Below are 56,335 nucleotides of genomic sequence, written 5' to 3' on the forward strand. Positions count from 1 at the left end.
TTCCTCCCAACTTAAAGTGCTTTACAATCCGAAGACCTTCTTCACACACGCGGCATGGCTGGATCAGGCTTTCGCCCATTGTCCAATATTCCCCACTGCTGCCTCCCGTAGGAGTCTGGACCGTGTCTCAGTTCCAGTGTGACTGATCATCCTCTCAGACCAGTTACGGATCGTCGCCTTGGTGAGCCATTACCTCACCAACTAGCTAATCCGACCTAGGCTCATCTGATAGCGCAAGGCCCGAAGGTCCCCTGCTTTCTCCCGTAGGACGTATGCGGTATTAGCGTTCCTTTCGAAACGTTGTCCCCCACTACCAGGCAGATTCCTAGGCATTACTCACCCGTCCGCCGCTGAATCGAAGAGCAAGCTCTTCTCATCCGCTCGACTTGCATGTGTTAGGCCTGCCGCCAGCGTTCAATCTGAGCCATGATCAAACTCTTCAGTTCAATACTGCTTGGGTTTTTAAGAAACCCTAAACTTGGCTCAGCAATCTCAAATGACTACTATGATTTCTCATGTGGCCACTTGTGATGCTGATAATCTTGGCGACTATCAAACCGTACTCACAAGCACCCACACGAATTGCTTGATTCAATTTGTTAAAGAGCGGTTGGTTGAGCGTTTCGTCTCAACCGAGGCGCGCATTCTACGCTTTCCTCTGTGTCTGTCAAGCGTTTATTTCGAAGTATTTTGCGAGAAACTCGTTCAACTTCAAACACTTGACTCGCTTGCGATCTCTCGTAGCGGGAGGCGAATTCTACAGCGTTACAACCTGCTGTCAACTGCCTTTTTCACCGCTAACGATCTTTCGATCGAAGCCCTTGCAGCATCTCTGAAACTTCTAACTCTTTGAAACTCAAGGAGTTTTCCGCTCCAACTACGCTGGAAGTGGGGCGCATTATAAGGGCTCACAGGAATGCGTCAAGCACTAATTCAACACGTTGCAATAATCCTGTAACAGAGGTGATGAACAGCGCACGCCACCTACAGAAGCATGCTCAGCTTTAAAGGACGCCCGCCGCGCGCAGCTGCCGCAATGCCTGTTCATCCAACCCAAGCAGCTCGCTCAGCACTGCCTCGGTGTGTTCCCCTAATAGAGGCGGCGCCTGGCGATACTCCACCGGCGTCTCGGACAGCCGAATCGGGCTAGCCACCTGCGGCACGCTACCTGCGAGTGGATGTGGGATACTCAGCGCCAGCCCTCGGGCCAGCACCTGCGGGTCCTGGAACATCTGCGCCAGGTCATTGATCGGCCCACACGGCACGCCGGCCAACTCCAATTGCGCAACCCACTCGGCCGTCGTCTTGAACACCGTCGCCTGACGGATCAGCGGAATCAGCTCAGCGCGATTGGCAACGCGCTGCTTGTTGGTGGCAAAGCGTGGATCGTCCGCCCACTGCGGCTGACCAGCTACCTCGGCAAACTTGCGGAACTGCCCGTCATTACCCACGGTGAGAATGAAATCGCCATCGGCGGTAGGGAAGTCCTGATACGGCACTATATTAGGGTGCGCATTACCCAGGCGCCGCGGTGCATTGCCGGTGGTGAGGTAATTCATCGCCTGATTGGCCAGGCAGGCAACCTGCACATCCAGCAGGGCCATATCTATATGCTGGCCGACGCCAGCCTGATCGCGATGGGCGAGGGCGGCCAGAATCGCTACGGTGGAATACAACCCGGTAAGAATATCCGTCAGCGCTACGCCAACCTTGACCGGCCCCGCACCCGCTTCCCCTTCAGGCCGGCCGGTCAGGCTCATCAGCCCGCCCAGCCCCTGAATCATGAAATCGTAGCCAGCACGCTTGGCATAAGGCCCGGTTTGGCCAAAGCCTGTGATCGAGCAATAGATAAGCCTGGGGTTGACCGCCTTCAAGCTTGCGTAGTCCAGGCCATAGGCCGCCAGCCCACCGACCTTGAAGTTCTCGATGACGATATCCGACCGGGCCGCCAGCTCACGCACCAGGCGCTGGCCCTCCGGCTGAGTGAAGTCGATGGTCACCGAACGCTTGTTACGGTTCGCCGACAGGTAATAAGCAGCCTCGCTGGTGTTCTCGCCATAGGCGTCCTTGAGGAAAGGCGGCCCCCAGGCGCGAGTATCGTCACCCGCACCTGGCCGCTCGACCTTGATCACGTCGGCGCCAAGGTCAGCGAGGATCTGCCCGGACCATGGCCCGGCCAGTACACGTGAAAGGTCCAGCACCCGCAGATGGGAAAGCGCACCCATGGCCCGGCTCCTCTATTAATAGAACGCCTGGATACCGGTCTGGGCGCGGCCAAGAATCAGCGCATGGATGTCATGGGTGCCTTCATAGGTGTTGACCACCTCAAGGTTGACCAGGTGACGCGCCACGCCGAACTCATCGGAAATGCCATTGCCACCGAGCATGTCCCTGGCCAGTCGCGCGACCTCCAAGGCCTTGCCGCAAGAGTTACGCTTCATGATCGAGGTGATCTCGACGGCTGCGGTGCCTTCGTCCTTCATCCGCCCAAGGCGCAGGCAGCCTTGCAGGCCCAGGGTAATTTCAGTCTGCATATCAGCCAGCTTTTTCTGGATCAACTGGTTGGCTGCCAGCGGGCGGCCAAATTGCTGGCGGTCGAGGGTGTACTGACGTGCGGTGTGCCAGCAGCTTTCGGCTGCGCCCAACGCGCCCCAGGAGATGCCGTAGCGGGCCGAGTTGAGGCAGGTGAACGGGCCCTTCAGGCCGCGCACCTCTGGGAAGATGTTTTCTTCAGGGACAAACACGCTGTCCATGACGATCTCGCCGGTAATCGAGGCGCGCAGGCCAACCTTGCCGTGAATCGCCGGTGCACTCAGGCCTTTCCAGCCCTTTTCCAGAATAAACCCACGGATATCACCGGCGTCATCCTTGGCCCAGACCACGAATACATCAGCGATCGGGCTATTGGTGATCCACATCTTGCTGCCGCTCAGGCTGTAACCGCCCTCGACCTTGCGCGCACGGGTGATCATCGCCCCCGGATCAGAACCATGGTTAGGCTCGGTCAGGCCAAAGCAACCGATCCATTCGCCACTGGACAACTTGGGCAGGTATTTCTGCTTTTGCGCTTCGCTGCCAAATTCGTTGATCGGCACCATCACCAGCGACGACTGCACGCTCATCATCGACCTGTAGCCGGAGTCGATGCGCTCCACCTCGCGGGCAATCAAGCCATAGCACACGTAGTTCAAGCCGCTGCCACCGTACTGCTCTGGGATGGTCGCGCCGAGCAGGCCGACTTCACCCATTTCACGGAAAATCTTCGGGTCGGTCTGCTCATGGCGGAACGCCTCGACCACGCGCGGCGCCAGCTTGTCCTGGGCGAACTGATAAGCGCTGTCGCGGACCATGCGCTCCTCTTCAGTGAGCTGCTGATCGAGCAGCAACGGGTCGATCCAGTTGAAGCTAGCTTTACCGGCCATGAACGTAATCCTCGAATAGGGGGCAGGGCAGTAGGGTCATGGAATGATCCTAGGCCCGATCATCAGCCACGACAAACGACTATTACGCACCTACTAGTGATATTTCATCACTCCGTATATCTTCAGCATTCGTAATTGCTGCACATATAAGTGAGGTTGACGTACATGCGGCGTAAGATCCCCAGCACGACTGCCCTGATCTGCTTCGAGGCAGCAGCTCGCCACGAGAGCTACACCAAAGCCGCCCTTGAGCTGGCCCTGACCCAAGGCGCCGTGTGTCGCCAGATCGCTGCGCTGGAGGCGTTTCTCAACGTCGAGCTGTTTCGCCGCTCCAGGCGCGGGGTGCAATTGACCGAGGCCGGCTTGTCTTACAGCCGCCAGGTCAGCACTCAGTTGGATGCTGTCGAGCGCGACACCTTGTCGGTGATGCGCCAGCAGGGCGCCAATGTGATCGAGCTGGCGGTGGTCCCAACCTTCGGCACCCAATGGTTGCTGCCAAGGTTGAAGGACTTTCAACAGCGTCATCCCGAGGTGACCGTCAACCTGACCAACCGCACCCGGCCGTTCCTGTTCGCCGACACCGCATTCGACGCAGCGATCTATTTCGGCGATGGCGACTGGTCAGGCACCGAGTCGCACCGACTGATGAGCGAGAACCCATTGCCGGTCTGCAGCCCCTCACTGCTGCAGGGCCAGCTGGAACTGAGCGCTAAGCAGATCGCCGAGCTGCCTTTACTGCAGCAGACCACCAGACCCTACGCCTGGCGGCAATGGTTCAGCAGCCTGGAACTGAACATCGAGCGCGACATGACCGGTCCGCGCTATGAGCTGTTTTCGATGCTGGCTCAGGCGGCCATGCATGACATGGGCATCGCCCTAATTCCCCCATTCCTGATTCAACAAGAGCTGCAGCAGGGCAGGCTGATGGTCGCTAACAGGCATGCGCTGTCCAGCACCAAGGCCTACTATCTGATGATTCCCGAGCGCAAGGTCGCTTCAGCTTCACTGCGCGCGTTCCGAGATTGGCTGGCAGAGCAAGCCCGTATTTACGTAGAGACGCACGGCACAAAGCAGACAAGCTGACTCTGTAGTCAAATATTTTAAACACCTACAGATATACTGTTATGTCGCATATATGAAAACTGTAACGCTAACTGCCTAAATCGCTATAAACCCAGTAAAGACGGGGCTTTCAGCGTCTTTTACGACCTCGAGCATGCTAGCTGCGAAATCACCAAAAAATAATTCGTTTTATCGTCTAATCTGCCAAAAGCCCGTACTAGAGCGACCCCGACTGGTTACTTGCGACATACGGTCACAGGGTGACTTGTAGTTATGCATCGGTATCACTCCAGAATTGGTTGATGGCCGCTGTGTTCCTCTGCAAAATGCTTCGCCCGCCCGGGATTCGGCGGGTTCGAGCCTTATGGCTGCGTCGCTGGCGTTGCGGTGTTGACCGTGCGCCTGCTGGCTTAAATAACGATAAGAAGGTCCGCAGGAGAAAAGTCGTGCACATTGGTGTTCCTCTCGAGACGCAGACGGGCGAAACGCGGGTCGCTGCGACCCCCGATACCCTCAAGAAGCTGGTTGGCCAAGGCCATCAGGTCACCGTCCAACGGGGGGCCGGGCTTAACGCCAGCATTCCGGACAGTGCCTATGAAGCCGCAGGCGCCACCCTTGGCAGCGCTGCCGATGCCTTTGGCGCGCAACTGGTGCTCAAGGTCGTTGCGCCGTCTGATCAGGAGCTGGCCCTGATCAATCGCGGCAGCCTGCTGGTAGGCATGCTCAACCCCTTCAACAGCGAACTGATCGGCAAGATGGCCGAATGCGGGATTACCGCCTTCGCCCTCGAAGCGGCGCCGCGTACTTCGCGGGCGCAGAGCCTCGACGTACTGTCGTCGCAGGCCAACATTGCCGGTTACAAGGCGGTGCTGTTGGCAGCCCATCATTACCCGCGCTTCATGCCGATGCTGATGACGGCGGCGGGTACGGTGAAAGCCGCCCGCGTGCTGATTCTGGGCGCCGGTGTCGCAGGGCTGCAGGCGATCGCTACTGCCAAGCGTCTGGGCGCGGTGATCGAGGCGTCGGATGTGCGTCCGGCAGTCAAGGAGCAGATCGAATCGCTCGGCGCCAAGTTTCTCGATGTGCCGTTCGAAACCGATGAAGAGCGCGAATGCGCTCAAGGCGTCGGCGGCTATGCGCGACCAATGCCGGCCAGCTGGATGCAGCGTCAGGCGCAAGCCGTGCACGAACGCGCCAAGCAGGCCGACATCGTCATCACGACCGCATTGATCCCGGGCCGCAAGGCTCCCACCCTGCTCAGCGCCGAAACCGTGGCGCAGATGAAGCCCGGCTCGGTGGTCATCGACCTGGCTGCAGCGCAAGGCGGCAACTGCCCGCTGACCGTGGCCGACCAGGTCGTGCTGGAGCATGGCGTGACCATCGTCGGCCCGACCAACCTGCCTGCCCAGGTCGCGGCCGATGCTTCGGCGCTGTACGCACGCAACCTGCTGGACTTCATGAAGCTGCTGTTCGACAAGGACGGTGCGCTGGTGATCAACCTCGAAGATGACATTGTTGCTGCGTGCCTGATGTGCCGCGACGGCAATGTCATCCGCAACAACGGTTAAGGAGCACAGCTATGGAAGACATGTTGATTTCCCACGGCATCTACAACCTGATCATCTTCGTGCTGGCCATCTACATCGGTTACCACGTGGTCTGGAACGTGACCCCGGCACTGCACACACCGCTGATGGCGGTGACCAACGCGATCTCGGCGATCGTCATTGTCGGCGCCATGCTCGCTGCCGCCCTGACCGTGACCCCAGCAGGCAAGATCATGGGCACCCTGGCCGTGGCCCTGGCCGCGGTCAACGTCTTTGGTGGCTTCCTGGTCACCCGGCGCATGCTCGAAATGTTCAAGAAGAAAACCAAGAACGAGGCGCAGAAGTAAGCATGAGCATGAATCTGGTAACGCTTCTCTACCTCGTCGCTTCGGTCTGCTTCATTCAGGCATTGAAGGGCTTGTCACACCCGACCACATCACGCCGCGGCAACCTGTTCGGCATGATCGGCATGGGCATCGCCATGCTCACCACGGTGGGCCTCATCTACAAGCTCGGCGCCGAGCTGGCCACTGCCGGTATCGGCTATGTGCTGCTGGGTCTGCTGATCGGCGGCACTGCCGGCTCGATCATGGCCAAGCGCGTCGAGATGACCAAGATGCCTGAGCTGGTCGCCTTCATGCACAGCATGATCGGCCTGGCGGCGGTGTTCATCGCCATCACCGCCGTGCTTGAACCGCAATCGATGGGCATCGTTGCTGCTATCACTGATCCGATCCCGACCGGCAACCGCCTGGAGCTGTTCCTCGGCGCTGCCATCGGTGCGGTGACGTTCTCCGGCTCGGTAATCGCCTTCGGCAAGCTTTCGGGCAAGTACAAGTTCCGCCTGTTTCAGGGTGCACCGGTACAGTTCGCCGGCCAGCACAAACTCAACCTGATCCTGGGCCTTACTACTATTGCCCTCGGCCTGCTGTTCACCTTCACCGGCCATTACAGCGCGTTCACCCTGATGCTGATTCTGGCGTTCATCATGGGCGTGCTGATCATCATCCCTATCGGCGGTGCCGACATGCCGGTGGTGGTATCGATGCTCAACAGCTACTCAGGCTGGGCCGCGGCCGGTATCGGCTTCTCGCTGAACAACTCGATGCTGATCATCGCCGGTTCGCTGGTCGGTTCGAGCGGTGCGATTCTCTCGTACATCATGTGCAAGGCGATGAACCGTTCGTTCTTCAACGTCATCCTTGGCGGCTTTGGCGGCGCAACCGACAGCGGCGCAGCAGCCGGCAGTCAGGAGCAACGCCCGGTCAAATCCGGTTCCGCTGATGATGCGACGTTCCTGCTGAGCAATGCCGACACCGTGATCATCGTGCCGGGCTACGGCCTGGCGGTGGCCCGCGCGCAGCATGCGCTCAAGGAGTTGACCGAGAAACTTATCCACAACGGCGTGACCGTCAAATATGCGATCCACCCGGTGGCAGGGCGCATGCCTGGGCACATGAACGTGCTCCTGGCCGAAGCCGAAGTGCCTTACGACCAGGTGTTCGAGATGGAAGACATCAACGCCGAGTTCGGCCAGGCCGATGTGGTGCTGGTGCTGGGCGCCAACGACGTGGTCAACCCGGCGGCGAAGAACGATCCCAAGTCGCCCATCGCCGGCATGCCGATCCTTGAGGCATACAAAGCCAAGACCGTCATCGTCAATAAACGCTCGATGGCCAGCGGTTATGCCGGTCTGGACAACGAGCTGTTCTATCTGGACAAGACCATGATGGTGTTCGGCGATGCCAAGAAGGTCATCGAAGACATGGTCAAAGCCGTCGACTAAGCCGCTGCTATATAGATAGTCAAAAACCCCCGGAGCTGTATGACCGGGGGTTTTTGCATTTGCCTGATCCAGATCAACGGCGCGGCGCCGAGGCCGCTCATACGACCATGGTCGTGGGACGGAGCAGGGCGAAATCACTAGACTGCGCATCTAGCTTGAGTAGCCTGAGATAACAATCCATGTACCGTGATCGTATCCGCTTGTCCTCCCTGCACAGCAAGGTAATGAGTGCGGCCGATGCCGCTGCCCTGATCGAGGACGGCATGACCGTCGGCATGAGCGGCTTTACCCGCGCCGGCGAAGCCAAGGCCGTGCCGCACGCACTTGCCGAGCGCGCGAAAACCTCGCCGCTGAAAATCACGCTGATGACCGGCGCCAGCCTGGGCAACGACCTCGACAAGCAGCTGACCGAAGCCGGCGTACTCGCCCGGCGCATGCCGTTTCAGGTCGACAGCACACTGCGCAAGGCGATCAACCAGGGCATGGTGATGTTCATCGACCAGCACCTGTCGGAAACCGTCGAGCAACTGCGTAACAAACAGCTGCCGCTGCCGGACATTGCCGTCATCGAAGCGGTCGCGATCACCGAACAGGGCCACATCGTGCCGACCACCTCGGTGGGCAACTCGGCCAGCTTCGCCATTTTCGCCAAACGGGTGATCGTCGAGATCAACCTGTCGCACAACCCCAACCTCGAGGGTTTGCATGACATCTATATCCCAAGCTACCGGCCGACCCGCACGCCAATCCCGCTGACCAAGGTCGACGACCGTATCGGCAGCCCGGCGATTGCCATCGACCCGGCCAAGATCGTCGGCATCGTCATCAGCAATCAGCCCGACTCGCCGTCTACTGTGCTGGCTCCGGATGACGAGACCCAGGGCATCGCCAACCACCTGATCAACTTCCTCAAGAGTGAAGTCGAAGCAGGGCGCATGACCAACAAGCTTGGCCCGCTGCAGGCTGGCATCGGCAACATCGCCAACGCGGTAATGTGCGGCCTGATCGACTCGCCGTTCGAAGAACTGACCATGTACTCCGAAGTACTCCAGGATTCGACCTTCGACCTGATCGACGCCGGCAAACTGAGCTTCGCCTCAGGCAGCTCGATCACCCTGTCGAGCCGACGCAACGCCGATGTGTTCGGCAACCTCGAGCGCTACAAGGACAAACTGGTCCTGCGCCCGCAGGAGATCTCCAACCACCCTGAAGTGGTGCGGCGTCTGGGCATCATCGGCATCAACACAGCGCTCGAATTCGACATTTATGGCAACGTCAACTCGACCCATGTCTGCGGCACGCGGATGATGAACGGCATTGGTGGCTCGGGTGACTTCGCCCGCAACGCGCACCTGGCGATCTTTGTCACCAAGTCGATCGCCAAAGCGGGCGCGATCTCCAGCGTAGTGCCGATGGTCAGCCACGTCGACCATACCGAGCACGACGTCGACATCCTCGTCACCGAGCAGGGCTTGGCCGACTTGCGTGGCCTGGCCCCGCGCGAGCGGGCTCGGGTGATCATCGACAACTGTGTCCATCCCGATTACCGGGCGGCGCTGAACGATTACTTCGAGCGCGCCTGCCAGCGTGGCGGGCACACGCCGCACATTTTGCGCGAAGCGCTGAGCTGGCATGAAAACCTGGAAGAAACCGGGCGCATGCTGGTCGGCTGACTGCAAATGAGCAGGCTGGTTTGACCTCCTACGAAGCCGCGTCGTGTACTTTTTGCCTCAGGCAGAAGGTGCTCGACGCGGCTTTGTGCTGCCTGAGTGCTTGGCAAGCAAACGCAACAAAACAGTTTGAATGCTTTAACTTAATTAAACTGTACTACTGTACCGGTAAATACTGACCCAATCGGCAAGTCAGGCAGTCCCAACAGCCATAAATGCACCATAATGATGCACACCAGTACAGTTTCGCCAATTAACAGTGCAACAGTCGTGTTATGCAGTTAACTGAACCCGCCCAATACAAGTGAACTGTACCTACTGTTATGGACACAAGAGGAGGATCATTGGCATCAGTTAAATCACTACCTAATGCCGCCACAAGCGGAAGGAAGACATATCATGGAACGCACCCTCAGTTCCGGTCTGGTTTTTGAAAGCAACAGCCAATCCAACACCTCGCTGCCTCTGCGCGCTTTGTCCACTCTGCTCCTGTGGCAGCGTCGCATCGCCAGCCGCCGTCAACTTGCTCGCCTGGATGGTCGCCTTCTGGCTGACGCCGGTATCAGCGAGTCGCAGCGTTACGAAGAGCTGAGCAAGCCATTCTGGCGCTAAGCTCCGGCTTGCCGGCCCAGGCCGGCACCGAGAATTCCTGAAACCCGTCACAGGCAACTGTGACGGGTTTTTTGTTTTTACGGCTGATACGTGACTCCATATCTCGGCAACCAGTACAATTCAATGATTTTAGGTTTATACCAGTACAGTTTGCACGTATGCTGCGTCACATCCAGAAACAGCAACGCGTGATACGCTTGCGCTAACGGCCGGTGAAATAAAGTACCGTTACAGGCCGAGTGAGCGTCCGATAACCACAAGCACACCGCCCTTATCTGCAGGAGTCATCGCCATGTCCCGTAACCACTTGCTGGGCGCCGCCCTGTTGCTGACCCTGACTGGCACAGCCAATGCCACCAGCTTCATCGTCACCACCGATGCCGTAGTCGGCGCTGTTGCTGCCACTACCGATGCCACCTCCGACGTGACCTCGTCATTCCGTGACGACAAGATCGTCAAGGCTGCGCGCGACGATGCCGCCAGCTTTGTTGGCAGCGAAGGTGTGATTCGTGGCGCCAAGCTGGAAAGCGCTTTCCGTCACATCCGCCAGCAGGCGCCAACCCTGCAGGCCAGTGATGCCCAACTGGCGCAGGCGATCCTTGCCCTGTAACACCGCCCTGCGGCACACCCGGGTGCACTGGCTCTGCGCCGTGTATTCGGGTTAGCCTTCGCCCTCCGAGTTCAAGCCTGCCAAACCCATGCGTTATCTTTCGCCATTGCTGATTGCCCTCGCCGGGATGGGCAGCGCCCATGCCATGGATGTCTCGACCCAGAGCCTGGTTGTCACTGGCTACGTCACCAGCAAGGTGACCAGCGCACCGTTCGATCGCAAGCTGATGGTGCAGGCCCGTGATGATGCCGCAGCCTTTGTTGCCACCGACGGTCTGATCCGTGGTGTACGCCTGCAGGCGGCACTGCGCACCTTGCGCCATCATGCTGGCTATCAATCTGCTGACGATCTTGAACTGGCAGAAGCAATTCTCGTCCAATGATTCAATTCGCCTCCCTGTATTAGTTTGGAGATGCTCCATGCGTAAATCGCTGATCGCCGCTTCCCTCGGCATGCTGCTCCTGGCCGACCTGGCCCATGCACAGACTCTGGTGGCTACCAGCAATATCATCGTCCGCGCCTTTGGCCGTTCGATCGATTTCACTTCTGATACCACCACTTCGATCCGCGACTCGAAGATCGTTCAGGATGCCCACGACGACGCCGCCAGCTTCGTTGCCAGCCGCGGTGATATTCGCGGTGCACAGCTTGAAGCGGCACTCAATACCATTCGCCAGCGTGTGCCTGAAGCACGCGACGCCAGCGATCAGGTGCTCGCCGAAGCTATTCTGGCGCTGTGAAGCGTATGCGTGCCTGGCTGCTGGGCAGCGTCCTGACGCTGCTGGGCGCGCCCGCGCTGGCCGACCTGCAGCTCGATCTGCAGGCTGACGGGCTTGACCAGCAACAACAGCAAGCCACCCAGGCGCTGCTTGATGAAGCGCTGGCAAAGCTGCCGCCGCGGTTCAAGCAACAGCTGGATCGGCGCGTGCAGGTCAGCTGGAGCGAGCACATGCCCGCCGACGCTTATGGCCAGGCCTCGCTGGTGTCCACGCTTGACCTGAACCGGCGCTTGCTGCCCGCGCTTGCCGATGGCAGCGCGGCCACCCAGGCCACCGGCCGGCCGCACGGCACGGTACGCCAGGAGCTGCTGGCCACCGTCCTCCACGAACTCACCCATATCTATGACCGCGCCCGCCTGTGGCCCAGCGCCGATCGCCTGCTGATCAACCGCTGCAAGCGCCAACAGGACACGCTGGGCAAGATCGGCCTGCCAGAGGAATGCCGCGGCGAAGGCGAACGACGCTTCACCCTCAGCGATGATCCACGCCTGCTCGACCTGGCCGGCTGGCCGCAGTATGTCGGCCGCCGCGGCGAGCGTGAACAGCACAACAACCAGTTGGTGCGCAGCCCTGACAGTTATGAGCTGAGCAGCCCGAAGGAATACGTGGCGGTCAATATGGAGTACTTCCTCCTGGACCCAAGCTACGGCTGCCGCCGGCCGGCCCTCAATCAGTACCTGCGCGAGCACTTTGGCTGGGCGCCGCAACAGAACGAATGCGCGAAAACCCTGCCATTCATCAATGCCGGCAATGACTTCGCCCGCCAGCCGTTGGGGGAAATCGACCCCGAGCGGGTTTACGAAATCGACTACCTGCTGGCCGAAGCCAACCAGAACCTGGTCAGCCGCTGGGGCCACAGCATGCTGCGCCTGGTGATCTGCGCACCGGGCCGGCCACGTGGCCCAGATTGCCGGCTGGATCTGGACCAGAGCCTGGTGCTGTCGTACCGCGCCTTCGTCAACGATGTGCAGCTGTCCAGTTGGTCTGGCCTGGTCGGCGCTTATCCGTCACGCCTGTTCGTTCTGCCGCTGAACCAGGTGATCGACGAGTACACCAAGACCGAACTGCGCAGCCTTGCCTCGGTGCCGCTCAAACTCAGCCGCGCTGAAGTCGAAAACGTCGTGCGTCAGGCGGCAGAGATGCACTGGAGCTACGACGGCAACTACTGGTTCCTGTCCAACAACTGCGCAGTCGAAGGACTCAAATTGCTGCGCAGCGGCAGCGCCAACCCGCGCCTGAAAGACCTCGACAACATCATGCCCAACGGCTTGCTCGAGGTGCTCAAAGGCCGCGGCCTGGCCGATACCAGCGTGCTTGAGGACCGCCGCGAGGCACTGCGCCTGGGCTATCGCTTCGACTCCTACCGCGACCGCTACCAGGCCATGTTCGACGTGCTCAGAAAGCAGTTGCCGGTCAAGCAGGTCGAAGTTGAAGACTGGCTGGCGCAAGATGCCGAACAGCGCCAGCCATGGTTCCAGCGGGCCGATCTGCGCACCAGCGCGGCATTGCTGCTGCTCGAACAAGCGGCGCTGCGCCGGCAGTTGCTGCTGGCCCAGGACGAGGTCAAGCAGCGCTACCTGAATTCCACCGCGCTGAAGGACGGCACGGTCGACAAGGCCAACGCCACCTTGCAGCAGATGCTGGCCAACAGCGGCTTCCTCAGCCGCCCGGCAGAGCTGCTGGGCACCGATGGCTACGGCTTGCCGCAACCCGACGAGCGCAAACAGCTGGAGCAGGTCAGTCGTGAGCGGCAGGCGCAGTTGTTGCGCCTGAGCACCGACCTCGATACCGAAGTTCGCGCCTTGCTCGACCCGGCGCGCGGCAAGGAGATCAAAGCGGTGGAAGCCAACGTCAAGCAGATCGGTGAGCACCTGCGCGCCCTGCACAAAGCAGCTGGCGGCTTGCAACTGCCCTGAACAGAAGCCGCCGTTACCAGCAACGGCGGCTTACAGCGCTTCTTCGGCTTCTTCCGGCAACTGTTCATCCAGATGCAGCCAGGCTACCCGGCTGCTGGTCCAGATATGCCGATTGGCCTGGACTCGCTCTGGCTGATCCAGGGTTGCCACGGTCACATCGATACTCTGCGGGCTGTGCTCAGTGCTGAGGGCCACATGCGCGCCACAGTCGCCACAAAAAAACCGACTGCAACTGGCAGGCGCCACATACAGCCGCGGCCGCCCCTTGAGCCAGCGAAAGTCGCGCCTGGGCAGGGTGATCCAGGTCACCACCAGGCCACCGCTGACGCGCCGGCAGATCGAGCAATGGCAATGCGCAACATCGTTCAGATCGCCCTCCAGGCGATACCTGATGGCGCCGCAATGGCAGCCGCCCTCGACAAACTCAGACATGATTACCTCTCGTCACCTTGGCGCCAGCGAAAGCTGGCTGAAAGCTTGCGCTCATAGGATAGCCCCCACTACCGGCACAAGACCGGTCAGCCAGGGTACCCGGACCAGTCCGCACCCGGCCCAATCAACAACAACAATGGTGATTCTGATGTCTTCCTGTGTCCGCCTCTTCGCAATACCCCTCCGGCTATTCCAAGCACAGCGCCCCACGCGCTGATCCGCCCGAAGCATTTTTTTTAATTCGTCGCGCCACGCCTGGAGTACTGCCATGCTGACCTTCCTCGGCTTTGCCATGGTCATCACCTTCATGTACCTGATCATGACCAAGCGCCTCTCGGCCTTGATCGCGCTGATCCTGGTACCGATCCTGTTCGCCCTGTTCGGTGGCTTCTCCTCCGAAATCGGCCCGATGATGCTGCAAGGCATCACCAAGCTCGCGCCAACCGGCGTGATGCTGATGTTCGCCATTCTCTACTTCGCCCTGATGATCGACTCCGGCCTGTTCGACCCGGCTGTACGGCTGATCCTCAAGGCGGTCAAGGGTGACCCGCTGAAAGTCTCGGTCGGCACCGCAGTGCTGGCCCTGGTGGTCTCGCTCGACGGCGACGGTGCAACCACCTACATGATCTGCTGCGCCGCCATGCTGCCGCTGTACAGCCGCCTGGGCATGAGCCCGCGGATCATGGCCGGCCTGATCATCCTCGCGGGCGGGGTCATGAACATGACGCCATGGGGCGGGCCGACCGCTCGCGCCGCTAGTGCCCTGCATGTAGACCCGTCCGACATCTTCGTACCGATGATCCCGGCCATGGCCTTCGGCGTGGTGGCGATCCTGGTCATCGCCTACATGTACGGCAAGCGTGAGCGGGCTCGCCTGGGTGAACTGCACCTGCCGACCGACGACATCGACCACAGCGCTATCAGTGTGTCGCAGTTCCCTGAAGCACGCCGGCCGAAGCTGATCTGGTTCAACGGTGCCCTCACCTTGGCCCTGATGGTCGCGCTGATCGCTGGCCTGCTGCCACTGCCGGTGCTGTTCATGGTTGCCTTCAGCATCGCCATGATCGTCAACTACCCATGCCTGCAACAGCAGAAGGACCGCATTGCGGCCCACGCCGGCAGCGTGCTGGCAGTGACCGGGCTGATTTTCGCCGCGGGTATCTTCACTGGCATCCTGTCAGGCACCGGCATGGTCGACGCCATGTCGAAAAGCCTGCTGGCAGTCATCCCGGACGCACTCGGCCCGTACCTGGCTGTGATCACCGCCCTTGTCAGCATGCCGTTCACCTTCTTCATGTCCAACGATGCCTTCTACTACGGTGTGCTGCCGGTGCTGGCCGAAGCGGCCAGCCACTACGGCATCACCCCGGTGGAAATGGCCCGCGCGTCGATCGTCGGCCAGCCGGTGCATCTGCTCAGCCCGCTGGTACCCTCGACCTACCTGCTGGTCGCGCTGGCCGGCATCGAGTTCGGCGATCATCAGCGCTTCACGCTCAAGTGGGCAGTGCTGGTGTGCATGTGCATAATGCTCGGCGCACTGCTGCTGGGGACTTTCCCGCTGTTCAGCAGTCTCTAATTCATAAGCCCTATCGCGCTGCGTCCCTATCGGGCGCAGCGCCTTTTTACGTTTGAAGGAATACATATGGAATGGCTGACCAGCCCAGAAATCTGGGTTGCCTTTTTGACCCTGACGGCACTTGAGATCGTCCTCGGTATCGACAACATCATCATGATCTCGATCCTGGTCAGCCGCATGCCCAAGCACATGCAGCCGCGTACCCGGATCTTCGGTCTGGCCCTGGCCATGGTCACGCGGATCCTGCTGTTGCTGTCGATCACCTGGGTAATGCGCCTTACCGCCGACCTGTTCGAAGTGTTCGGCCAGGGCATCTCCGGGCGCGACCTGATTCTGTTCTTCGGTGGCCTGTTCCTGCTGTGGAAGAGCTCGCAAGAGATCTATCACGGCCTGGAAGGTGAAGACGAGAGCAGCGACGGCCCGAAAGGCGCTGGTGGCAAGTTCCTCTACACCATCATCCAGATCGCCATCATCGACATCGTGTTCTCGCTGGACTCGGTGATCACTGCAGTCGGCATGGTCTCGCACGTGCCGGTAATGATCGCCGCGATCGTCGTGGCGGTGCTGGTGATGATGCTCTGCGCTGGTGCTATCAGTAACTTCATCGACAAACACCCGTCGCTGAAGATGCTCGCGCTTTCGTTCCTGATCGTCGTCGGTACCGTGCTGATCGCCGAATCTTTCGATGTGCATGTGCCGAAGGGCTATGTCTACTTCGCCATGGCGTTCTCGCTGGCGGTAGAAGCCATCAACATCCGTATGCGTACTGCCCGTGCGCGCAAGGAAGGCGCCGAGCCTGATGCGGTGAAGCTGCGTAAGGACGTGCCTGGTCAGTAAGCCTGGCAGTTGCAGATAAAGGCCCTTCGGGGCCTTTTTTGTGGGCGGCGCCCCGGCGCTCCTGCACCAGTGAAATGTTTCAAATAGGTTTCAGCCATGCCAAGCTGGCAGCAGACGCACAAAACGACTAAAGCTTGAGTGAGCACTGGGACAACCACCCAGCCCCGGGCCAGGCTCACGGCTTCATTTTTTGGCCCCGTCTTGGGGCAATTGCAACGGGGGCCTTGCCTATGCTGACTCTGCTCAATCTGCTTTCGGCGGTCGCGCTGCTGGTGTGGGGCACGCACATTGTACGTACCGGGATCCTGCGGGTGTATGGCTCAAACCTGCGCCGGGTGATCAGCCAGAACATGAGCAAACGCCCGCTGGCGTTTCTCGCCGGCATCGTCGTCACAGCCATGGTCCAGAGCAGCAACGCCACTGCCATGCTGGTGACCTCGTTCGTCGGCCAAGGCCTGATGGCGATGACCCCGGCGCTGGCAATCATGCTCGGGGCCGACGTCGGCACCGCGCTGATGGCCAGGGTGCTGACCTTCGACCTGTCGTGGCTGTCGCCCCTGCTGCTGTTCATTGGGGTGATTTTCTTCCTCTCGCGCAAGCAGACTCGCCTCGGCCAGATGGGCAGGGTAGCGATTGGCCTTGGCCTGATCATCCTGGCCCTGCAACTGATCGTGCAGGCGGCCACGCCGATCACCCAGGCACAAGGGGTCAAGGTGCTGTTCGCCTCGCTGACCGGGGATATCCTTCTCGACGCCCTGGTCGGCGCCCTGTTCGCGATGATTTCCTACTCGAGCCTGGCGGCTGTGCTGCTCACCGCAACCCTGGCCGGCTCGGATCTGATCAGCCTGCCGGTGGCCATCGGCCTGGTGATCGGCGCCAACATCGGCAGCGGTCTGCTGGCCTTTCTGACCACCAGCATGCAGAACTCGGCAGGCCGCCGGGTGGCACTGGGTAGCCTGCTGTACAAGCTGATCGGCCTGCTGCTGATGATCCCGGTGCTGCACCCGCTGGTCGACTGGATGGACACCCTCAAGCTCAGCCCGCAGGAACTGGTGATCGGCTTCCACCTGCTCTACAACACGCTGCGCTGCGTGCTCATGCTGCCGACCGTGACGCCGATGGCGCGGCTGTGCAACTTCCTCCTGCCGGAGCGCGAAAGCAGCAACGGCCAGATCCGCCCGCGCCATCTCGACCCGTCCGCGTTGCAAACGCCAAGCCTGGCGCTGGCCAACGCCGCCCGCGAAACCCTGCGCCTGGGCGACATCGTCGAAAGCCTGCTCGAGGCCATGCTCGCCGCCTTGCGCGGCACTCAGACCGCATTGCCGCAGCAGGTCCGCGCCTACACTGAAGACGTCGACGCCCTGTACAGCGCGATCAAGCTGTACCTGGCGCAGATGGACCGCGAGGACCTCAGCGCCCAGGACAACCGGCGCTGGGCCGAGATCATCGAGATCTCGATCAACCTGAAGATGGCCAGCGACCTGGTCGAGCGCATGCTGCGCAAGGTCCAGCAGCAAAAGACCTCACAGCGCCGCGAGTTCTCCCAGGTCGGCCTGGAAGAGCTGACCGGCCTGCAGGAACAACTGCTGGCCAACCTGCGCCTGGGCTTGTCGGTGTTTCTCAGCGCCGACCCGGAAAGCGCGCAATTGCTGCTCCGTGAGAAACGCCGCTTCCGCGCCCAGGAACGGCGCCTGGCACACGCCCATGTCAGCCGTTTGCAACGCAAAGTGGTGCAGAGTATCGAGACCAGTTCACTGCATCTGGAGCTGATCGCCGACATGAAGCGGTTGAACTCTTTGTTCTGCAGCAGTGCCTATGTGGTACTGGGCGGCTCGGACACCGGCGGGCTTATGCTCGACAGCGTGCCGGACGAAGCCCGCCAGCCCTGACCTGCACCATCTGGAGACCCCTGCTCGCCTATGCGTAGCCTGATGTTGATTTGCCTGCTGATCTGCAGCCTGCCGACCCTGGCCCTCGACCGCTCCAAGGTCGAAGGCTACCTGTTGCCCAACGGCCTGCAGGTCATCCTCAAATCCGGCTACGAGCGCGACCATGTCGCGATCCGCCTGATCGTCGGGGTCGGCCTCGATGACTTCGAGTGCGACCAGCGTGAGCTGCCGCACCTGCTCGAGCACCTGCTGTTCAGCGGCATCGATGAAACCGGCGAGGGTGGCCTGGAAGAACGCATGCAGGCACTGGGCGGCGAATGGAATGCCTACACCAGCAGCGCCGACACCACCTTCGTGATCGAGGCCCCGGCGCGCAACCAGCGCAAGGTGCTCGACCTGCTGCTGGCGGCCGTTCGCGATACCAAAATCGATGCCAAGGCCCTGGCCACTGCCAAGCAGATCATCGAGCGTGAAGACGGCGGCCACTACGGCCACCTGCAACGTTGGCTCGACCGCCAGGACATCGGCCATCGCACCAGTGACCAATTGGCAGTCGAGCTGGGGCTGAAATGCCCGGCGCGCTCCAACCTCGACGACATGACTCTTGAGCAAGTGCAGGCCCTGCGCGACCACTGGTACGCAGCCAACAACATGACCCTGATCGTGGTCGGCGGCCTTGACCGCTTGCTGCCGGCCTATCTCGAACGCAGCTACGGCGAGCTGCCGGCGACCGAGCCCGGCGAGCGGCGTAACCTCGACAGCATCAGCCAACAGGCCGAGCAGCGACGCGACCTGACCCGCGGCTGGCTGGGCGACAGCGTCAAACTGCACTGGCTGTTCATCGAGCCGGTGCTGGACAGCGGCCACGAGCAGACCCTCGACCTGGTTTCGCGTTACCTGGAGTGGGCAGTCTACGACCAGCTACGCCTGCGCCACGGCCTGTCCTACGGGCCTTCGGTGCAGCGTGAAAGCTTCGGCGACAGCGGCATGCTCAGCCTCAACGCCGACCTCGAGCGCGAAGACCTCAACGCAGCGATCAAGGTGTTGCAGGAGCTGTTCGAGCACCTGCGCAAAAACGGCCTCGACGCGGATACCTTTGCCCGCATCAAGGAAGCCGCCATCGCCCGCGAGAGCTGGAACAGCCAGGGCAACAGCGCCTTGGCCGACTATTACTGGGGCGCTTTGAACAACTACACCGACGGCCGCTTCAGCGACCCGATCCGCGCATTACGCCAGGTCAGCCTGAAACAGGCCGACGCCGCCTTGCAGGAGTTGCTCAAGGAGCCGGGGTACGTGCGCATCGAGCAGCCGCTGCTTGGCTATGACGAACTGTACGGCCTGGTGGCTTTGCTGCTCGGTGTGATTCTCGCCCTGGGCCTGCTGCGCCGTCGCCGTCACACACCGAGCAAGCCCAGCGGCGCTACACGCCAGCGCTGATTCAGCGGTATCCTGTGCAGAGCCATCGCGGGGCCGCCGCGATGGTGGCCCCCATACTCTTTCTGTAGCCCGTCCATGCCGCCCATCCCGCATATCGTCCAGCGCATCATCGAACTGCTCAAACGCTACCCAGGCGTTATCGCGCTGGGCGGCTTCCTCTCCGGGATCGGCAGCTTCATCCTGGTCGACCGCCAGGCCGGGCTGGCGAGTTGGGTGGCGATCCTGCTGTTGGTCAGCTGGATATGGCTGATGCTGGAGAACACCCTGACTGGTTTGTTCGCCCGCACCTTCAAGCGGGAGATCCCGCAGCCGCTACTGCGCTACGCCACGCAGATGATCCACCAGGAGAGCCTGTTCTTCGTCCTGCCATTCTTTTTCATCACCACCACCTGGAACAGCGGCCAGTTGATCTTTACCGGCCTGCTCGGCGCCGCTGGGGTGATCTCGATCGTCGACCCGCTTTACTACCGCTGGCTGGCGCCGCGGCGTTGGCTGTTCATGGCCTTGCATACCTTGACCCTGTTTGCCGCGCTGCTGACGGCGCTGCCGATCATCCTTCACCTGACCACCGCGCAGAGCTTCAAGCTGGCGCTGATCGCGGCCATGGCGCTGTCGTTCCCAAGCCTGGCCAGCAGCTTCCCGATCACCAACTGGCGCCGCGGCGTCGCGCTGGTACTGGTGACGCTGTCGGTGGGTGCCGGCGGCTGGCTGCTGCGCTCCTGGGTGCCGCCCGCCACGCTGTGGCTGACCGAAGTGGCGGTGAGCACCGAAGTGATCAACCGCCAGCCGGGTGATTCGCTGGATGAGATCCCGGTCAACCAGATTCGCGGCGCGGGGCTGTATGCATACACCGCGATCAACGCACCGCGCGGGCTCAACGAGCGGATCTATCACGTCTGGCAGTTGAACGGTAAAGAGGTCGACCGGATCGCCCTGGATATTCATGGCGGGCGCAAGGAAGGCTACCGCGCCTGGACCCACAAGCAGAACTTCCCGCCCAACCCGGTGGGCCGCTGGCAAGTCCGCGTGCTGACCGAGGACGGCCAGGTTATCGGCGTGCTGCGCTTCAAGGTGGTCGACGCTGCTGCGGCCCCAGCCAGCTGAGCAGACCGCCATTGCCCGGCAGCGCCCGCACTGCGCTATGATCGGTGCCTTCCTCGCGCACTGTCAGAAGCATGGAGCCCATGACTACACCGAGCGCCACTCTGGACACCAGCAGCCAACCGCCGTGCCTGCGTATCAGCGGTGACTGGACCCTGGCCCACTACGCCCAGCTCAAGCGCGATAGCGAGCGCCTGCGCAGTCAATACAGCAGTGACACCCGCGCCGACCTCAGCCAGCTCGGCCGTCTCGACACTGCCGGCGCCTCGCTGCTGGCCGAACTGCTCGGCAGCGAGCGCCTGTCGCGCTGCACCGATGACCTCGGCGCGGCCAACCGGGCCCTGCTGAAGACGGTCTACCACTCGGTGCAGGACTACTGCATCCCACTCAAGCAAGCCGAACGGCCGGTGCTGCTGATGCTGCTCGAGCGCATCGGCTGCTCGGTCAACAAGCTGTGGGGCGACACCCTGCAACTGCTCGGCTTCATTGGCCTGATCATCCAGACCCTGCTGTTGCGTGCGCTGCAGCCACACCGCTGGCGGCTCACACCGGTCGTTGCCCATATCGAGCAGACTGGCCTCAATGCCGCGCCGATCATCGCTTTGCTGACCTTTCTGGTCGGCGCAGTGGTGGCCTTTCTCGGCGCCACGGTGCTCGCCGCATTTGGTGCGACCATCTTCACCGTCGACCTGGTGGCGTTCTCGTTTCTGCGTGAGTTTGGCGTGCTGCTGACTGCCATTCTCATGGCCGGGCGCACTGCCAGCGCCTTTACTGCGCAGATCGGCTCGATGAAGGCCAACGAGGAGATCGACGCCATCCGCACCCTCGGCCTCAACCCGATCGAACTGCTGGTAGTGCCGCGGGTACTGGCATTGCTGATCACGCTGCCGCTGCTGACCTTTGTCGCGATGATCTGCGGCATCGTTGGAGGCGGCGTGGTCTGTGCGCTGTCGCTGGATATCTCGCCAGCCATGTTCCTTTCCCTGCTGCAGACCGATATCGGTGTGCAGCACCTGCTGGTAGGCCTGGCCAAGGCGCCGTTCTTTGCCTTTCTGATTGCCGCGATCGGTTGCCTGGAAGGCTTCAAGGTCAGCGGCAGTGCCGAGTCGGTAGGCGCCCACACCACCTCGGCGGTGGTCCAGTCGATCTTCGTGGTGATCGTGCTGGATGCCGTTGCAGCGCTGTTCTTCATGGAGATGGGCTGGTGAGTGCAGCAACCCAGGCAGTAATCCAGGCGCGCGGGCTGTGCAACCGCTTTGGCAGCCAGAGCGTGCACGAGAATCTCGACCTCGATCTGTACAAAGGCGAGATCCTCGCGGTAGTCGGCGGCTCGGGCAGCGGCAAGTCGGTGCTGCTGCGCAGCATCGTTGGCCTGCGCCAGCCCGACGAGGGTCAGGTCAAGGTGTTCGGCCAGGACCTGGCCACCCTCGACAACGAACAGCGCTCGCAGGTCGAGCGGCGCTTTGGCGTACTGTTCCAGAAGGGCGCGTTGTTCTCGTCGCTGACCATTACCGAAAACGTTGCCCTGCCACTGATCGAACACGCCGGCCTGTCGCGCACTGATGCCGAGCATCTTGCCGGGGTCAAGCTGGCCCTGGCAGGGCTGCCGATTTCCGCCGCCGACAAGTACCCCGCATCGCTGTCAGGCGGGATGATCAAGCGCGCGGCGCTGGCGCGGGCATTGGCGCTGGACCCGGACATCCTGTTTCTGGATGAACCCACCGCCGGGCTCGACCCGATCGGTGCGGCGGCCTTCGACCAGTTGATCCTGACCCTGCGTGATGCGTTGGGTTTGAGCGTGTTCCTGATCACCCATGACCTGGATACGCTGTACACCATTACCGACCGCATCGCCGTGCTGTCGCAGAAAAAGGTGCTGGTAGCCGGCCCCTTGGCCGAGGTCGAGCTTACCGACGATCCCTGGATCCACGATTACTTTCACGGCCCACGCGGGCGCGCAGCGGCTCAAGCTGCCAGCCGTGTCGGGCAGGAGCGCTGAAGCATGGAAACCCGAGCTCATCATGTGTTGATCGGTCTGGTCACCGTTCTGGTCGTGGCTGGCGCCTTGTTGTTCGGCTTGTGGCTGACCAAGTCCAGCGTCGACTCGACCTTCAAGGACTATCAGGTGGTATTCAACGAGGCGGTCTCCGGTCTGTCGCGCGGCAGCCCGGTGCAGTACAACGGCATCAAGGTCGGTGACGTCACCACCCTGCGCCTGGACCCGCAAGACCCACGTCGGGTGCTGGCACGCATCCGCCTCAGCGCCGACACGCCGGTAAAGCAGGACACCCAGGCCAAGCTGACCCTGGCCGGGGTTACCGGCAACGCCTTCATCCAGCTCAGCGGCGGCACCCCGCAAAGCCCAGAACTGAAAGGCAAGGACGGCCAATTGCCGGTGATCGTTGCCTCGCCATCGCCGATCTCGCGCCTGCTCAACGACAGCAGCGACGTCGTCGGCAACATCAACCTGTTGTTGCACAACGCCAATCAGTTGCTCTCCGACGACAACGTCAGCCGCCTCAGCAACACCTTGGCCAACCTTGAGCAAACCACCGGCGCTTTCGCCAGCCAAAAGGGCGGTATCAGCGACGCTATCGCCCAGCTGGCTGCAGTCGGCAAACAGGCCAACGCCACCCTGGCCGAGACCCAGGCGCTGATGCGCAACGCCAACGGCTTGCTCGGTACCCAGGGCAAGCAAGCCTTCGGCAGCGCCGAGCAGGCCATGAACGCTCTGGCCGAGAGCACCGCGACCATCAACGACCTGCTCAAGAACAACCGCGAAGCCATCGACGACGGTGCCCAGGGCTTGAACCAGCTGACCCCGGCGATCCGCGAACTGCGCGAAACCCTCAATGCCCTCAAGGGCATCTCGCGCCGCCTCGAAGCCGACCCCAGCGGCTACCTGCTGGGCCGCGACAATGACAAGGAGTTCCAGCCATGACCCCGCTGCGCCTGATCGCCCTGCTGGCCACGCTGAGTTTGGCCAGCGCCTGCTCGATCCTGCCGCAAAGCCCGCCGGTGGATATCTACCGCCTGCCGGTCAAGCAGCCCACCAGCAGCAACGCGCCGCTGACCTGGTCACTGCGGGTGAACAAGCCACTGGCCAGCGAGGCGCTCGCCGGGCAACGCATTGCGGTGATCGCCCAGGGCGACGTGATCAGTGGTTACAAAGGCGCCCGCTGGAGCGACCCGGTGCCGTTGCTGGTACGCAATCGGCTGCTCGATGGCTTCCAGCGGGATGGCCGGGTACAGCGCCTGAGCGCTGACGACAGCAATCTGCAAGCCGATTACGAGCTGGCCGGCGAGTTGCTGGCGTTCAACAGCGAATACCGCGAGGGCAGGGTAGAGGTGGTGATCAGCTACGATGCGCGCCTGGTGCAGGGCCGCAGCCAGCGCATCGTCGCCAGCCGGCGCTTTGAAATGCGCCAGCCGCTAAGTGCTACTCAGGTGCCTGCGGTGGTCACCGGCTTTGGTGCCGCCAGCGACCAACTGATGAGCCAGCTGGTCGACTGGACACTGGCTCAGGTCGCTCAGGCTCAGGCGAAGAACCAGTAGCAGACGCAGATCGCCGCGATCACCCCGGACAGCTCGGCCAGCAGCGCGCAGCCCACTGCATGGCGCACGCGCTGGATGCCGACCGCGCCGAAGTACACCGCCAGCACATAGAAGGTCGTCTCGGTGCTGCCCTGGATGGTTGCCGCAACCAATGCCGGGAAGCTGTCGACGCCCTGGCTTTGCATGGTTTCGATCATCATGGCCCGCGCGGCGCTGCCAGAGAACGGCTTGACCAGCGCAGTGGGCAGGCCATCGACGAAGCGCGTGTCCAGGCCCACCCACTCGACCAGGTGGCGAATCCCGTCCAATGCCAACTCCAGCGCCCCAGAAGCGCGCAGCACGCCCACCGCGCAGAGCATGGCGACCAGATACGGCAGCAGGCTCTTGGCGACGTCAAAGCCTTCCTTGGCGCCTTCGATGAAGGTTTCGTACACCTTGACCCGGCGCAGGGCGCCAACCACCAGGAACGACATGATGATGCCGAACAGGGTCAGGTTGCCCAGGATCGACGACAGGCCTGCCAGCGCAGTCGCCGACAGCGTGCCCAGAAACGCCATGAAGCCGCCCAGCAGCAGCGCGCCAGGGATCAGATAGGCGAGTACCACCGGATCCCACAAGCGCAGCCGCTGCATCACCGCAACCGACAGCAGCCCGACCAGGGTCGAGACGCTGGTGGCCAGCAGGATCGGCAGGAACACCATGGTCGGGTCAGGTGCGCCTTGCTGGGCGCGGAACATGAAGATGGTCACCGGCAGCAGGGTCAGCGACGAGGCGTTGAGGACCAGGAACAGGATCTGCGCATTGCTCGCCGTGGTGCTGCTCGGGTTGAGCTCTTGCAGTGCGCGCATGGCCTTCAGGCCGATCGGCGTCGCCGCGTTGTCCAGGCCCAGGCCATTGGCGGCGAAGTTCATGGTGATCAAGCCCAGCGCAGGGTGGCCGCGGGGCACCTCCGGCATCAGCCGGGCGAACAGCGGGCCGAGCATCTTCGCCAGCCACTCGACGATGCCGGCCTGTTCGGCAATCTTGAGAAAGCCCAGCCACAGGGTCAGGGTGCCGAACAACAGGACCATGACTTCGACCGACAGCTTGGCCATGGCAAAGATGCTCTCGACCATCGCGGCGAAGATCCCGGCGTTGCCGCCGACCAGCCACTGCGCCATGGCGGAGATGGCCGCGACCAGGAAAAAGCTGAGCCAAAGGCCGTTTAGCATCCGCGTGTTCCCCCGAAAAATGCCACGCATGATAACGCAAGCGGCTGGGTACTTTCTGCAGGCAACAAAAAACCCCGGCATGCGGGGCTCTTGTGGGTCTGCGTTGTCTGGGGCAGGGGCCGCTTTGCGGCCCCAACCACCGCAAATCTTACTGCTTGGCAGCCTCGCCCACAGCGCCAGCAGCCTTGTTACCGGCCATATGCGGCAGCGAGTTGTAATACGCCTCACCCTTAGCCGAGTCGTACATACCTTCCCAACGAGCGATGACCAGCGCGGCCAGGGCGTTGCCAATCACGTTCAGGGCGGTCCGCGCCATGTCCATGATGCGGTCGACACCGGCGATGAATGCCAGGCCTTCCAGCGGGATGCCAACGCTGCCCAGGGTCGCCAGCAGGACCACGAACGACACGCCCGGCACACCGGCGATACCTTTGGAAGTGACCATCAAGGTCAGTACCAGCAGCAGCTGCTGGCTCCACGACAGGTCGATGCCATACAGCTGGGCAATGAAGATTGCCGCGATGCTCTGGTACAGGGTCGAGCCGTCGAGGTTGAACGAGTAGCCGGTCGGAACCACGAAGCTGCAGATCGACTTCGGCGCGCCGTACTTCTCCATCTTCTCGATCACACGTGGCAGCACGGTCTCGGAGCTGGAGGTGGAGTAGGCGAGGATCATCTCGTCTTTCATGATGCGCATGATCTTGATGATCGAGAAGCCGAACATCCGCGCGACCAGGCCCAGCACCATGAAGGCGAAGAAGGCGATGGCGAAGTACACCAGCACCACCAGCTTGGCCAGCGGCAGCAGCGACGAGAAGCCGAAGTTGGCGACGGTCACGGCGATCAGGGCGAACACGCCGATCGGGGCGTAGTTCATGATCATGTGGGTGACCTTGAACATGGTTTCCGATACGGCCTGGAAGGTGCGTACCAGCGGATCACGAAGGTCAGCCTGCAGGCTCGACAGGCCCAGACCGAACATCACCGAGAAGAAGATGATCGGCAGCATTTCGCCGCGGGCAACCGCTGCAAAGATGTTCGAAGGGATCAAGTTGAGCAGGGTCTCGATGAACGCATGCTCATGCTGCACCTCGGCCGCAGTGGCCTGGTACTTGGAGATGTCCACTGTACCCAGAGTGCTCATGTCGATGCCGACACCAGGGTGGAACAGGTTGGCCAGGCCCAGGCCGACGACGATGGCAATGGTCGTCACCACCTCGAAGTAGAGAATGGTCTTCAGGCCGATGCTGCCCAGCTTCTTCGCGTCGCCAACCCCGGCGATGCCCACAATCAGCGACGAAATCACGATCGGGACGACGATCATCTTGATCAGGCGAATGAAGATATCACCGGCAGGCTGCAGGACATTGGTGATCCACCATGCCTTTTCTGCACTGAAATGGTTCAGCAGCGCGCCGATTGCAACGCCCAGTACAAGCCCTATGAGGATTTGCCAGGCGAGGCTTAGTTTTGCCTTCTTCATGTCGTTACCTTTTCTTCTAGTGGTCAGGGGCATCGAGCGGAAACGCGCGTACCAGAGCCATTGGAAGCATGCTTGGCAGCGAGATTGTTCCGTACGACGACTCCATCGAAGGTCAGCGCAAGCGAGCGGTTCGGCGCTCTGGCTAGCGAAAAAGGCGGCAACTATTGCTACGCAGGCGGGGCCAGTCTAATGCCGGAAACGACTACCCTATGCCGGATCGGCATAATAGCCCGAGGCAAAACGACGCAGCTGCAAGTCATTGATTTATAACGTTCGGCTTTCCGAACAAGACCAAAGCGCCATGAAACGGCCAATTTGGCAGATATGGCATGGTCATGCACAACTTCTGTTCGACAATCCGAATGGGATGAACAGGGTGTAGGAAAGGAGAGGTTACGGAGGAAAATAATTCGATGTACGGTCACGACAAAATGTGTCTTCAGCACAATTTGGCGACAAGCGCTCGCAGCACATCCATAGACGCTTCGGAAGCCAGGCCTGGCACAGTGCATTCGGCACTGCCAGACCTGAGACTTCCGATGCCATCTTTTCCTGACCCGGCCCAATCGATGGAGGCACTCCCTGTACCCCTAGGCCACTCCGACCCTGCAACAGTCAGAACAGCCCGGCCCCATGGTCATGTGCCAACTCTCTTCGAGTCGGCGCATCATAGAAGCCTGAACCTTAGAAAGGTTCGGCTTCTATTGCATTACAGTTGCGTGAACTTTAGTCAGTACCACTTCGGATCACGCTTGAGTTGCTCCTGCAACATCGCCTTCATGCCGTCATCCGGCTTGCCCAGCCAGCGGTATTGCGCATGGCGGGTTGGCGACTTGTCCTTGGGCAATCCCTCGGGTACTTCCACGAGCATCCCGTAGGCATCGTCCTTGTCCCAGCTAAACGCCACGATCAGGCGCTTGTAGGTGCAGTTGTCAGCCGATTCGCACAGCGGACCGACAAGGTACTTGTCGCCATCCTCTGTCACCGCCGACATCTGCTCCTGCGAACTGCCGCTGAGGTTGATCACCCACTCGGGCAATCGCTCCTCCCCCTTGAGGGTGTCCTGCCAGGTTTCAACATACTCGGGGTCTGTCGCCAACAATTGGTTGGCGTGGACCTGGCCATCATTGGCCGCCATCGCCGCCGCGCTACTGCCCAACAGCAGGGCAGTAGCCAGGGCTTTGCTGATCATCCGCTTCATGGCTTAGCGCCTGCCGCGCCCGAAGAAGAACGAAGCAATGAACAGCACCAGGAAAACGATGAACAGGATCTTGGCAATACCGGTAGCGGCGCCAGCGATACCACCGAAGCCCAGCACGGCAGCGACAATGGCGATGATCAGGAATGTGATAGCCCAACTAAGCATGATGAATCTCCTTTTTCCCTTGAAATTGTATGCAGGCGCCTCAGAACACCCAGCGATCCTGCGGTACTACGTTTTGCACAGTGGCGGGGGACGAGGCCTTTGGCGACGGCTGTGGATCTGCCGCACGCACCAGGTTATTGGCACGGGTCGCCTGAATCTGGCTCAACAGCGCTGTCTGCGCTGCCACCTGATCGGCCAGTCGTGCAGTCTGCAGGCTGTAGTAAAACTGGCCGGCGGCCAGGGTTACCAACAGGGCAAGTGCCACGAACAGAAACTGACGTACTGGCACTGCGGTGGTCTGCGACTGGTTGACTGGTTGGCGACTCATGTCGATGTCTCCTGCAATGTTCTTGTTAAACGCTATGAACAAGTAATTGCAGCCTGCATGCCAGTCTTGCCAATGTTAAAAAACGTATATATTTCAAGCACTTAAAAACATGTAGGCAGTGTCTGTAGGACGTATCCTGCACGATGGGGCCGTTAGCGTCGTGCGTATTGCACGACTCAGCCCTCGACCTTGGTCGCTACCTTGAGCAAATCAGCGTCAACCCCGCGCACACCGAGGATTTGCCGCGCGACCTCGACAGCGATGGTTTTCTGCTCCCGGCTGACCACCTCACCCGCCAAGCGAACCATGCCTTGCTCACTGCTGACCTTCAGGTTGAGGCCATCCAGGTTACGGCTGTAGCCGTAGCTGCTCTGAATCTTGTCGATGATCCAGCTGTCCGAGGGTTGCTCGCCCTGCACTGCGGCCACCGGCGTTTCCCGCGCCTTGGCCATCGCCGCTGTGTCGAGGCTGATCAGGTTGTTGACCAGGTGGATACCGTCGGTGGTGCGTGCCAGCACGCCTGCCACTTCCTTGGCTTCGACCCGGTCGACGCGACCGCGCAAGGTGACCACACCATCGCGACTGTCTACTTCAATTGGCGCCTTGCTGGTTACCTGCGCCCAGGACAAACGCGCACGGACGATAGCCGTCAGGGTCGCATCCTCCAGCCGCTGGGCGTAAGCGCGCAGGTCCAAGGACTGCTCGACCAGACCGGGGTTGACCTGCAACTGGTTATCCACCTGCTCGATGCCGCGGGTAGCCAGCGCTACGTCCTCGGCCAGCTTGCGCTCCACGGCGCTTTCGACCTCACCGGTGAGGCGCGCCTGCTGCTCCTGCACCGCCACCTCGATACGAAACGGATTGAGCAGACGGTTGAGCGACAGTGCGGTTTGCAGCGCGCCTTGCAGGCGGGCGTCTTGCAACGGATCAGCAAACACCGGAGAGGCGAAAGCGGCGATGGACAGCGCCAAAACGGCGCTTCGTGGGGAAAATGCCATGCTGAGTGCTCCTTTTGAAACAAATCCAAATATCTTCGCAACCACCGTGCCAGGCAAAAATCACTGATAAAAACCTTTATATTCAATTAGTTAACCGAATACGCGACCAACGGCTAGCATGCAAAGGACGGAATCCTTCAGAATTGACCATGCAACTTGCCCGATCTTTCCGACACTAACTCAGATAAATCCTAATGGAGCGTAGGAAAATGGAGTCTACCCAGGACAATCAAGGCCGCATTCTGCTGGTAGATGATGAGTCCGCTATCCTGCGAACCTTCCGCTACTGCCTTGAAGATGAAGGCTACAGCGTGGCCACGGCCAACAGTGCGGCCCAGGCCGAGGCGCTGCTGCAGCGTCAGGTATTCGATTTGTGTTTCCTCGATCTTCGCTTGGGCGAAGACAACGGGCTCGATGTGCTGGCGCAGATGCGCGTGCAGGCACCGTGGATGCGCGTAGTGATCGTCACTGCCCATTCGGCGGTCGATACCGCAGTAGATGCGATCCAGGCTGGCGCTGCTGACTACTTGGTCAAGCCGTGCAGCCCGGACCAACTGCGCCTGGCCACTGCCAAGCAGCTTGAGGTACGCCAGCTGTCGGCGCGCCTGGAAGCCCTCGAAGGCGAAGTACGCAAGCCCAAGGACGGCCTCGATTCGCACAGCCCGGCAATGATGGCCGTGCTGGAAACCGCGCGGCAGGTGGCGACCACCGACGCCAACATCCTTATCCTCGGCGAATCCGGCACTGGTAAAGGCGAACTGGCCCGGGCCATTCACGGCTGGAGCAAGCGTGCGCGCAAGGCCTGCGTGACCATCAACTGCCCATCGTTGAATGCCGAGCTGATGGAAAGCGAGCTGTTCGGGCATACCCGCGGCGCCTTCACCGGTGCCAGCGAAAGCACCTTGGGGCGGGTCAACCAGGCGGATGGCGGTACCCTGTTCCTTGACGAGATCGGCGACTTCCCGCTGGCTCTGCAGCCCAAACTGCTGCGTTTTATTCAGGACAAGGAATATGAGCGCGTCGGCGATCCGGTTACCCGCCGTGCCGATGTGCGCATTCTGGCCGCAACCAACCTCAATCTGGATGACATGGTCCGCGAAGGGCGCTTCCGTGAGGACCTGCTGTACCGCCTCAATGTCATCACCCTGCACCTGCCGCCACTGCGCGAGCGCAGCGACGATATCCTGACCCTGGCTGACCGTTTCCTCGCCCGCTTCGTCAAGGAATATGCGCGGCCGGCACGTGGGTTCAGCGACGAGGCCCGCGCGGCCCTGCTCAACTACCGTTGGCCAGGCAACATTCGCGAGCTGCGTAACGTGATCGAGCGCGCCAGCATCATCTGCCCGCAGGAGCGGGTTGAAGTCAGCCACCTCGGCATGGCCGAGCAAACCACCAGCAATGCACCGCGAATTGGTGCTGCGCTGAGCCTGGACGAGCTGGAACGGGCCCATATCGGCGCGGTGCTGGCCTCCAGCGATACCCTTGATCAGGCTGCCAAGACGCTTGGGATCGACGCCTCGACGCTGTACCGCAAACGCAAGCAATTCAACCTGTGAAGTGGCCCATGAAGCTGCGTGCGAGGCTCTTTTTAAGCATTTCAGCGCTGGTCACGGTGGCGCTGCTGGGCCTGCTGCTGGGCCTGGTCAGCGTTTTGCAGATGGCCTCGACCCAGCAAGCGCTGGTGCGTGATACCACTCATACGCTGGAGTTGGGCCTCAAGCTGCGGCAGAACCTCGGCGAACAGTTGATTCTGACTCTGGACGAGGACAGCGACGCCGACAGCCTCAACAACCTGCAGACCCAGTTCCAGACCTTGCTCAGCCAGGGCTTGCAGGAAGGCGGCGAGAAAACCGGTTTCAGCAAGGCCAGCAGCAATTACCAGGCCTTCCTCCAGGCCTACCGGCAAACCCCCAATCCTGCCCGCAGCATGGCCACCGACAAGCCCCTCGGCGCTGCTTTCAATCAGGTCCGCACCGACCTGATCGACTCCTACAAGCAGTCACTGGAGCAGATATCCCGCAGTGAAGAGGCCAGCCGTGACCGCGCGCTGCTGATCAGTGGCCTGCTCGGGCTGATGGGCTTGACTGTGCTGATCCTCGGCTTTGTCACTGCGCACAACATCGCGCGCCGCTTCGGCCTGCCGATCGAAGCCCTGGCCAAAGCCGCAGATGAAGTCGGCCAAGGCAACTTCAATGTCACCCTGCCGCTGTCCCAGGCTACCGAACTGAACCAGCTGACCCGCCGCTTCGGGCTGATGGCAGACGCCCTGCGCAAGCATCAGGCGACCAATATCGACGAAGTCCTCGCTGGTCAGCAGCGCCTGCAAGCTGTGCTCGACAGCATCGACGACGGGTTGCTGATCATTGACCAGCAAGGCCACCTCGAGCATCTCAACCCGGTTGCCCAGCGGCAGCTGGGTTGGGAAACCAGCCGCCATGGCACCAGCCTGGTCGAGGCGCTGCAACGTCCCGAGCTTGAACAGCAGCTGCGCCAGGTATTGCGCGGCGGCAGCCTTGACCGGCCACCGGAAGACTTGAGCATTGAAGTCGAAGACGAAACGCGCCTGCTGTCGTACAGCCTGACCCCGGTCAGCCATCCGCAAGGGCCGATTCTGGGTGCGGTGATGGTGCTGCATGACGTCACCGAGCAACGTGCGTTCGAGCGCGTGCGCAGCGAGTTCGTGCTGCGCGCCTCGCATGAGTTGCGCACCCCGGTCACCGGCATGCACATGGCCTTTGGCCTACTGCGCGAGCGGATCTCGTTCCCGCCACAGGCCCGCGAAAACGACCTCCTCGACACCATCGGCGAAGAAATGCAGCGCCTGACCCAGTTGATCAATGATCTGCTCAACTTCTCCCGCTATCAGAGTGGTTTGCAGAAGCTCGAGCTGGCCCACTGCGGTGTCGAAGAGATGCTTGAGCGGGCGCAGGCGCGCATCGCCGAGCTGACAGCGGACAAGCAGGTCGAGCTGGTGATCGAGCTCGAACAGCCATTGCCACGTATCCAGGCCGACGTTGCCCAGCTTGATCGGGTGCTGGACAACCTCCTGCACAATGCCGTGCGCCATACGCCTGATGGTGGCCGGATTCGCCTGCATGCGCGGCGCCACGGCGAGCGGGTGATCATCAGCGTCGAAGACAACGGTGAGGGTATTGCCTACGGCCAGCAAGGGCGGATCTTCGAACCCTTCGTTCAGGTTGGGCGCAAAAAGGGCGGGGCAGGCCTCGGGCTGGCCCTGTGCAAGGAAATCGTCCAGCTGCACGGTGGGCGCATGGGGGTCATTTCAAGGCCTGGCGAGGGCACCCAGTTCTACATGGCCCTGCCAGTCTGAACCCGCTCACGGCTCATCATCGATGCGCCGTGAGCGGACTCGCCGCCCACGAGTAATCAGCTCGGCGAACTGGCGGGCGCTGAGTGGATGGGCAAACAGCCAACCCTGGCCATAGTTGACCCCTTCGCTATTGAGCAGCAGCGCCTGATCCTCGCACTCGATGCCCTCGGCGATCACCCGCAGGTGCAGGTCGTGGGCCATGCGGATGATGTGCGGTGCCACGCCACTGCTAGCGGCATCATGGCCAAGCGCGTCGATGAACGCCTTGTCGATCTTCAGGCAATCCACCGGCAAGGTCTGCAGGTAGGCGAGGCTGCAATAGCCGGTGCCAAAGTCATCGATCAGCACCTGATGGCCAACCGCGCGCAAGGCTTGCAGGTTGTCGCGCGCCACTACCACGTCGATCAGCCCGCGCTCGGTGACCTCAAAGGCGATCTGGCTGGCCGGGACCCGGTGCAAGGCCAGTAAACGCGCGGCCACCGGCCCGATCCGCGGCACCATCACATCGCACGCGGCAAGGTTGACCGAGATGTACAGCTGGCGGTTGGCGCGCAGCAACTGGCCCAGTTGCTCCAGCACTCGCTGCAACACAAAGTCGGTGATTTCGCGGATCTGCCCGGTGTTCTCGGCCAACGGAATGAACAGGTCGGGACTGGTCAGGCTGCCATCCGGGCGGCGCCAGCGCACCAACGCTTCGGCACCGACGCAGCGCCGGCTGTCCAGCTCGAAGATAGGCTGATAAAGCACCTGCAGTTCACCCCGGCGTAGTGCGTTCTGCAGCTCGGAGCTCATCGAACGGCGCTGCCGAATCAGCTGCAGCACCAGCCAGCCGATACAGCAAGCCAACAACAAACTGCCCGGAAACAACAGCCAGAGCAGGCCGTTCATCTTCAGGGGCAGGCCCACACGCGGGGCGATCAGCACCAGTTGATAGTCCGGTGATTTGGTCGGCATGCTGTAGATCAGCCGGTCGCTCTGCTCGAACAATGACTGGCCCGAAGGAGGCGGCCATTCGGCCAGCGGTGGCCACGGCTGGGCCGGGCCCAGCACGGGGATAGCCCGGCTGCCATGATCGAGCACTACCAACAGGCTGCCTCCCGGTGGCAGATCGACCACATCGGTCAGATGCCCGCGCGAGGTCGACACCAGAAACTTGCCCCGGCCAAGCATCAACGCGGCCAGGTTTTCATCAGGTTCAGTAGTGGTGTTGAGCCAGTAGCTGTAGGTGGGCCCGCGGATATCCGGTGGGCGCAGCGGCTGCATGGCGCTTTCCTTGCCACGGCTGGAGCAGAGTTCGTTGCCGTCCAGGTAAGCGGTTTCGTAGATGAAGCGCGAGCTCAGGCTGACCTGCTGCAACGCCGCTAGCATGCGCCCGTCGCAGCCGCGCAAGGGCAGCGCCTGCAGCTGATCGACGCCCTCGCGCAGTTGCCCAAATACCTGCTCCAGACGCTCGAGAAACCGCTCGCCCTGGGCGTTCATCTGCGCGCTTTCGCTTTCTTTCATCTGTTGCAGGGCAACGCCAACGCTGCCGGCAATCAACAGGACGGCGCTGGCCAGGGCCGCGAATGCGGCCAGCAGCCAGGGACGGTGGAAAATTTGGCGCAACCCATCGAGAAAGGTCGGCATCGCACTCATCCAGTTGATTACCAAAGGTATAGCAACGGATCGGGTAATCAGCATGGCCGTCTGGCGTATTACTCACGACTGCCACCCACGCATAGCTCGGCCAACACACTCAAGCAGTCGGTGCAGCAGCCTCAGCGCATCTGATTGAGTACTTGCAGCATGGCCGCGGTTTGCGCGTCAGGTTGCCCGTCAAAGCGCTGCGGGCGGAAACGCATCTGGAACGCCGCCAGCACGTGCCGGGTAGCTACATCCAGCTCGCCGGTCTGCTCGATCGCGTAGCCAAACCGCGCCAGCTGCTGCTGATACCAGTTGATGCTGGGCGGATTGACCGCAAAGAAGCCCTGCTGACGCGCGACTGCGTTGGCATCAGGCCAGATGCCGAGGCCTGCATCCGCCAGGCGCTTCCATGGGAACAGCGGGCCCGGGTCGAGCTTGCGCAGCGGTGCGATGTCACTGTGGCCAATGATGTAGCGAGGTTTGATGTTATTGCGTTTGACGATGTCTTTGAGCAGGGCAATCAGCGACTGTACCTGCGCCTCACTGTAGGGATACCAGACGCGGCCGTTGGGCGTGTCATCGAAACCGGGATTGACGATTTCGATACCGATCGAGGTCGAGTTGAGCCAGGTACGCCCATCCCACTGACTGTCGCCGGCATGCCAGGCGCGGCGGCTTTCGTCGACCAACTGATACACCGTGGCCGGGCCGTCGCCAATCAGGTAGTGGCTGCTGACTTCACCTTTGGTAAGCAGCGCGAGCGAGCGCTCCAGTGAAGCGTTGGTGTAATGCAGCACGACAAACTGGATGCGCTCGTCCTGGTTCACAGAGGTGTGGCTGCGATCAATGCGCAGCCCCGAGCTACAGCCGGCCAGGGCCAGAACGAGCAGGGCGGTAAAGAGAGTTTTCATCGGCAGGGAACACATATCAGCAGCTACGAAGTTGCTACAGTATAACGTGCTCCCTGCCCACTGTTTGTAGGAAACCGCTTAGCCCTGCTCCACCCGATTGCGCCCAAGATCCTTGGCCCGGTACAACGCGGTGTCGGCACGCTTGAGCACCTGGTCGCCGCGCTCGCCCGTGCGAAAGGCGCTGATACCAATGGAGGTAGTGATCACTACCCGCTCGCCCTTGAAGTGGAACGGGCAGGCTTCGATGGCCGCGCGCAGGGTTTCAGCCACCTGCAAGCCAGCTGCCGGCGAGGTCTGCGGCAGCAACACGACAAATTCCTCGCCGCCAAATCGGGCAATGAAGTCGCGCCCGCGCATGCGCTTGCGCAACTGGTCGGCGACGATCTTCAAGACCTTGTCCCCGGCCAGGTGGCCGTAGCCATCGTTGATCCGCTTGAAATGGTCGAGATCGAGGATCGCCATCAGCAGGTGACCGCCATTTTCCTGCCAGTCGAGTACTTCGCGCTCGACCTGCTCGGACCAGGCGGCGCGGTTGGGCAGCCCGGTCAACGGGTCGATCAGGGCCTTCTGGCGTTGCTCTTCAAGGTGCTCGCGGTAGCCCAGCGCCTCCTGCTCCATGTTCGCCACACGCTCGGCCAAGCCGTGCAGGCGCCCAGCCAACTCCTGTTCGCGGCGGTCACGTTCCTGCTGATGGTCGTCGATGGTGACCAGCAGGCCTTCAAGGCGATTGTCGAGGACATGTTTGAGGCTGTTGAGGTCAGCTGCGCCCTGAACGCTGCTTTGCAGGCCATCAACCTGCTCCCGCAGTTGGCTGTCGAGTTCGCGGGCAGCACTGGTGTTGTCGGCATGCCCGGCACTGGCTTCGTGCAAGTGGCTCTGGAAGGTCTCCAGGCGCTCGTTCAGCTGCTGAAGGTACGCTTCGAACTCGTGCTGACCGCTGTCGGTAATGGCCAGCATCAATACGGCCAGGTCATCCAGCACCGGGATCAACTCGTACCAGTTCAAGCCACGTGCAACCCGCTCGCGCATTTCCAGCGCCTGCGCCTTGTGCCGTTCGGGCAGGCTGAGGTCGTCGAGCAGCCCGATCAAGGTCTGTTCGATATGCAGGGCAACCTGGCTGTAGGGCGGCTCGACGGCGTCGGGCAAAGCGTAGGGGCCGTCGTCGTCGACTGGCTCAGCATCCACCTCTGGCGCCTCGCTCGGCCCCAGTTCGTCCGGCTCGACCTCTGCCAATGCTTGCTGCTGCGGTTCGCCGGGCTGTTCGTCACTCTCGCCCACCGATGTCAGTGGCCCTACCAGCGCAGGCCCTGACGACTCGGGCTCTACAGGTTGTACCTGCATGGGCTCAGTGAGTGCTGGCTGAACACCTTGCTCAACGACTGTAGGGAGGAAATCGGCTGCGCGGACGGGGATGACCGGCTCAGGAGCTGCTGGAGCCTGTACTTCGGCCGGCACGACGGGCGGCTGGGGCTCACTGGCGAGGATTGGCAGAGCCTGCGCTTCAGCACCGGGCACGTTCGGCGCGGGGCTGCTCGGCTCCGGCGTATCCGCGCGCGACTCGCTGTCGCTTTTGCCGAACAATCGTTGCAGAAAACCCGGGCGATGCTCATCGTCCTGGTTTTGCAGCGAACTCAGCGCTTTGCCCTGCAGGCCACTGAGTTCGCCTAGCAATGGCGGCAGTTCGCGAGACTGGCCAACGCCGCCGTCGAGTTTTTTCGCCAGTTTTTTCAGCGGCCGGGCGACTTCGCCAGGCAGCGGCAAACTCTGCAACTGGGTAACCAGTGCTGTCAGCGCGTCGCTGACCTGATTCATGCGGGTTTCGCGCCGCTGCTCGGAGTCAAGCACGGTTCTTTCCAGACGCGGGATCAGGTTGGCAAGGCCAGCGTCCATGTTGTCGCTGCGGATGACCTCGCGCATTTCCTTCATGCACTGGTCCACCGCCTTGTCGCTACCCTCAGCCGCCAGGGTGCTGCGCACCAGGCCACGACGCAGCAGGTCGAGCCGGGCGTCCCAGCGACGCTCGAGCTTTTCCTGCTGTTCGATGCTTTTAAGGTATTTTTCTTTCCAACGCTCTGCGTCGTCTGTCATGCCCGGATCCACTGCGCGGTGATGGCAATTAGCTCAAGACGGGCAGGGTATCCACAGTCAATGCGTCAGGCAATCGAATCTCGACCGCAACTGGGAGGTGATCGGAAATTGGCTGGGCCAATACCTCGACACGCTCCAGCGTCAGGCTCGGGCTGAGCAGAATATGATCAAGGCAGCGCTGCGGGCGCCAACTCGGGAAGGTCGCTTCGACCTGCGGCGCAATCAGCCCAAGGTCGCGCAGTGGCGAGGTTTCCAACAGATCGTTGGCGTGGGTGTTCATGTCTCCCATCAACACCTGGTGACGATAGCCGCCAATCAGCTCGCGGATGTAGCTGAGCTGCATCGCACGGGTCTTGGCACCGAGCGCCAGGTGCATCATGACCACGATCAGCGCATCTTCACCCTCGCCGAAGCGCACCAGGATAGCACCGCGACCGGCGGGGCCGGGCAGCGGGTGATCTTCCAGATGAGTCGGTTTGAGCCGGCTGAGGACGCCATTGCTGTGCTGGGCAAAACGCCCCAAGTTGCGATTGAGCTGCTGATACCAGTATGGGAACGCGCCCAACTGGGCCAGGTGCTCGACCTGGTTGATGTAGCCCGAGCGCATGCTGCCACCATCGACTTCCTGCAAGGCCACCAGATCGAAGTCGCTGATCAGCGCACCGATCTTCTGCAGATTGCCGGCCCGACCGGTGTGCGGCAGCAGGTGCTGCCAACTGCGGGTCAGGTAATGGCGGTAGCGCTCGGTACTGATACCAACCTGGATATTGAAACTGAGCAGGCGCAGGCGACCATCTTCCGGGAGGCCGGGTGCCTGCAGGTGATGCTCGTTGACCTGCGGTTGATGCAGGCCAACGCCTCGGGTGGTTCGCACGCGAGCCATGGGTTCGCCGCTTACTTAGCGGCGCGCTCCTTGGCGATCAGCTGATCGGCGACGTTGAGTACGCCTTCCGGGCCGCCGGCGGTGCCGAGGTCAAAGCGGTATTTGCCGTTGACGATCATGCTTGGAACACCAGTGATTTCGTACTTCTTCGCCAGTTCTTTGGCCTGTTTGACCTGGCCTTTGATGGCGAAGGAGTTGAAGGTGGCAAGGAACTTGTCTTTATCGACGCCCTGAGTGGCGAGGAACTCAGCCATGTCTTCAGGCTTGGTCAACTGCTTGCGCTGATTCTGGATCGCATCGAACACTGCGGCGTGAACCTTGTGCTCGACGCCCATGGCTTCGAGGGTCAGGAACATCTGGCCGTGAGCATCCCATGGGCCGCCGAACATGGCGGGAATGCGTTTGAAATTGACATCGGCAGGCAGCTTTTCAGCCCACGGATTGATCACCGGTTCGAAGTGGTAGCAGTGCGGGCAGCCATACCAGAACAGCTCGACGACTTCGATCTTGCCTGGCTGGGAGACTGCAACCGGGTTGCTCAGCTCGATATATTCTTTACCCGCGGTAGCCGTATCGGCTGCCTGAACGGCGGTGATACCGAAAACGCTGGCGGCGACCAGCGCAGCGCTGAGAATCAGTTTACGCATGCATTACTCCTGAGCATTCAGTGGTCACCTCGACGCGACCTCAACTAAGACCGGCCGGGAAGGGTGCGAGTTCGATAGTGTAACGGCAACAGACGAAAAAAAGGGCAGCCGGGGCGCAATGCGTCAGCCGAGCCTCGTAACACCGCCGCCCCCTGTAGAGCGGGCTTGTGTCGCGATGGGCTGCAAAGCAGCCCCAAACTCGACCGACTGGCACCAACCCAGCCACCCTTCATCATTTACCAATCAATCATTAACTGAGGGTTAACCCCCTCAGTGCAGCCCCTGAATATAGCTCGCCAACGCCTCAACATCCTTGTTGCTCAGCTTGCTGGCGATGCTGCGCATGGTCATCGCATCACCATCGTTGGTGCGATTGCCTTCACGGAAGTCGGTCAGCTGCTTGCTGATGTATTGAGCGTGTTGGCCACTCAGATGTGGGAAGCCTGCCAAGGCAATGCCTGCGCCATCGGGCGAATGGCAGCCGGTACAGGCAGGCATGCCCTTGCTCAGGTCGCCACCATTGAACAAGGCACGCCCGCGCTCGACCAGCTTCGGATCGGCTGCGCCGACGCTGCCTTTCTGGCTGGCGAAGTAGCTGGCGATGTCGGCCAGGTCCTGGTCATTGAACGGTTCGAGCATGCCGGTCATTTCCAATACCACGCGCTTGCCGGTCTTGATGTCGTGCAGTTGCTTTTCCAGGTAGCGTTCGCCCTGGCCAGCGAGTTTCGGGAAATTAGGCGCCAGGCTGTTGCCGTCGGGGTTGTGGCAGGCACCACAGACGGCGGTTTTCGCCTGACCGGCGGCGGCGTCGCCTTTGATAGGGTCCGCAGCACTTGCCGCACCTGCAACCCCCATGGTCAACAGCAGACTCACGAATAGTTTGTTCATCAGCTAATCCAACACGGCTAAGGGTGAAATGTTATGTATCGGGACTGCCGCTCATCCAAAGGATGACCAAACGGTAGTCCTCGGTACTGCAGTCCATGCACAATCCACGCGGCGGCATAGCCTTGAAACCCTTGTTAACATGCGCCACCAGTACCTCCATACCCTGCGCCAGCCTTGGCTCCCAGGCCGCCACGTCACCCTTCATCGGGGCCTGTGGCAGTTGTCCGGCGTGACAGGCAGCACAGCTGCGGTTGTACAACGCCTCGGGATCCTGTGTAGCCTGTGCACTGAAAAACGGTAGGAACATACCAACAGCCATTAGCCATTGCGCCTTGCGTAACGACCTTTCAGGGTTGGGGGCCGCGCTGCGTTCTAATGCGCGAGCTATTGTTCGACACCCCATGTGCGCCTCCTTCGCTGGGAGAATGCACACACAAAAACTGGGGCATTATATACTTCCGCGATCCAAACGGAAACGACACTGCTTGCCGAGCCTGGCTCAGGCAACACCCACATCGGATATCCCATGCAAGTCAAGAACCCCATCCTCGGCCTCTGCCAGAAAGCCACCTTCGCCCTTAGCGCCGCCAAGGTCGATCAATGCCCGGAAGACCAGGGTTACGAGGTGGCTTTCGCCGGCCGTTCCAACGCCGGTAAATCCAGCGCCCTCAACACCCTGACCCATGCCAGCCTGGCGCGGACTTCGAAAACCCCAGGCCGCACGCAGCTGTTGAACTTCTTCAGTCTGGACGATGAACGGCGTTTGGTCGACTTGCCGGGCTACGGGTATGCCAAGGTGCCGATCCCGCTCAAGCAGCACTGGCAGCGCCACCTGGAAGCCTACCTGGGCGGCCGTGAGTGCCTGCGCGGGATCATTTTGATGATGGACGTGCGCCATCCGATGACCGATTTCGACAAGATGATGCTGGACTGGGCCAAGGCCAGCGGCATGCCCATGCACATCCTGCTGACCAAGGCCGACAAGCTCACCTACGGCGCAGCGAAGAACACCCTGCTGAAAATCCAGGCAGAAATCCGCAAGGGCTGGGGCGATACCGCGTCCATCCAGTTGTTCTCGGCGCCCAAGCGCCAGGGCCTGGAAGAAGCCTACGTGGTCCTGGCCGGCTGGATGGAACTGGAAGACAAGCCTGTCGAGTAAGCGCTGACGCGAGGGTGCTGTAAGCGGCAAATTGCCGCTGCAGCCAAATCGCAGGCAAAAAAAACCCCGGACTTCGTATGGGGAGGGGGAAGTTCGGGGTTCAAGTCCGGACCGTTAGGGCGGGGTCCAGATATTCTGCCAACACTTAACACAACATAGGAGCATCGAACGGCTTCACCAGCCATTCAGTAGATCTGAGTCCCGCTTCACTGGTTTAGTTCCTCAGCGCTTGCAATTATTTGCGCTAACAGGGGCTGCCTAGCCTGCAAAAACGCCTAAGCAACGTGGGTCCACGGATAGCCGCAGACCCCACGCCAGACGTCTTAGTGCGCCTCGTCCCAGTTCGCCCCAACGCCGACTTCGACCAGCAACGGCACGTCCAGCTGAGCCGCGTCGCTCATGTGCGGGCGGATCTCGGCCTTGATCTGCTCGACCAGGTCTTCACGCACTTCCAGCACCAGTTCATCGTGTACCTGGAGGATCACCCGCGCATCCAGCCCGCTGCTGCTCAGCCAGTTATCCACAGCGACCATGGCGCGCTTGATGATGTCGGCGGCAGTGCCTTGCATCGGGGCGTTGATCGCGGTGCGCTCGGCGCCTTTGCGCAGGGCCTGATTCTTCGCGTTGATATCCGGCAGGTACAGGCGACGACCGAAGAAAGTTTCGACATAGCCCTGCTCGGCAGCCTGGGCGCGGGTGCGCTCCATGTAGGCGAGCACGCCTGGGTAGCGGGTGAAGTAGCGGTCAATATAGTCCTGCGACTGTTTACGGTCGACGCCAAGCTGCTTGGCCAGACCGAAGGCGCTCATGCCATAGATCAGGCCGAAGTTGATCGCCTTGGCGCTGCGGCGCTGGTCGGTGGTGACGGCAGCCAGATCAACGCCAAATACCTCTGCAGCAGTCGCCCGGTGCACGTCCAGGTCGTTGCGGAAGGCATGCAGCAGGCCTTCGTCCTTGGCCAGGTGGGCCATGATCCGTAATTCGATCTGCGAGTAGTCGGCCGCGAGCAATTTGTAGCCAGGGCTGGCGATGAACGCCTGCCGAATACGCCGGCCTTCGGCGGTGCGGATCGGAATGTTCTGCAGGTTCGGATCACTCGACGACAGGCGCCCAGTGGCTGCCACAGCCTGCTGATACGAGGTGTGAATCCGGCCGGTGCGCGGGTTGATCTGGTGCGGCAACTTGTCGGTGTAGGTGCTTTTGAGCTTGCTCAGCGAGCGGTACTGCATCAGCACCTTGGGCAGCGGATAGTCCTGCTCGGCCAACTCGGCCAGCACTGCCTCGGCGGTAGATGCCTGGCCTTTGCTGGTCTTGCTCAGGATCGGCATGCCCAGCTTGTCGTAGAGGATCACCCCGAGTTGCTTGGGCGAGCCAAGGTTGAACTCTTCCCCGGCCAGGGCATACGCCTCGCGCTCCAGCTCGGCCATTTTCAAGCCAAGCTCGCCGCTCTGGATGGCCAGCAGATTGGCATCGACCAGCGCGCCCTGGCGCTCGATCCGCGCCAGTACCGGCACCAGCGGCATCTCGATGTCCATCAGCACCGGCTGCACGCTGGGGGTCTTCGCCAGATGCGCCTGCAGTGCCTGGTGCAGGCGCAGGGTAATGTCGGCGTCTTCGGCGGCGTAAGGGCCGGCCTTGTCCAGTGGGATCTGGTTGAAGGTCAGCTGCTTGGCGCCTTTGCCGGCGATCTGCTCGAAGGTGATGGTGGTGTGGTCGAGGTACTTCTGCGCCAGGCTGTCCATGTCATGGCGGGTAGCGTTGGAGTTGAGCACGTAGGATTCGAGCATGGTGTCGTAGGCGACACCCCGCATATCGATGCCATTGGCCTCATCACCGCCAATTGCGCAGTTGGCCAGAATATTGATGTCGTACTTGGCGTTCTGGCCGATCTTGCCTTTGTGCGGGTCTTCCAGCAGCGGCTTCAGCGCCAGCAATACCTGGTCACGATCGAGCTGGGCCGGTGCGCCTTCGTAGTCATGGGTCAGCGGCACATAGGCGGCCACATGCGGTTCGACCGCGAACGACACGCCAACCAGCTGCGCCTTTTGCGCGTCCAGCCCGGTGGTCTCGGTGTCGAAGGCAAACAGCGGCGCCTGGCGCAGTTTTTCCAGCCAGGCATCGAAGCGGGCTTGGTCGAGGATGGTCTCGTACTGCGGCTCGACCTTGGCCTGCGGCGCTTCTTCTACCGGCGCCGGCGCCAGCTCCTCGCCAACCTTTGCCGCATCACGCTGCACATCGGCGATCCAGCTCTTGAATTCCATTTCGGCATACAGCGCCAGCAGCGCGTCGCGATCCGGCTCGGCGCAGACCAGCGCATCGACTTCGATATCCAGCGGCACATCAATTTTGATGGTAGCCAGCTCATACGACATGAAGGCCGCATCGCGGTGCTCCTCGAGCTTGGCAGGCAGGCTCTTGGCGCCGCGAATCGGCAGCGCCGGGACCTTGTCGAGGTTGGCGTAGACGTCCTTCAAGCCACCGCCGATGCCGGTCAGCAGGCCGACAGCAGTTTTTTCGCCAACGCCGGGCACGCCGGGGATGTTGTCGACCTTGTCGCCCATCAGCGCCAGGAAGTCGATGATGTGTTCAGGGCCGACGCCGAACTTCTCGTGCACACCGGCAATGTCCATGACGCTGCCGGTCATGGTGTTGACCAGGGTGATGTGGCCGTCGACCAGCTGGGCCATGTCCTTGTCGCCGGTGGAGATGATCACCGGGCGCCCGGCCGCCGCACTGCTGCGGGCCAGGGTGCCGATGACGTCGTCGGCTTCGACCCCTTCCACGCACAGCAGCGGATAGCCGAGTGCCTTGACGCTGGCGTGCAATGGCTCGACCTGCACCCGCAGGTCGTCCGGCATGCTCGGCCGGTTGGCCTTGTAGTCGGCGAACAGGGCGTCGCGGAAGGTCCCGCCCTTGGCATCGAAGACCACCGCGAACAGGCTGTCCGGATATTGCCGGCGCAGGCTCTTGAGCATGTTCAGCACGCCCTTGACGGCACCGGTGGGCATACCCTTGGAGGTGGTCAGCGGCGGCAGCGCGTGGAAGGCGCGATACAGGTAGGACGAACCGTCCACCAGGACGAGGGGAGCTAGGCTCATGAGCAGAATCAACCTTTTCGACGGGTCCGGCGCTAGAATAGCCAGATCAATGACGACAAAGGGACAAGGTTATCATGCGGACACTGAATCGCCTGTTACTGCTCGGCCTTCTGGCAACCATGCCGATCGTCTCCCAGGCGGCGGACGACGCCCCATCGGCTGATCCCGATGTGACCATTCGCACGGAAGGCGATAAAACCATTCAGGAATACCGGCAAAACGGCTTCCTGTATGCGATCAAAGTCACGCCGAAAGGCGGCAAGCCTTATTTTCTGGTACGCGCCGATGGCTCGGATGGCAATTTCATCCGCTCCGACCAGCCGGACATGCTGATTCCATCGTGGAAGATCTTCGAGTGGTAATCTGACGCGTACCGTCACATCAACCTGGCACTTCCCGGCGGAAGTGCCCGCATGGGCAACTTTTCATCATGTCAGTTTTCACCCCTGTGTCCCGGCCCGAGCTGGAAACCTTTCTGGCGCCGTATCAGCTGGGCCGTCTGCTCGACTTCCAGGGCATCGCCGCCGGTACCGAGAACAGCAACTTCTTCGTCAGTATGGAGCAGGGTGAGTTTGTCCTGACCCTGATCGAGCGCGGCCCGGCCGAAGACATGCCGTTTTTCATCGACCTGCTGGATGTGCTGCACCAGGCCGACATGCCAGTGCCCTACGCCCTGCGCGACCGCGATGGCCATGGCTTGCGGGAGCTGTGCGGCAAGCCTGCGCTGCTGCAGCCACGGCTGAACGGCAAGCATGTGATGGCGCCGAACAACCAGCACTGCGCCCAGGTTGGCGAACTGCAGGCGCATATCCACTTGGCGACCCGCGAGCAGATCCTTGAGCGCAAGACTGACCGTGGCCTGGACTGGATGCTGGAGTCGGGCGCTGAGCTGTTGTCGCACCTGAGCGAGCACCAGCAGGCCCTGCTGCAGCCGACCCTGGCTGACATTGCCGCGCACAAGGCGCAGATCCTGGCGCTGCCACGGGCCAACCTGCACGCCGACCTGTTCCGCGACAACGTGATGTTCGAAGGCACCCACCTCACCGGCTTGATCGACTTCTACAACGCCTGCTCAGGGCCGATGCTGTATGACATCGCAATTACCGTGAATGACTGGTGCCTGGACGAAGCGGCGGGGATCAACCTGCCGCGCGCGCAGGCCTTGCTCGGCGCCTATGCCGCGCTGCGCCCGTTCACCGCGGCCGAGGCCGAGCTGTGGCCGCTGATGCTGCGGGTAGCCTGTGTGCGCTTCTGGCTGTCGCGGCTGATTGCCGCCGAGCAGTTCGCCGGCATGGACGTCACCATTCATGACCCACGCGAGTTCGAAGTGCGCCTGGCCCAGCGTCAGCATATCGACCTGAAGCTGCCGTTCGCGCTCTAAGCCTTTCAGGAGCGTCCTTGCCGGGACGCTCCTTAAGAGCCGTCAGAGCTGTTCCAGGCAACCGGCCAGGCCGTTCGCAAGGTTTTCCAGCAAGCGCTCGTAGCCTTTGCTGTCCACCGGCTCGCTGCCACCCAGCGCATCCAGCTCGGCTAGCCGCACCGGCAGCCCTGCGGTCAGCGTTTCAGCCAGCCGTGGGCGCAGCGGCGGCTCGCTGAACACGCAGGTCTTGCCCACTTCCTGCAAGCGCTTGCGCATCGCCGCCACGTGTTGAGCACCCGGCTGCACTTCCGAAGCCACGCTGAACACGCCGGTGTGCTTGAGGCCGTAAGCTGCTTCGAAGTAATCGAACGCTTCGTGGAAGACGAAGTAGGGCTTGGCGGCAACGCCCGCCACACGGGTCTTGATCCGCTGATCAAGCGCATCCAGGCGCGAATCGAAGGCCTTGAGGTTGCTCTGATACCGCGCCGCATTGGCCGGGTCGAGCTTGCTCAGGTCGGCCGCCATCTGCCCGGCAATTACCCGTGCATTGACCGACGACAGCCACAGGTGCGCGTCCAGGCTACCCGGGCGGTGGTCATGATCATGCTCGTCATGGTCAGCTTCATCATGACCGGCCTCATCATGGGAATGGCTGTCCTCACCAAAATGACGCAGCTGCATGCCCTTCAGCGACTGCACCGCCACGGTCTGCTTGCTGCGGCTGCCGAGCACCCGCGGCAAGAAGTTCTCCATGTCCGGGCCGATCCAGTACAGCAGGTCGGCATCGGCCACGCGCCGTACGTCGGACGGCCGCAGCGCATAGTGGTGCGGCGAGGCACCCGGCGGCAGCAGCACTTCAGGGCTGCCGACACCCTCCTGAACGGCCGCAGCGATCTGCTGCAGCGGTTTGATACTGGTCAGCACACGCACATCGGCATGGGCCGAGCAGGCGAGCAAAGCGACAAAAAGCACAAGGAAACGGGGCACGGTGAATACTCGACGTGTCAGAAACAGGTAACATAATAACGTCTCCATTAAGAACCGTCGCCGCCCATGTCGATTACCCCGCTGGCCCACCGTCCCCACGACCACTCCCATTGCGTGCACAGTGCGCTGGCTGAAGCCGACGCCATCTGCGTGCGTCAGGGTCTGCGTTTGACTGCCCTGCGCAAGCGGGTGCTGGAGCTGGTGTGGCAGAGCCACAAGCCGCTGGGCGCCTACGATATTCTTGCCGTACTGAGCGAGCAGGATGGCCGCCGCGCGGCGCCGCCGACCGTCTATCGGGCGCTGGACTTCCTCCTCGAGAACGGCCTGGTGCACCGCATCGCCTCGCTCAACGCCTTCATCGGCTGCAGCCACCCGGAACACGCCCATCAGGGCCAGTTCCTGATCTGCCGCGAGTGCCATATCGCCATCGAGCTTGAGCAGGACAGCATCAGTGGCGCGATCATCGCCAGCGCCAACGCGGTCGGCTTCAAGGTTGAAACCCAGACCGTGGAAGTGGTCGGCCTGTGCGGCAACTGCCGAGGCGCGGCATGAGCGACGCCCTGATCCGACTTGAGCAAGTCGGCGTCAGCTTTGCTGGCGAAGCCGTACTGGACAACATCGACCTGGCGGTTGCGCCAGGCCAGATCGTCACGCTGATCGGCCCCAACGGTGCTGGCAAGACCACCCTGGTGCGGGCCGTGCTCGGCCTGCTCAAGCCGCATCGTGGCAGCGTCTGGCGCAAGCCCAAGCTGCGTATCGGCTATATGCCGCAAAAGATCCAGGTCGACCCGACGCTGCCACTGTCGGTACTGCGCTTCCTGCGTTTGGTGCCTGGGGTAGACCGCGGCGCAGCTTTGGCGGCATTGCAGGAAGTCGGCGCCGAGCAGGTCATCGACAGCCCGTTACAGACTGTTTCCGGCGGCGAGATGCAGCGCGTGCTGCTGGCCCGAGCCCTGCTGCGCAAGCCGCAATTGCTGGTGCTCGATGAACCGGTACAAGGCGTCGATGTGGCGGGGCAGTCCGAGCTGTACAGTTTGATCACACGCCTGCGCGACCGTTACGGCTGCGGCGTGCTGATGGTCTCCCACGACCTGCACCTGGTCATGAGCACCACCGATCAGGTGGTCTGCCTGAACCGCCATGTGTGCTGCTCCGGCCACCCCGAGCAGGTCAGCGGCGACCCGGCCTTTGTCGAACTGTTCGGCCAGAACGCCCCGAGCCTGGCCATCTATCACCATCACCACGACCACAGCCACGACCTGCACGGCGCAGTTGTCACCCCTGGCGCCCATGTTCACGGAGAGCACTGCAAGCATGGCTGATTTTCTTCTCTACGCCCTGCTGGCCGGTTTGTCCCTGGCAGTTGTTGCAGGTCCGCTGGGCTCGTTCGTGGTCTGGCGGCGGATGGCCTATTTTGGCGACACGTTGTCGCACGCGGCCTTGCTCGGCGTTGCCTTGGGCTTCGTGCTGGATGTCAGCCCGGCGTTGGCGGTAACCGTCGGCTGCCTGCTGCTGGCGATCTTGCTGGTGACGCTGCAGCAGCGCCAGCCGCTGGCGTCGGATACGCTGCTGGGGATTCTTGCTCCAAGCACCTTGTCGCTGGGCCTGGTGGTGCTGAGTTTCATGCACGACGTGCGCATCGACCTGATGGCCTATCTGTTTGGCGACTTGCTGGCGATCAGCCCAACGGACCTGGGCTGGATCATCGGCGGCAGTGCAGCCGTGCTGCTGTTGCTCGCCGCGCTCTGGCGCCCACTGCTGGCGGTGACCGTACATGAAGAGCTGGCCACCGTCGAAGGCCTGCCGGTAGCGGCGCTGCGCCTTACCCTGATGCTGCTCATCGCCGTGGTGATTGCGGTGGCGATGAAGATCGTCGGCGTGCTGCTGATCACCTCGCTGCTGATCATCCCGGCCGCCGCCGCCCAGCGCCATGCGCGCTCGCCCGAACAGATGGCGCTGGGTGCCAGCCTGCTCGGTGTGGTGGCGGTATGTGGCGGGCTGGCAATGTCCTGGTTCAAGGACACGCCGGCCGGGCCATCGATCGTGGTCTGCGCGGCAGTGCTATTCTTGCTGAGCCTGGCCCTGCCCAAACGCTGAGACACGGGTCTCACTTTGGCGCATCTTGCAACCAATGCGCGGGTAAAGGGTCTGTAAGACTTGTTTTCGAGCGTGCGCACCTGGGTGTAGACTTGCTCGCTTTTTGCGCAAATAGAGAGTCGCAGGAATGAAGCCGTTCGCCTCCCGTTATCTGCTTGTTGCCGTGTTGTCGCTGGGCCTGGCCGCGTGTGCCAGCGCCCCGGTCGAACAGCCGAGCGTGCCTGCCCAGGCCGACCCATGGGCCGAGCTGCAGCAGAACATCGCCAGCAACGAACTGGCCACTGCTGAAGATCAGCTGACCGCCCTGCAAGCCCAGGCGCCGCAAGACCCGCGCGTGGAGCAGCACCAGCGCCAGCTCGCCGAAGCCTACTTGCAGCGCAGCCAGATCGTCCTGCAAAAGGGTGACGTGAATGCCGCCGCGACCGCGCTGGCGCGGGCCCGGGCATTGATGCCGCAAGCGCCGGCGCTGGCCGCCGGGGATGCCGTGGCCCATGCGCGCAAAGCCGAGCTGGACCGTGCCGAAGCTGCCTTGAAGGCCGCTGAAGCCAAGCCCAAGGCGCGCGTGATCGACCCCACCGCACCGAGCACCGTGATCGCCCTGAAAACCACAGACAGCCGCGCCCTGCGCCGGCAGCTGGATGACATCGCCGCAGACGTGGTCAGTTATCAGTGTGAAGTGGTGTTCCAGGTGCCACGCAAGGACGACGCTCCGTGGCTGAAAACGCTGCTGGGCAAGCGCGTACACAAGCTCGACAGTAGCTATGAGCTCAATCAGCGCCATGAAATCCAGCGCTCATTGCCCGCTCAGGTCGTGCTGGTACCGCATCAGCGTTGAAATAAAACCCCGGCAGGCGAGCCTGCCGGGGTGATCGATCAAGCCGGAATGGCTTCTGCAGCAGCTTCGCGCTCCCACACCCGGTGCGCTTCGACCGCTTTGACGAAGGCATCGATCGCCTTCTGATCATTGCCCAGCAACAAGCCCTTGTCTTCGGCCAGGCCGAGTTTGCCGACCAGCGCCTTGCCGTCTTTGGCAAAGGCGATGGCCTTCAGGTGCTTGTACGCTTCCAGCAGGAAGTGCTTGGCCAAACCGCTCTGCCCCAGCGCATCAATTGCGGCCTTGCCGGCCGGCACCAGCACACCATCGAACATGATCGACGGCATGCCTTCCATCGACGCATCCACCGCCAGGCTGGAACCATCGGCCGCTTTTACTGGCGCCGAGGTTGGGCCCAGCAGCATTGGCCTGGCGCTGTGCGCCTCAAGTGCCTTGACCAGACGATCGACGTCCGCCGCATCCACACCGTCAGCCAGCAGCAGGGCAATCTTGCGACCCTTGATACCCACGCTGCCCGGGTGATTGAGCTGGCTCAGCGCTGGCGACTCGGCCAGGCTCGAGCCCTTGACCTGCACGGTGCCTTTGCTCGGCGCCGGCAGACCCAGGTTGGCCGCTACTGCCGCCGCCAGCTTCAGGTCGATATTGGCGAGGATCTCGTTGACCTGACGGGCACGGATGTATTCCCGCTCGACCTTGCCCAGCTCAAAGCTGTAGGCCTTGATGATGTGCTGCTGCTCGTTCGGGCTCATGCTGTGGAAGAACAGGCGCGCCTGCGAGAAGTGATCGCCGAACGACTCGCTGCGCTCGCGAACCTTGCGTGCATCGATCCGCTCCTGATAGCTGTCGAAGCCACCGTCTTCAGCCGCTGCCGGGGTTTCCTTCGGCCAGCCGCCATCGATGCTGTTCGGCTCGTACGAGGCACGGCCCTTGTTGATTTCCATGCGGTGCATGCCATCGCGCTGGCCGTTGTGGTTGTGCGCAACCGGACGGTTGATCGGGATCTCATGGAAATTCGGGCCACCGAGGCGGCTGATCTGCGTGTCGGTGTAGGAGAACAGGCGGCCCTGCAGCAGCGGATCGTTGGTGAAGTCGATACCCGGCACGATATGGCCAGGGCAGAAGGCGATCTGCTCGACCTCGGCGAAGAAGTTGTCCGGGTTGCGGTTGAGCACCATCTTGCCCAACGGCGTCACCGGCACCAGCTCTTCGGGGATGATCTTGGTCGGGTCGAGCAGGTCGAAGTCGAACTTGTGCTCGTCGGCCTCAGGCACGATCTGCACGCCCAGTTCCCACTCAGGGTAGTCGCCGGTTTCAATCGCTTCGGAAAGGTCGCGACGATGGAAATCGGTGTCCTTGCCGGCCAGCTTCTGCGCCTCGTCCCACAACACCGAGTGCACGCCTTGCTTCGGCTTCCAGTGAAACTTGACGAAGCTGGCCACGCCTTCGGCGTTGATCAGGCGGAAGGTATGCACGCCAAAGCCTTCCATCATCCGCAGGCTGCGCGGGATAGCCCGGTCGGACATCGCCCAGATGACCATGTGCGCCGACTCCGGCACCAGCGAGACGAAGTCCCAGAAGGTGTCATGAGCCGAACCGCCGGTGGGCATTTCATTGTGTGGCTCAGGTTTCACCGCATGAACGAAGTCGGGGAACTTGATCGCGTCCTGAATGAAGAACACCGGCATGTTGTTGCCGACCAGGTCGAAGTTGCCTTCGTCGGTGTAGAACTTCACGGCGAAGCCGCGCACGTCGCGCACCGTGTCACCGGAGCCACGGGGGCCCTGCACGGTGGAGAAGCGCACGAACACCGGAGTGATTTTCTCCGGGTCCTGGAGGAAACCGGCCTTGGTCAGCTCGGCATGCTTGCCGTAGCTCTGGAAGTAACCATGGGCGCCAGTGCCACGGGCATGGACGATGCGCTCGGGGATGCGCTCATGGTCAAAGTGGGTGATTTTTTCACGCATGATGAAATCTTCGAGCAACGACGGCCCGCGCGCACCCGCTTTGAGGGTGTTCTGGTTGTCGGCGATCTTGACGCCCTGATTGGTCCGCAGTGCCTCGCCGGTAGCGTCGCTACGGTAGGCTTCCAGACTCTGCAGTTTGGCGTTGGTGTTGGCACGGTCCGGGGTGTCGGTACCGGCCATCTCACTCTGTTTCGGGGTATCCGGGTGCTTGCGCGACATGTCGGCTCTCCTCATCGGTATTCAGGGCGGCCCATTCGGGCTCGTTAGCTAGTGACTGATGGCCGTGCGCATGCGTTCAATTCCATTGCCGACTGTCGCGTTATGCCGGTTGGATTGGACCAATACGAAATAAATGCTAAGAAGACCCAGGGGAAAAGGCTAAAATGCGCCCCCCGGCTTACCGCCAGACCCTATTTCCATTGCGCCCCACAAGGTTCGCTCAGTGATCGAGTTTCAACATGTGCACAAGACCTACCGCGTCGCCGGTAGGGACATCCCCGCCCTGAACCCGACCAGCCTGACCATTGAAAATGGCCAGGTGTTCGGCCTGATCGGCCACTCCGGCGCTGGCAAGAGCACCTTGCTGCGCCTGATCAACCGCCTCGAAGCGCCCAGCGGTGGCAAGATCATCGTCGATGGTGAAGACGTTACCGGCTTCGATGCCAACCAGCTGCGGCGCTTCCGCCAGCAGGTCGGGATGATCTTCCAGCACTTCAACCTGCTGGCCTCCAAGACCGTGGCCGACAACGTTGCGTTGCCGCTGACCTTGGCCGGTGAGCTGTCGCGCAGCGAAATCGACCAGCGCGTCACCGAGCTGCTGGCGCGGGTCGGCCTGTCCGATCACGCCAAAAAATATCCGGCGCAGCTCTCCGGCGGGCAGAAGCAACGTGTCGGCATTGCCCGCGCGCTGTCGACCCGGCCGAAGATTTTGCTGTGCGACGAAGCCACCAGCGCCCTCGACCCGCAGACCACGGCCTCGGTGCTGCAACTGCTGGCCGAGATCAACCGCGAATTGAAACTGACCATCGTCCTGATCACCCATGAAATGGACGTGATCCGTCGGGTCTGCGACCGCGTGGCGGTGATGGACGCCGGCCTGATCGTCGAGCAAGGCAGTGTTGCCGAGGTGTTCCTGCACCCGCAGCACCCGACCACCAAGCGTTTTGTCCAAGAGGACGAGCAAGTCGACGAAGGCGAACAGCGCGACGACTTTGCCCACGTGCCAGGCCGGATCGTGCGCCTGACCTTCCAGGGCGATGCCACCTACGCACCGCTGCTCGGCACTGTCGCCCGGGAAACCGGGGTCGACTACAGCATCCTCGCCGGCCGTATTGACCGCATCAAGGACGTGCCTTACGGGCAATTGACCCTGGCCGTTACCGGCGGCGACATGCAAGCCGCGTTCGACCGTTTCAGCGCAGCTGATGTGCATATGGAGGTACTGCGTTGATGGACGCTTTGAATTTCTTCGCCAATGTCGACTGGGCCGAAATCTGGCTGGCGACCATCGACACCATGATCATGCTGTTCGGCTCGCTGTTCTTCACCGTGCTGCTGGGCCTGCCGCTGGGCGTGCTGCTGTTCCTGTGCGGGCCGCGGCAGATGTTCGAGCAGAAGGGTCTGTACGCGCTGCTGTCGCTGGTGGTTAATATCCTGCGCTCGCTGCCGTTCATCATCCTGCTGATCGTGATGATCCCATTCACCGTACTGATCACCGGCACCTCGCTGGGCGTCGCCGGGGCCATCCCGCCACTGGTGGTCGGCGCCACGCCGTTCTTCGCCCGCCTGGTCGAGACGGCGCTGCGTGAAGTTGACCGCGGCATCATCGAAGCGACCCAGTCGATGGGCGCGACCACCCGCCAGATCATCACCAACGCACTGCTGCCCGAGGCGCGCCCGGGCATCTTCGCGGCGATTACCGTGACCGCGATCACCCTGGTGTCGTACACCGCCATGGCCGGTGTGGTCGGAGCTGGTGGCCTCGGCGACCTGGCGATCCGCTTTGGTTATCAGCGCTTCCAGACCGATGTAATGGTGGTCACCGTGGTTATGTTGCTGATCCTGGTTCAAGTTCTGCAAAGCGTCGGCGACAAACTGGTCGTGCATTTTTCCCGTAAGTAACCCCAATGGGGTCGGCCAGGCCGACCCGTTCGGGGGCCGTCGCGGCCCTCACAAGGAGTGTTTGATGAAAAAACTGCTTGCTGTTGTTGCCGCTGTGGCGGCTTTTTCGGCGCACGCTGCCGAGACCATCACCGTCGCTGCAAGCCCGGTACCGCACGCCGAGATCCTCGAGTTCGTCAAACCCGTGCTGGCTAAAGAAGGCGTCGACCTCAAGGTCAAGGTCTTCACCGACTACGTGCAGCCAAACGTACAGGTTGCCGAGAAGCGCCTGGATGCCAACTTCTTCCAGCACCAGCCGTACCTGGATGAGTTCAACAAGGCCAAAGGCACCAACCTGGTCAGCGTTGCCGGCGTGCACCTGGAGCCACTGGGCGCTTACTCGAGCAAGCTGAAGAAGCTCGACGAGCTGCCGGCCGGCGCTACCGTGGTTATCCCCAACGATGCTACCAACGGCGGCCGCGCGTTGTTGCTGCTGGACAAGGCCGGTGTGATCAGCCTGAAGGACAAGAGCAACATCTTGTCGACTGTGAAAGACATCACCACCAACACCAAGAACCTCAAGTTCCGCGAGCTGGAAGCGGCCACCATCCCGCGTGTGCTGACTCAGGTCGATCTGGCCCTGATCAATACCAACTACGCGCTGGAAGCCAAGCTTGATCCGTCCAAGGATGCCCTGGTGATCGAAGGCAGCGACTCGCCTTACGTCAACATCCTGGTGGCACGCCCGGACAACAAGGACTCGGATGCGATGAAGAAGCTGGTTGCAGCGCTGCATTCGCCTGAAGTCAAAGCGTTCATCACCGAGAAGTACAAAGGCGCGGTACTGCCGGCGTTCTGATCGAGCTGACCGCAACACCTGCGGGGCAAGCCCGCCGCCTGCTGCTTGTGCACTGCAGGCGGCGGGCTTGCCCCGCAGTGCTTTCTAGCCTCAGTCGCGCTTGACCAGCCCCGGCAACTGCGCCGCCAGCTTCTGGTTGTTGAACGGCGCGCGGATAAAGCCGCGCTGGCGCCCATCGGGCCCGACCACAGCCAGGTTGCCGCTGTGATCGACGGTGTAGCCGGGCTTGCTGGTGTCAGCAGGGATAAACGGAATGCTCAGGGCATTGGCCAGCTTCTGGGTGTCCTCGATCGAGCCGGCCAGGCCGACGAAATCCTTGTCGAAGTAGCCCAGGTACTGCTTCAGCTGAGTGGCGGTATCGCGGTGCGGATCGACGCTGACCAGCACCACTTGCAAACGCTCCAAGGCTTCCTTGGGCAGCTCGCTCTTGACCTGGCGCAGCTGCGCCAGGGTCGTCGGGCAGATGTCCGGGCAGTAGGTGTAGCCGAAGAACAGCAACGACCATTTGCCTTTGAGCTGATCGAGCTCGACCGGCTGGCCGTTCTGGTCGGTCATGCTCACCGCCGGCACGCTGCGGCTCTGCGGCAGCAGGATGATGCCGGCATCGATCAGTTCAGCTGGGTTGGCCTCGCTGCGGCCGTTGAGCACCTTGTTGACGGTCAGGCCGAGGATCAAGGCAACCACGGCAACGAGAATGAAGACGGTTTTCTGGGTTCGGGTCATAGATTCAGCATCAACAGATAGTGGTCAACGAGCAGGGCGATGAACAGGGCGAACAGGTACCCGATAGAGTACTTGAAGGTCTTGATCGCCGCGTGCGGCCGGGTGCCACGGTACAGCACCCAGGCCCAGCGGACAAAACCCAGCCCCAGCAGCAGCGCACAGGCCAGATACAGCAGGCCGCTCATGTGGATGGCGAACGGCAGCAGACTTGCCGCCAACAGCACCCAGGTATACAGCAGGATATGCAGCTTGGTGTAGGCCTCACCATGGGTCACCGGCAGCATCGGGATCGCTGCCTTGGCGTATTCCTCCTTGCGGTGGATGGCCAGCGCCCAGAAGTGCGGCGGCGTCCAGGCGAAGATGATCAGCACCAGCAACAACGGCTCGGCGGTGATCTGCCCGGTCACTGCAACCCAACCGAGCAACGGCGGCGCGGCCCCGGCCAGGCCACCGATAACGATATTCTGCGGTGTCGCACGCTTGAGAAAACCGGTGTAGAGCACCGCATAACCGAGCAGTGAAGCCAGGGTCAGCCAGGCTGTCAGGGCGTTGGTGAACACCAGCAGCACGCTCATGCCGAGCACCGCCAGAAGCAAGGCAAAGGCCAGCGCTGCCATGGGCGCGATCCTGCCATCGGCCAAAGGCCGCTTATGGGTGCGCGCCATCAATCCATCAATACGCCGGTCGACCACATGGTTGACCGCAGCCGCAGCGCCAGCGCACAGGCCGATACCCAGGTTGCCGAACAGCAACACCGTCCACGGCACGCCCGCACGGGTCGCGAGAAACATCCCGACCAGCGAAGTGATCAGCATCAACAGCACCACCTTGGGCTTGGTCAGCTCGACATAATCGCGCCAGCTGGCCTGCTGCCGCGGCGTGCTCAGAACCGTCGCCATGCGTCACTCCTCATCGGTACATGTGCCCCGGCCACGCGGGTCAAGCGCCAGCCATGGCCGACGCGGACCTTGTCGACCACGCGAATGCGGTAATTCACCAACACCATGCACAGCAACAGCGCAGCACCACCGGCGTTGTGCGCCACCGCGACGGCCAGCGGCAGGTGCAGCAGGACATTGCTGATGCCAAGGCTGATCTGCACCGCCAGCGCCAGCATGACCAGCCCGGCCAGGGCGCGTAAACCGTTGCGGTAGAGCTTGTGGCT

The 56,335-nt window shown here is 61.7% G+C and carries 54 protein-coding genes and 1 rRNA gene (2 of these 55 cut by a window edge); 32 read left to right on the plus strand and 23 right to left on the minus strand.

All coding sequences use genetic code 11. The features are described from left to right. A 16S ribosomal RNA gene (locus CXQ80_RS23225) occupies positions 1-446 on the minus strand (it extends 1,091 nt beyond the left edge of the window). Between the two features lie 50 nt (positions 447-496). Here CXQ80_RS23225 and CXQ80_RS24780 point away from each other — a divergent pair. Then, positions 497-853 (plus strand): hypothetical protein, encoded by a 357-nt coding sequence (locus CXQ80_RS24780; protein WP_157831772.1) that lies wholly within the window; start codon positions 497-499, stop codon positions 851-853. Between the two features lie 151 nt (positions 854-1,004). Here CXQ80_RS24780 and CXQ80_RS23230 read toward each other — a convergent pair whose 3' ends face one another. Beyond that, positions 1,005-2,225, minus strand: coding sequence for a CaiB/BaiF CoA-transferase family protein (locus CXQ80_RS23230; protein WP_101322668.1), 1,221 nt, complete (start codon positions 2,223-2,225; stop codon positions 1,005-1,007). A 15-nt stretch (positions 2,226-2,240) separates the two neighbouring features. Then, a complete protein-coding gene (locus CXQ80_RS23235) occupies positions 2,241-3,422 on the minus strand; it encodes an acyl-CoA dehydrogenase (protein ID WP_101322669.1) in 1,182 nt (393 codons plus the stop codon). A gap of 165 nt (positions 3,423-3,587) precedes the next feature. Here CXQ80_RS23235 and CXQ80_RS23240 point away from each other — a divergent pair, with 165 nt between their 5' ends. The 10 genes from CXQ80_RS23240 to CXQ80_RS23285 all read left to right on the plus strand — a co-directional run bounded on the left by CXQ80_RS23240 (position 3,588) and on the right by CXQ80_RS23285 (position 13,404). Next, a complete protein-coding gene (locus CXQ80_RS23240; RefSeq protein WP_101322670.1) occupies positions 3,588-4,505 on the plus strand; it encodes a LysR family transcriptional regulator in 918 nt (305 codons plus the stop codon). Positions 4,506-4,930: 425 nt separating this feature from the next. Further along, the gene (locus CXQ80_RS23245; RefSeq protein ID WP_101322671.1) at positions 4,931-6,052 is read left to right on the plus strand and encodes a Re/Si-specific NAD(P)(+) transhydrogenase subunit alpha; all 1,122 of its coding nucleotides are present in this window, start codon (positions 4,931-4,933) and stop codon (positions 6,050-6,052) included. An 11-nt stretch (positions 6,053-6,063) separates the two neighbouring features. Then, on the plus strand, positions 6,064-6,378 hold the full coding sequence (locus CXQ80_RS23250; RefSeq protein ID WP_101322672.1) for an NAD(P) transhydrogenase subunit alpha: 315 nt from the start codon (positions 6,064-6,066) through the stop codon (positions 6,376-6,378). A gap of 2 nt (positions 6,379-6,380) precedes the next feature. Then, the gene (locus tag CXQ80_RS23255) at positions 6,381-7,817 is read left to right on the plus strand and encodes an NAD(P)(+) transhydrogenase (Re/Si-specific) subunit beta (protein WP_101322673.1); all 1,437 of its coding nucleotides are present in this window, start codon (positions 6,381-6,383) and stop codon (positions 7,815-7,817) included. A gap of 179 nt (positions 7,818-7,996) precedes the next feature. Continuing rightward, a complete protein-coding gene (locus CXQ80_RS23260; RefSeq protein ID WP_101322674.1) occupies positions 7,997-9,490 on the plus strand; it encodes an acetyl-CoA hydrolase/transferase family protein in 1,494 nt (497 codons plus the stop codon). A 396-nt stretch (positions 9,491-9,886) separates the two neighbouring features. Beyond that, entirely contained in the window at positions 9,887-10,099 is a 213-nt protein-coding gene (locus CXQ80_RS23265) for a DUF1127 domain-containing protein (protein ID WP_101322675.1), read from the plus strand. Between the two features lie 292 nt (positions 10,100-10,391). Next, positions 10,392-10,709 carry a DUF2388 domain-containing protein gene (locus CXQ80_RS23270; RefSeq protein WP_101322676.1) on the plus strand — a complete coding sequence of 106 codons (318 nt, stop codon included), beginning with the start codon at positions 10,392-10,394 and terminating at the stop codon, positions 10,707-10,709. An 88-nt stretch (positions 10,710-10,797) separates the two neighbouring features. Then, entirely contained in the window at positions 10,798-11,091 is a 294-nt protein-coding gene (locus tag CXQ80_RS23275; protein ID WP_101322677.1) for a DUF2388 domain-containing protein, read from the plus strand. 37 nt (positions 11,092-11,128) lie between these two features. After that, positions 11,129-11,449, plus strand: coding sequence for a DUF2388 domain-containing protein (locus CXQ80_RS23280; protein WP_101322678.1), 321 nt, complete (start codon positions 11,129-11,131; stop codon positions 11,447-11,449). Beyond that, positions 11,446-13,404 carry a DUF4105 domain-containing protein gene (locus CXQ80_RS23285; protein ID WP_101322679.1) on the plus strand — a complete coding sequence of 653 codons (1,959 nt, stop codon included), beginning with the start codon at positions 11,446-11,448 and terminating at the stop codon, positions 13,402-13,404. Before CXQ80_RS23280 ends, CXQ80_RS23285 begins: the two co-directional genes overlap by 4 nt. Positions 13,405-13,434: 30 nt before the next feature. On the opposite strand, the gene CXQ80_RS23290 is transcribed toward CXQ80_RS23285, so the two are convergent. Further along, on the minus strand, positions 13,435-13,836 hold the full coding sequence (locus CXQ80_RS23290; RefSeq protein WP_101322680.1) for a GFA family protein: 402 nt from the start codon (positions 13,834-13,836) through the stop codon (positions 13,435-13,437). Positions 13,837-14,104: 268 nt separating this feature from the next. Here CXQ80_RS23290 and CXQ80_RS23300 point away from each other — a divergent pair, with 268 nt between their 5' ends. The 9 genes from CXQ80_RS23300 to CXQ80_RS23340 all read left to right on the plus strand — a co-directional run bounded on the left by CXQ80_RS23300 (position 14,105) and on the right by CXQ80_RS23340 (position 24,231). Then, positions 14,105-15,412 (plus strand): CitMHS family transporter, encoded by a 1,308-nt coding sequence (locus CXQ80_RS23300; protein ID WP_101322682.1) that lies wholly within the window; start codon positions 14,105-14,107, stop codon positions 15,410-15,412. A gap of 66 nt (positions 15,413-15,478) precedes the next feature. Further along, on the plus strand, positions 15,479-16,249 hold the full coding sequence (locus CXQ80_RS23305; RefSeq protein WP_101322683.1) for a TerC family protein: 771 nt from the start codon (positions 15,479-15,481) through the stop codon (positions 16,247-16,249). Between the two features lie 230 nt (positions 16,250-16,479). Further along, positions 16,480-18,138, plus strand: coding sequence for a Na/Pi cotransporter family protein (locus CXQ80_RS23310; protein WP_101322684.1), 1,659 nt, complete (start codon positions 16,480-16,482; stop codon positions 18,136-18,138). Positions 18,139-18,168: 30 nt separating this feature from the next. Then, on the plus strand, positions 18,169-19,575 hold the full coding sequence (locus tag CXQ80_RS23315; protein ID WP_101322685.1) for a pitrilysin family protein: 1,407 nt from the start codon (positions 18,169-18,171) through the stop codon (positions 19,573-19,575). Between the two features lie 75 nt (positions 19,576-19,650). Beyond that, positions 19,651-20,679: a DUF5924 family protein gene (locus CXQ80_RS23320; RefSeq protein WP_101322686.1), complete on the plus strand. Its 1,029-nt coding sequence runs from the start codon at positions 19,651-19,653 to the stop codon at positions 20,677-20,679. Between the two features lie 71 nt (positions 20,680-20,750). Further along, positions 20,751-21,884, plus strand: a complete 1,134-nt coding sequence (locus CXQ80_RS23325; RefSeq protein ID WP_101322687.1) for an ABC transporter permease — start codon at positions 20,751-20,753, stop codon at positions 21,882-21,884. Then, complete coding sequence (locus tag CXQ80_RS23330; protein ID WP_101322688.1) at positions 21,881-22,675, plus strand: ABC transporter ATP-binding protein; 795 nt, start codon at positions 21,881-21,883, stop codon at positions 22,673-22,675. The genes CXQ80_RS23325 and CXQ80_RS23330 overlap by 4 nt, the downstream gene beginning before the upstream one ends. Before the next feature lie 3 nt (positions 22,676-22,678). Beyond that, a complete protein-coding gene (locus CXQ80_RS23335) occupies positions 22,679-23,617 on the plus strand; it encodes an MlaD family protein (RefSeq protein WP_101322689.1) in 939 nt (312 codons plus the stop codon). Next, on the plus strand, positions 23,614-24,231 hold the full coding sequence (locus CXQ80_RS23340; protein ID WP_101322690.1) for an ABC-type transport auxiliary lipoprotein family protein: 618 nt from the start codon (positions 23,614-23,616) through the stop codon (positions 24,229-24,231). The genes CXQ80_RS23335 and CXQ80_RS23340 overlap by 4 nt, the downstream gene beginning before the upstream one ends. Here the strand turns inward: CXQ80_RS23340 and CXQ80_RS23345 are convergent. The 6 genes from CXQ80_RS23345 to CXQ80_RS23370 form a co-directional block, all read right to left on the minus strand. After that, complete coding sequence (locus CXQ80_RS23345; RefSeq protein ID WP_101322691.1) at positions 24,213-25,442, minus strand: nucleoside recognition domain-containing protein; 1,230 nt, start codon at positions 25,440-25,442, stop codon at positions 24,213-24,215. The genes CXQ80_RS23340 and CXQ80_RS23345 overlap by 19 nt on opposite strands. A gap of 148 nt (positions 25,443-25,590) precedes the next feature. Continuing rightward, the gene (gene gltP / locus CXQ80_RS23350) at positions 25,591-26,925 is read right to left on the minus strand and encodes a glutamate/aspartate:proton symporter GltP (RefSeq protein WP_101322692.1); all 1,335 of its coding nucleotides are present in this window, start codon (positions 26,923-26,925) and stop codon (positions 25,591-25,593) included. A 730-nt stretch (positions 26,926-27,655) separates the two neighbouring features. Then, complete coding sequence (locus tag CXQ80_RS23355) at positions 27,656-28,126, minus strand: inhibitor of vertebrate lysozyme family protein (RefSeq protein WP_101322693.1); 471 nt, start codon at positions 28,124-28,126, stop codon at positions 27,656-27,658. Between the two features lie 3 nt (positions 28,127-28,129). Further along, positions 28,130-28,291 (minus strand): DUF1328 domain-containing protein, encoded by a 162-nt coding sequence (locus tag CXQ80_RS23360; protein ID WP_101322694.1) that lies wholly within the window; start codon positions 28,289-28,291, stop codon positions 28,130-28,132. Positions 28,292-28,331: 40 nt separating this feature from the next. Beyond that, positions 28,332-28,619 (minus strand): hypothetical protein, encoded by a 288-nt coding sequence (locus tag CXQ80_RS23365; RefSeq protein ID WP_101322695.1) that lies wholly within the window; start codon positions 28,617-28,619, stop codon positions 28,332-28,334. A gap of 176 nt (positions 28,620-28,795) precedes the next feature. Then, the gene (locus CXQ80_RS23370) at positions 28,796-29,617 is read right to left on the minus strand and encodes a BON domain-containing protein (protein WP_101322696.1); all 822 of its coding nucleotides are present in this window, start codon (positions 29,615-29,617) and stop codon (positions 28,796-28,798) included. Positions 29,618-29,826: 209 nt separating this feature from the next. On the opposite strand from CXQ80_RS23370, the gene algB reads away from it, so the two are divergent. Then, complete coding sequence (algB, locus tag CXQ80_RS23375) at positions 29,827-31,173, plus strand: sigma-54-dependent response regulator transcription factor AlgB (protein ID WP_101322697.1); 1,347 nt, start codon at positions 29,827-29,829, stop codon at positions 31,171-31,173. Positions 31,174-31,181: 8 nt separating this feature from the next. After that, on the plus strand, positions 31,182-32,948 hold the full coding sequence (locus CXQ80_RS23380; protein WP_101322698.1) for a KinB sensor domain-containing domain: 1,767 nt from the start codon (positions 31,182-31,184) through the stop codon (positions 32,946-32,948). 6 nt (positions 32,949-32,954) lie between these two features. On the opposite strand, the gene CXQ80_RS23385 is transcribed toward CXQ80_RS23380, so the two are convergent. The 7 genes from CXQ80_RS23385 to CXQ80_RS23415 form a co-directional block, all read right to left on the minus strand. Continuing rightward, positions 32,955-34,574, minus strand: coding sequence for an EAL domain-containing protein (locus tag CXQ80_RS23385; RefSeq protein WP_371918891.1), 1,620 nt, complete (start codon positions 34,572-34,574; stop codon positions 32,955-32,957). A gap of 131 nt (positions 34,575-34,705) precedes the next feature. Beyond that, positions 34,706-35,497 carry an N-acetylmuramoyl-L-alanine amidase gene (locus CXQ80_RS23390; protein WP_371918892.1) on the minus strand — a complete coding sequence of 264 codons (792 nt, stop codon included), beginning with the start codon at positions 35,495-35,497 and terminating at the stop codon, positions 34,706-34,708. Positions 35,498-35,560: 63 nt separating this feature from the next. Beyond that, a complete protein-coding gene (locus CXQ80_RS23395; protein ID WP_101322700.1) occupies positions 35,561-37,570 on the minus strand; it encodes a GGDEF domain-containing protein in 2,010 nt (669 codons plus the stop codon). A 28-nt stretch (positions 37,571-37,598) separates the two neighbouring features. Next, on the minus strand, positions 37,599-38,453 hold the full coding sequence (locus CXQ80_RS23400) for an endonuclease/exonuclease/phosphatase family protein (protein WP_101322701.1): 855 nt from the start codon (positions 38,451-38,453) through the stop codon (positions 37,599-37,601). Positions 38,454-38,464: 11 nt separating this feature from the next. After that, complete coding sequence (gene dsbA / locus CXQ80_RS23405; protein ID WP_101322702.1) at positions 38,465-39,100, minus strand: thiol:disulfide interchange protein DsbA; 636 nt, start codon at positions 39,098-39,100, stop codon at positions 38,465-38,467. A 270-nt stretch (positions 39,101-39,370) separates the two neighbouring features. Further along, on the minus strand, positions 39,371-39,988 hold the full coding sequence (locus tag CXQ80_RS23410; RefSeq protein ID WP_101322703.1) for a cytochrome c: 618 nt from the start codon (positions 39,986-39,988) through the stop codon (positions 39,371-39,373). A 31-nt stretch (positions 39,989-40,019) separates the two neighbouring features. Next, entirely contained in the window at positions 40,020-40,307 is a 288-nt protein-coding gene (locus CXQ80_RS23415; RefSeq protein ID WP_224785572.1) for a cytochrome c5 family protein, read from the minus strand. 207 nt (positions 40,308-40,514) lie between these two features. Here CXQ80_RS23415 and yihA point away from each other — a divergent pair, with 207 nt between their 5' ends. After that, positions 40,515-41,147: a ribosome biogenesis GTP-binding protein YihA/YsxC gene (gene yihA / locus CXQ80_RS23420; RefSeq protein WP_101322705.1), complete on the plus strand. Its 633-nt coding sequence runs from the start codon at positions 40,515-40,517 to the stop codon at positions 41,145-41,147. 323 nt (positions 41,148-41,470) lie between these two features. Here the strand turns inward: yihA and polA are convergent, their stop codons facing one another. Beyond that, on the minus strand, positions 41,471-44,245 hold the full coding sequence (gene polA, locus CXQ80_RS23425) for a DNA polymerase I (RefSeq protein ID WP_101322706.1): 2,775 nt from the start codon (positions 44,243-44,245) through the stop codon (positions 41,471-41,473). Between the two features lie 74 nt (positions 44,246-44,319). Between polA and CXQ80_RS23430 the strand changes: the two genes are divergently transcribed. Further along, positions 44,320-44,607 (plus strand): DUF2782 domain-containing protein, encoded by a 288-nt coding sequence (locus tag CXQ80_RS23430; protein WP_101322707.1) that lies wholly within the window; start codon positions 44,320-44,322, stop codon positions 44,605-44,607. Between the two features lie 68 nt (positions 44,608-44,675). Next, positions 44,676-45,626, plus strand: a complete 951-nt coding sequence (locus CXQ80_RS23435) for a homoserine kinase (RefSeq protein WP_101322708.1) — start codon at positions 44,676-44,678, stop codon at positions 45,624-45,626. 42 nt (positions 45,627-45,668) lie between these two features. Here CXQ80_RS23435 and znuA read toward each other — a convergent pair whose 3' ends face one another. Continuing rightward, on the minus strand, positions 45,669-46,640 hold the full coding sequence (gene znuA / locus CXQ80_RS23440) for a zinc ABC transporter substrate-binding protein ZnuA (RefSeq protein WP_101322709.1): 972 nt from the start codon (positions 46,638-46,640) through the stop codon (positions 45,669-45,671). A gap of 18 nt (positions 46,641-46,658) precedes the next feature. Here znuA and zur point away from each other — a divergent pair, with 18 nt between their 5' ends. The 4 genes from zur (at position 46,659) to CXQ80_RS23460 (ending at position 49,524) form a co-directional block, all read left to right on the plus strand. Continuing rightward, positions 46,659-47,144 (plus strand): zinc uptake transcriptional repressor Zur, encoded by a 486-nt coding sequence (gene zur / locus CXQ80_RS23445; RefSeq protein ID WP_101322710.1) that lies wholly within the window; start codon positions 46,659-46,661, stop codon positions 47,142-47,144. After that, on the plus strand, positions 47,141-47,914 hold the full coding sequence (znuC, locus tag CXQ80_RS23450; RefSeq protein WP_101322711.1) for a zinc ABC transporter ATP-binding protein ZnuC: 774 nt from the start codon (positions 47,141-47,143) through the stop codon (positions 47,912-47,914). Before zur ends, znuC begins: the two co-directional genes overlap by 4 nt. Then, the gene (gene znuB / locus CXQ80_RS23455) at positions 47,907-48,689 is read left to right on the plus strand and encodes a zinc ABC transporter permease subunit ZnuB (RefSeq protein ID WP_101322712.1); all 783 of its coding nucleotides are present in this window, start codon (positions 47,907-47,909) and stop codon (positions 48,687-48,689) included. Before znuC ends, znuB begins: the two co-directional genes overlap by 8 nt. A 127-nt stretch (positions 48,690-48,816) precedes the next feature. Beyond that, positions 48,817-49,524, plus strand: coding sequence for a PA5502 family lipoprotein (locus CXQ80_RS23460; RefSeq protein ID WP_101322713.1), 708 nt, complete (start codon positions 48,817-48,819; stop codon positions 49,522-49,524). 38 nt (positions 49,525-49,562) lie between these two features. Here the strand turns inward: CXQ80_RS23460 and katE are convergent, their stop codons facing one another. Then, positions 49,563-51,707: a catalase HPII gene (katE, locus tag CXQ80_RS23465; protein WP_101322714.1), complete on the minus strand. Its 2,145-nt coding sequence runs from the start codon at positions 51,705-51,707 to the stop codon at positions 49,563-49,565. Between the two features lie 223 nt (positions 51,708-51,930). Here katE and CXQ80_RS23470 point away from each other — a divergent pair, with 223 nt between their 5' ends. The 3 genes from CXQ80_RS23470 to CXQ80_RS23480 all read left to right on the plus strand — a co-directional run bounded on the left by CXQ80_RS23470 (position 51,931) and on the right by CXQ80_RS23480 (position 54,447). Continuing rightward, positions 51,931-52,938, plus strand: coding sequence for a methionine ABC transporter ATP-binding protein (locus CXQ80_RS23470; RefSeq protein WP_101322715.1), 1,008 nt, complete (start codon positions 51,931-51,933; stop codon positions 52,936-52,938). Next, positions 52,938-53,609: a methionine ABC transporter permease gene (locus tag CXQ80_RS23475; RefSeq protein WP_101322716.1), complete on the plus strand. Its 672-nt coding sequence runs from the start codon at positions 52,938-52,940 to the stop codon at positions 53,607-53,609. The genes CXQ80_RS23470 and CXQ80_RS23475 overlap by 1 nt, the downstream gene beginning before the upstream one ends. Positions 53,610-53,673: 64 nt before the next feature. Beyond that, positions 53,674-54,447, plus strand: coding sequence for a MetQ/NlpA family ABC transporter substrate-binding protein (locus tag CXQ80_RS23480; protein WP_101322717.1), 774 nt, complete (start codon positions 53,674-53,676; stop codon positions 54,445-54,447). 90 nt (positions 54,448-54,537) lie between these two features. Here CXQ80_RS23480 and CXQ80_RS23485 read toward each other — a convergent pair whose 3' ends face one another. The 3 genes in view from CXQ80_RS23485 to CXQ80_RS23495 are tightly spaced (each overlapping or abutting the next) and all read right to left on the minus strand, a layout consistent with a single transcriptional unit that may run on beyond the window. Further along, positions 54,538-55,170: an SCO family protein gene (locus tag CXQ80_RS23485; RefSeq protein ID WP_101322718.1), complete on the minus strand. Its 633-nt coding sequence runs from the start codon at positions 55,168-55,170 to the stop codon at positions 54,538-54,540. Next, complete coding sequence (gene cyoE / locus CXQ80_RS23490; RefSeq protein ID WP_101322719.1) at positions 55,167-56,069, minus strand: heme o synthase; 903 nt, start codon at positions 56,067-56,069, stop codon at positions 55,167-55,169. The genes CXQ80_RS23485 and cyoE overlap by 4 nt, the downstream gene beginning before the upstream one ends. Continuing rightward, positions 56,054-56,335: the 3' portion of a heme A synthase gene (locus CXQ80_RS23495; RefSeq protein ID WP_101322720.1), read on the minus strand. The gene runs 786 nt beyond the window's last position; only the last 282 of its 1,068 coding nucleotides appear in the window; its start codon lies beyond the right edge, outside the window; the stop codon is at positions 56,054-56,056. Before CXQ80_RS23495 ends, cyoE begins: the two co-directional genes overlap by 16 nt.

Origin of the sequence: Pseudomonas sp. 02C 26, from assembly GCF_002843585.1 — a bacterium.
In the GTDB taxonomy this organism is placed as follows: Bacteria; Pseudomonadota; Gammaproteobacteria; order Pseudomonadales; family Pseudomonadaceae; genus Aquipseudomonas; species Aquipseudomonas shirazensis.

Bases quoted from the DNA above. Each gene is read 5' to 3' on its own strand.
- znuC (WP_101322711.1), top strand. From the start codon at position 47,141: ATGAGCGACGCCCTGATCCGACTTGAGCAAGTCGGCGTCAGCTTTGCT.
- CXQ80_RS23335 (WP_101322689.1), top strand. From the start codon at position 22,679: ATGGAAACCCGAGCTCATCATGTGTTGATCGGTCTGGTCACCGTTCTG.
- CXQ80_RS23300 (WP_101322682.1), top strand. From the start codon at position 14,105: ATGCTGACCTTCCTCGGCTTTGCCATGGTCATCACCTTCATGTACCTG.
- CXQ80_RS23475 (WP_101322716.1), top strand. From the start codon at position 52,938: ATGGACGCTTTGAATTTCTTCGCCAATGTCGACTGGGCCGAAATCTGG.
- CXQ80_RS23315 (WP_101322685.1), top strand. From the start codon at position 18,169: ATGCGTAGCCTGATGTTGATTTGCCTGCTGATCTGCAGCCTGCCGACC.
- yihA (WP_101322705.1), top strand. From the start codon at position 40,515: ATGCAAGTCAAGAACCCCATCCTCGGCCTCTGCCAGAAAGCCACCTTC.
- CXQ80_RS23345 (WP_101322691.1), bottom strand. From the start codon at position 25,442: ATGCTAAACGGCCTTTGGCTCAGCTTTTTCCTGGTCGCGGCCATCTCC.
- CXQ80_RS23270 (WP_101322676.1), top strand. From the start codon at position 10,392: ATGTCCCGTAACCACTTGCTGGGCGCCGCCCTGTTGCTGACCCTGACT.
- cyoE (WP_101322719.1), bottom strand. From the start codon at position 56,069: ATGGCGACGGTTCTGAGCACGCCGCGGCAGCAGGCCAGCTGGCGCGAT.
- CXQ80_RS23385 (WP_371918891.1), bottom strand. From the start codon at position 34,574: ATGCCGACCTTTCTCGATGGGTTGCGCCAAATTTTCCACCGTCCCTGG.
- katE (WP_101322714.1), bottom strand. From the start codon at position 51,707: ATGTCGCGCAAGCACCCGGATACCCCGAAACAGAGTGAGATGGCCGGT.
- gltP (WP_101322692.1), bottom strand. From the start codon at position 26,925: ATGAAGAAGGCAAAACTAAGCCTCGCCTGGCAAATCCTCATAGGGCTT.
- CXQ80_RS23410 (WP_101322703.1), bottom strand. From the start codon at position 39,988: ATGAACAAACTATTCGTGAGTCTGCTGTTGACCATGGGGGTTGCAGGT.
- CXQ80_RS23320 (WP_101322686.1), top strand. From the start codon at position 19,651: ATGCCGCCCATCCCGCATATCGTCCAGCGCATCATCGAACTGCTCAAA.
- CXQ80_RS23365 (WP_101322695.1), bottom strand. From the start codon at position 28,619: ATGAGTCGCCAACCAGTCAACCAGTCGCAGACCACCGCAGTGCCAGTA.
- znuB (WP_101322712.1), top strand. From the start codon at position 47,907: ATGGCTGATTTTCTTCTCTACGCCCTGCTGGCCGGTTTGTCCCTGGCA.
- CXQ80_RS23430 (WP_101322707.1), top strand. From the start codon at position 44,320: ATGCGGACACTGAATCGCCTGTTACTGCTCGGCCTTCTGGCAACCATG.
- algB (WP_101322697.1), top strand. From the start codon at position 29,827: ATGGAGTCTACCCAGGACAATCAAGGCCGCATTCTGCTGGTAGATGAT.
- CXQ80_RS23230 (WP_101322668.1), bottom strand. From the start codon at position 2,225: ATGGGTGCGCTTTCCCATCTGCGGGTGCTGGACCTTTCACGTGTACTG.
- CXQ80_RS23260 (WP_101322674.1), top strand. From the start codon at position 7,997: ATGTACCGTGATCGTATCCGCTTGTCCTCCCTGCACAGCAAGGTAATG.
- CXQ80_RS23460 (WP_101322713.1), top strand. From the start codon at position 48,817: ATGAAGCCGTTCGCCTCCCGTTATCTGCTTGTTGCCGTGTTGTCGCTG.
- CXQ80_RS23400 (WP_101322701.1), bottom strand. From the start codon at position 38,453: ATGGCTCGCGTGCGAACCACCCGAGGCGTTGGCCTGCATCAACCGCAG.
- CXQ80_RS23310 (WP_101322684.1), top strand. From the start codon at position 16,480: ATGCTGACTCTGCTCAATCTGCTTTCGGCGGTCGCGCTGCTGGTGTGG.
- CXQ80_RS23485 (WP_101322718.1), bottom strand. From the start codon at position 55,170: ATGACCCGAACCCAGAAAACCGTCTTCATTCTCGTTGCCGTGGTTGCC.
- CXQ80_RS23480 (WP_101322717.1), top strand. From the start codon at position 53,674: ATGAAAAAACTGCTTGCTGTTGTTGCCGCTGTGGCGGCTTTTTCGGCG.
- CXQ80_RS23360 (WP_101322694.1), bottom strand. From the start codon at position 28,291: ATGCTTAGTTGGGCTATCACATTCCTGATCATCGCCATTGTCGCTGCC.
- CXQ80_RS23280 (WP_101322678.1), top strand. From the start codon at position 11,129: ATGCGTAAATCGCTGATCGCCGCTTCCCTCGGCATGCTGCTCCTGGCC.
- CXQ80_RS23235 (WP_101322669.1), bottom strand. From the start codon at position 3,422: ATGGCCGGTAAAGCTAGCTTCAACTGGATCGACCCGTTGCTGCTCGAT.
- dsbA (WP_101322702.1), bottom strand. From the start codon at position 39,100: ATGCGTAAACTGATTCTCAGCGCTGCGCTGGTCGCCGCCAGCGTTTTC.
- CXQ80_RS23275 (WP_101322677.1), top strand. From the start codon at position 10,798: ATGCGTTATCTTTCGCCATTGCTGATTGCCCTCGCCGGGATGGGCAGC.
- CXQ80_RS24780 (WP_157831772.1), top strand. From the start codon at position 497: ATGACTACTATGATTTCTCATGTGGCCACTTGTGATGCTGATAATCTT.
- CXQ80_RS23435 (WP_101322708.1), top strand. From the start codon at position 44,676: ATGTCAGTTTTCACCCCTGTGTCCCGGCCCGAGCTGGAAACCTTTCTG.
- CXQ80_RS23370 (WP_101322696.1), bottom strand. From the start codon at position 29,617: ATGGCATTTTCCCCACGAAGCGCCGTTTTGGCGCTGTCCATCGCCGCT.
- CXQ80_RS23395 (WP_101322700.1), bottom strand. From the start codon at position 37,570: ATGACAGACGACGCAGAGCGTTGGAAAGAAAAATACCTTAAAAGCATC.
- CXQ80_RS23415 (WP_224785572.1), bottom strand. From the start codon at position 40,307: ATGGCTGTTGGTATGTTCCTACCGTTTTTCAGTGCACAGGCTACACAG.
- CXQ80_RS23305 (WP_101322683.1), top strand. From the start codon at position 15,479: ATGGAATGGCTGACCAGCCCAGAAATCTGGGTTGCCTTTTTGACCCTG.
- CXQ80_RS23390 (WP_371918892.1), bottom strand. From the start codon at position 35,497: ATGTGTTCCCTGCCGATGAAAACTCTCTTTACCGCCCTGCTCGTTCTG.
- CXQ80_RS23240 (WP_101322670.1), top strand. From the start codon at position 3,588: ATGCGGCGTAAGATCCCCAGCACGACTGCCCTGATCTGCTTCGAGGCA.
- znuA (WP_101322709.1), bottom strand. From the start codon at position 46,640: ATGGAGACGTTATTATGTTACCTGTTTCTGACACGTCGAGTATTCACC.
- CXQ80_RS23250 (WP_101322672.1), top strand. From the start codon at position 6,064: ATGGAAGACATGTTGATTTCCCACGGCATCTACAACCTGATCATCTTC.
- CXQ80_RS23355 (WP_101322693.1), bottom strand. From the start codon at position 28,126: ATGAAGCGGATGATCAGCAAAGCCCTGGCTACTGCCCTGCTGTTGGGC.
- CXQ80_RS23290 (WP_101322680.1), bottom strand. From the start codon at position 13,836: ATGTCTGAGTTTGTCGAGGGCGGCTGCCATTGCGGCGCCATCAGGTAT.
- CXQ80_RS23325 (WP_101322687.1), top strand. From the start codon at position 20,751: ATGGAGCCCATGACTACACCGAGCGCCACTCTGGACACCAGCAGCCAA.
- zur (WP_101322710.1), top strand. From the start codon at position 46,659: ATGTCGATTACCCCGCTGGCCCACCGTCCCCACGACCACTCCCATTGC.
- CXQ80_RS23265 (WP_101322675.1), top strand. From the start codon at position 9,887: ATGGAACGCACCCTCAGTTCCGGTCTGGTTTTTGAAAGCAACAGCCAA.
- CXQ80_RS23340 (WP_101322690.1), top strand. From the start codon at position 23,614: ATGACCCCGCTGCGCCTGATCGCCCTGCTGGCCACGCTGAGTTTGGCC.
- CXQ80_RS23380 (WP_101322698.1), top strand. From the start codon at position 31,182: ATGAAGCTGCGTGCGAGGCTCTTTTTAAGCATTTCAGCGCTGGTCACG.
- CXQ80_RS23255 (WP_101322673.1), top strand. From the start codon at position 6,381: ATGAGCATGAATCTGGTAACGCTTCTCTACCTCGTCGCTTCGGTCTGC.
- polA (WP_101322706.1), bottom strand. From the start codon at position 44,245: ATGAGCCTAGCTCCCCTCGTCCTGGTGGACGGTTCGTCCTACCTGTAT.